Here is a 56,420-nt window from a genome sequence, read left to right on the forward strand (position 1 = left end):
ACCGGGCCTCTACGAACTGCGCTACATGCTGAACGAGGGGCGCCGGGTGATGGCGCGCGCGCCGATCGAGGTGACCGAGCCGGAAGTTACCGTCAGCGGCCCGGAACAGGTGCGGGCGGGCGATGACGTGCCGGTGCAATGGACAGGCGCGGTGCACGAGCGTGACTATGTCACCATCGTTCCGGTCGGCAGCCCCGACAATGAAAGCGGCGGTTACAAGCGGGTTCAGAACGCCAGCGAGGCCGGTCTGACGGCGCCGGACGCGCCCGGCCTGTACGAGATCCGCTATGTTCTGAACGAGGGCAAGCGGGTGCTCGCCCGCCACAGCCTGGAGGTGCTCGCGGAGGATGCCCAGCTTTCCACCGGCGCGCAGCTGGACGCGCCGGCGAGCGCCGCGGCGGGCGCCACGATCGAAGTGTCGTGGGATGTCGACAGCAGCAGCGCCGATCAGCGCATCACCCTCGCCAGGGGCGATCAGCCGATCTTCACCTGGATCGAGGCGCACAAGATCGAAGGCCCGCCGCCGCTGCGTCTGACGCTGCCCGAGGAGCCCGGCCAGTATGAGCTGCGTTTCCTCGACGTGATCGGGCAGGAGGTGCTGAGCCGCGCGCCGATCGAGGTGAAGTAACCACGGGTTCGGCCGAGCCGAAAGCAAGGGCCCCCGCCGCGAGCGACATCGCGGCGGGGGCTGCCATCGCGGCCCCTGTTGCCGGGCGGGACGGCGGCTACGCAAGACCCATCGCCGTGCCGCGGCACGGACCCGCGCGCGATGACACCGGCTTCCTGCCAGCAGCGCGGGCTTTTCGCGCGCGATGACACCGGTGCCTGCTCCATTCCCCACCACCAAAGCATCCGCGAAATGGCGGCCCCGCCATGCCGGCGGCACGATCGCGGTCACTGGCCGTTTGGCTAGTCCATCAGGCTCAATGGTTTTGGGCCCCCGGCCCCGATACCCTGATTGCGTGGCCGATATCGCGTCCACGAGGTCCGGCAAGGTCGGCGGATCTTCACATCATGAGGCGGGTGGACGGACCTCCCCCAGAACACCCGTCGAGCTCCGAGATCGGGATTTCGAAAATGCAGAAGGCTTTCGTTTCCAAGAGTAGAGCGCTGCGTGAGCGTGATCCGCAAGCCATGGCGAACCCGGACCGGGTGCCCCCCAGACAGCCCAATATCGCATTTGCCGCCCTCCTGTCGGGCTATCCCGTCGCGCTCATCGCGATCGTCGCGCTTGTCGTGGCGGGGCGCCCGCTGCCGGAGGTATTGCTGATCGCCGTCGGCCTGCAGATCCTTGTGTTCTGCGGCGTTCTCGCCTTGGGCACCTTGCGCGCGACCTCTCCTGGTCTTCCCCCGCGCACCACCGGGGATACCCCCGACACGCCGCCGGAAACGGCCGACATCTGGCGCGTGTACCCGGGCCGGGGCGAGGGCGACGCCGCGTCTCGCATCGCCCTGATCTCGCCCGACATGGAGCAGAGCCGCAGTATCGCGACAGATCTCGCGGGCCTCGGGCGGGAGGTGCATCATACGACCGATCGCGACTCGATGTTCGCGAGCGTTCAGGCCCGGCCGGACGACTGGGGCCTGGTGATCTTCGATTTCGACGCCGCCCCCGACCTCGAAACCGGGGTAGACGACTTGCTCGACTTTCGCAGCGCTTGCCCCGACATGCCGGTGCTGCTTCTGTCCGGCGGATCGCTGCGCAGTGACTTTTCGTCCAACCGTCGGCCGATCGGCGACGCGACCCTGCGCAAGCCGGTGGTTCCGAGGCGTCTGATGGAAGGCATCGCGGCCGCCAGTCTGAATTCCGAAAGCTGCCGCCAAGGGGAAGGTGGCGGCGCGCAAGCGGCGGAGGCCGACATCCCCCAGGTGGCCAGCCGCGCGACGCCAAGTCAGCCCGGTTTTTCCGGCTGAAGGCCTGTTTCAAGCGGTTCGGGTGATCATTCGGCGGGCGTTTCGCCGGCCGACCGGGGCGTTGCGGAAAGCTGCGCGAAAAACACCCCGCAGCATCACTCGCGCTGGGGTTCAGGCCGTTTCCGGCGCCCGATCAGGCCAGCCAGTTGAGGTATCCCGCCACGGCGCCGTTGCGCGGATCGGCTTCGTCGATCTGGGCAAGGGCGGGGCCATCGGCGAGCACGGCGGCGAGGCTTTGCGCGACGGTTTCGGCCTGGCCGGGCAGGAGGTTGCAGGGGTCGAGCTGGAAATAGCCAAGCTCCACCTCGATGTCGCGCACGATCACCGCCGGGTCGAGCCTGGCGAGCCCCGCAGCGAAGCGGGCCGCACTGGCGCCGGCGGCGCGTTCATCGACGTTCACCTGCAGCCGGTCGAGCGGGTTGCCGGTCGGGTCGGCGACGATCTCGGCGCGAATGCCGGCAAGGCCCTGCAAGGCATCGAGCCACAGGTCGAGCGCGGCGCGTTCGCGGGCGCGGATCGCCGCGGCATCGCGCGCCATCCAGCTTTCCATCGCCGCCATCACGCCGGCGATACCTTCCTTGCCGACCTTCATGCCACGACCGATGCCGATGTTCTGCAGGTAGGCCGCGCGCACGAGGTCGCGCCGGCCCGCGATGATTCCGGAGGTCGGGCCGCCAAGGAACTTGTGGCCGGAATAGATCACCAGATCGGCGCCCTGGCCAAGGAACCCGGTGAGATCGTATTCGGAGGCGGCGTCGACGATCACCGGAACGCCGTGGGCATGGGCGATCTCGGCGAACCGGGCGAGCGGGATCTGGCCATAATGCACCACCTGGTGCGACACCACGTAGAAGGCGGCGGCCACGGTTTCGTCAAGCGCGGCCTCGAGCTGGTAGTCGGCCGCGAGCGTCGCGGTGCCGACCGGGCGAACATCGGCGCCGGTGAGGCGGATCGCCGTCTCGACCGGGGCGCCGTAGGAGCACAGGTGCCCGGCCTGCACCACCACCGAATTGCGGGGGCCCGGATCGCGGGGCAGGGCCTCGACCCGCCCGGGTGCGAGGCCGGTCATGCATCCGGCGACGGCGAGCGAAATCCCGGCGCTGGCCGAGGCGGTGATGCAGCCCGCCTCCGCCCCGGTGAGCCGAGCGATCACCCGGCTGGCCTCGGTTTGCAGATCGTGCATGTCGACGAAATGCGCCATGGCCTCCGAGGTGGCCGCGCGCACCGAGGGCGCCGAGACCGAGGCGCCAAGCGAGGTCATCGTGCCGCTCACGTTTATGATCCGGCGCAATTCCTGCGCGTCATGCCAAGCCCAAGGGTTCGTTTTCATGTCATTTCCCTCCCCCCGTGTTGGGGCCAAGCCCGAGTGTTAGGGCATCATCGCGCGCTGGTCCATCGGGGCGCGCGTTCGGGCGCGGATGGGCGGCTTGCCGGTTCATGCCGCTCGGCAGGCCGATGCCGTCGTCCTGGCGGCCGTCTCGGAGTTTTCTTGACACAAGGAAACCGGGCCGCTTAGGTGGAATACACTAAACCGGACATAATTCCGGTATAGTGGAATAATAATCAACCCGCCGCGGGGGCGCCTGCGGCACCCAACAGCGGAGAGAAAGCATGAATATGAAATTGGTTCTTGCGACGACATTCGCGGCCCTGATGGCCGCGCCGGCCGTGGCGCAGGATGGCGACAAGCTCAAAGAGGTGCTCGATCGCGGTTATCTGATCCTCGGCAGCGGCTCGACCAACCCGCCTTGGCACTTCATGGACGGTGACAACCAGCTCACCGGCTTCGACATCGACATGGGCCGCCTCGTGGCCAAGGCGCTGTTCGGCGACCCGGACAAGATCGAGTATGTCCAGCAGTCGGGTGACGCCCGGATCCCGAACCTCGCGACCGGCAAGGTCGATCTGACCTGCCAGTTCATGACCGTGACCGCCGAGCGCGCGCAACAGGTCGAGTTCACCATTCCCTACTACCGCGAAGGCGTTGGCCTGCTGCTCATGGAAGGTGGCGACTATGCCGATTACGAGGCCCTGAAGGCCGGCGGCTCGGATGTGACCGTTGCCGTGCTGCAGAACGTCTATGCCGAGGAAATGGTGCACACCGCGCTGCCCGAGGCGACCGTCGACCAATATGACAGCGTCGACCTGATGTACCAGGCGCTCAACTCGGGCCGGGCCGAAGCCGCGGCGACCGACCAGTCGGCGCTGCGTTGGTTCATGGTGCAGAACCCGGGGCGCTACCTCGATGCCGGCTATGGCTGGAACCCGCAGACCTATGCCTGCGCGGTGCAGCCGGGCGATCAGCGCTGGCTCAACTTCGTCAACACGGTTCTGCACGAGGGCATGACCGGCGTCGAGTTCCCGTTCTATTCGGCGAGCTTCGAGAAGTGGTTCGGCACCGAGCTGGAATCGCCGCAGATCGGCTTCCCGGTCGAATACAAGTAACCTCCAGGGCATCCGGGACGCACCGTTTTGGACTATGATTTCAATTTCGCCGTCGTCTGGCGCAACTGGGACCTCCTCGCCCAAGGGCTGGGGCTCGGGCTCTCGCTTGCCGTCTTGTCGATCGCGATCGGAACCGGAATCGGCCTGATCGCGGCGTTCGGGATGCTCTCGAAACTTCGGCCAGTGCGTTGGATCGCGCTGGCCTACGTATCGGCCATTCGCAACACGCCGATCCTCGTGCTCATCCTTTTCACCTACTTCGCCCTGCCGCAGATGGGCGTGCGGCTGGAGAAGATCCCCTCTTTCATCTTCACGCTTTCGATCTACGCGGGGGCCTATCTTGCCGAGGTGTTCCGTGGCGGGCTCGTTGCCTTGCCATTGGGGCTGCGCGAGGCCGGGCTGGCGATCGGGCTGACCGAGTTCCGCACCAAGATCTACATCATCATCCCGGTGATGATGCGCAACGTGCTGCCGTCGCTGTCGAACAACTTCATCTCGCTGTTCAAGGACACGTCGCTCGCGGCCGTGATCGCTGTGCCCGAACTGACCTATTATGCCCGAAAAATCAACGTCGAAAGCTTTCGCGTGATCGAAACCTGGATGGTCGCCTCGCTGATCTACGTGGCCGCCTGTTACATCATCGCCAGCCTTCTGCGCCGGCTCGAAGCCCGGCTCGCGATCCCGCGCTGAAAGGACATCGCATGAATTTTACCCTGTTTTTCGCCGATCTCTGGACCGCGCGCATGAACCTTCTGAACGGGCTTGGACAGACGGTCCTCATTTCCGTGGGTTCGGTGTTTCTCGGCACGCTGCTGGGCGTAGCCGTCGGCCTTGCCCTGACCTACGGCCACTGGCTGCTGCGCTTCGTCGTCCGCATCTACACCGACTTCCTGCGCGGCACGCCGGTTTTTGTGCTGATCCTGGCCTGCTTCTACATCCTTTCGGTGGTCGGCATAGATCTGAGCGCCTTCGAGGCGGGCGTTCTCGCGCTCACCCTGTTCTGTTCCTCGCATGTGGGCGAAATCGTGCGCGGTGCCCTTAGCGCGATCTCCAAGGGGCAGACGGAAGCGGCGAAATCCATCGGCCTGACCTTCCGGCAGTCATTCGTCTACGTCCTGATGCCCCAGGCGCTTCGCCAGATCCTGCCGACCTGGGTCAATACCGCGACCGAGATCGTGAAGGCCTCGACGCTGCTGTCGATCATAGGCGTCGTCGAGTTCCTGCTCGCCACGCAGCAGGTGATCTCGCGCACCTACCTGAGCCTTGAGTTCTACCTCTTCGCGGGGGTTGTCTACTTCCTGGTCAATTTCGCGATCGAACAGGCGGGGCGCTTCGTCGAACGGCGCATCGCCATCCCCAATTGAGGTAGACATGACACAGGTTCTGAAAATCACCGACCTGCACAAGCGCTTCGGCGATCTCGAGGTGCTGAAGGGGATCGACCTGACGATGCAGAAGGGTGACGTGGTTTCGCTCATCGGCTCGTCGGGGTCGGGCAAGACCACGGTGCTGCGCTGCATCAACCTGCTCGAGGATTTCGAGCGCGGTACGGTCGAGATCGCGGGCGAGGCCATCGGATACCGCCACGACGGCCGCAAGCGCCGCCGGCTGCCCGAACGACAGATCGCACGCCAGCGGGCGATGACGGGCATGACGTTCCAGCAATTCAACCTGTTCCCGCACATGACCGCCTTGGGCAACGTCATGCTCGGCCTTCTGAAAACCCAGAAGAAGCCGAAGGAGGAGGCGCGTTCGATCGCCGAGAGCTGGCTCGAGCGGGTCGGCATGGCCTCGCGCAAGGATCATTACCCCGGCCAGCTTTCGGGCGGTCAGCAACAACGCGTGGCGATCGCCCGGGCCATCGCGATGAACCCGCAACTCATGCTCTTCGACGAAGTGACCTCGGCGCTCGATCCCGAACTGGTCACCGAAGTGCTGGCCGTTGTGCGCGATCTCGCGGCAGACGGGATGACGATGTTGATCGTGACCCACGAGATGCGGTTCGCCCGCGATGTCTCGAGCCGGGTCGTGTTCATGCACGAAGGGCGCATCCATGAGGAAGGCCCGCCCGACGAACTTTTCGGCGCCCCAAAAACCGAGCGTTTGCAGGGCTTTCTCGCGAGATCGGAATTCTGAAAGAGGAGACGACCAATGACAATCAAGAGGCACGGCGTCGGTGAAGGCAAGGGCAGCAGCGGCAGATCCTTGCCCTTCGCCAAGGCGACGGAAGCGGACGGCTGGCTGTACGTGTCGGGGCAAACCCCGATGCGGGACGGCGAAGTGGCGGGCGTGGGCATCGTCGAGCAGGCGCATATCGCGATCCAGAACATGCTCAAGATCGTCGAGGACGCCGGCTATGGGGTTGAAGACATCATGCGCGTCGGCGTCTGGCTCGACGATCCCCGCGATTTCTGGAGCTTCAACGGCGTTTTCGAAACATATTTCGGCGAAAACCCTCCCGCGCGCGCTTGCGTCCAGTCTTCGCTGGTGGTGGACTGCAAGGTAGAAGTCGACTGTATCGCGTATCGCAAGGCCTGATCCGGAATCGGCCCAACACCAAATCGGCCGTGGCAAGGAACGCAAGATGAAGGACGGGCATGAACGCAAGAGAGCGCGCGGCATTGATCGCGCGTTCGACATTCTTGATCACCTGAGGGCGGTCAAGAGCCCGCAACGCCCCGCCGATATCGCCCAGGCCCTCGGCGCGCCGCGCTCCACGATCTACGATCTGGTCAACACGCTTCTGGATCACGGCATGCTGGAAGAGGCCGACGGAAAAGGTGCCGTCTTTCTCGGCCGCAGGCTGTATTTTCTCGGCCTCGCTTACGACGAGCACTTCGACCTCACCCATAAGGTCGAGAGCGTGATGCAAGAGATCACCGAGCGCAGCTCGGAAACCACGCAGTTCTGCATGCTCGATGGCGACAAGTATACCGTGGCGCTCCAGGTTGAAGGCAACAGGCCGTTCCGCATCAGCGGCGATATCGGCGACCGCACACCCATTCCCTGGACCGCGTCGGGCCGGCTGCTGCTGGGCGGGATGAGCGACGAAGAGATCCTGTCGCTGATCCCGCCGGAGGATTTCACCCTTCCGGGCGGCGACCGGCTCGACGTGGCCCGCTACCTCGCCGAAATCCGCAAGGCCCATGCCGCCGGATTCTTTTCCTTCGACAGCATCGTCGACACCTTCACACATTGTTTCGCCGCGCCGGTGCGCGATCGCGCCGGCAGATGCGTCGGCACCATCTGCATCGTGGCGCCGAAGGACGACGCGGTCACGCATTACGAGACCTACCGAGCGATGCTGATCGAGGCGAGCGAGAGCCTGTCGCAAACCATGCCCTGACGTTTCGTCCCGGCGTCGGCGGGTCGCCTTCCGTCCGCCCGTGCCACGAAAAACTTGAACGCCCGGCGAAATCCGACGATCCTCGCACCCACAGACAGGCCAGACGGCAAGTGTTGGCCGGGATCGCCGATCATCGGCGGGGCGGAAATTCCGGAAGGGCACCTTGGACGACACTTCTGACACCACCTGGGCGATTGCCCCGCCCGATCTGCGGCCGCGCCCCGACAGCGAGGTGGGCTGGTGGTTCCTGCAGGGCAGGGTGGCGCTGCCCGATGGCACCTCGCTTCACCTGATGGTCGCCTTCTTCCAGGTCCACTCCGAAGATGGCGACGACCAGGCCGACATGCTCCTGCTGCATGTGCTGCCCACGCGGCCGGGGGCGCGGCCCTTCGTGGTCAGCCGGATGACACCGGGCGTGTCGCGCCTTCACGAGATCGTCGCCCGGCGCATCGCGCGCCACGTGCTGCCCGGCCCGATCGCGCGATTCCTCGCGCGCCGGCACGCGGTGCTGATGTCGGACCGGGCGCGGCACGACGGAGTGGTAACGCTCGAGGACCATGCCGAGGTCGGGCCCGAGGGGCTCGACATCCGGTGGCGCGATTTCGCGCTGGCGGATGCGCCCGACGGCAGCCTGACACTGATGATGCCCGGCGACGCCGACGGCACGCCGCTCACCCTCGCGCTCTGCCCCGAACGCCCTTGGATGGAGGATCACGGCGCCCGGCTCGATCCGAGGAACCGCCCCGATTATGCCTACCTGTGCTGCCCGCGCCTGTCGGCCAGCGGCCATCTCGGCGATCAGCCGGTGCACGGCACCTTGTGGATGGACCGGCAGTGGGGCGGTTTCGAGAACTGGTTCTTTCAGCGCAAGCGCCGCGGTTTCAGCCTGGTCGGTTGGCACTGGGCGGGGTTGTCGCTGGACAGCGGGCACGATTTCCTGGCCTGGCGGCGGATGGTGGTCGGCGACAGCAGCGAAAGGGATTGCTATGTGGTGCGGTTCGACGATCGCGGCGTCGGCACCACCCGTGGGCAACTCGAACCAACGCCAGCGCCGCGCTGGATCAGCCCGCGCAGCGGCATCGGCTACCCGCTCGCGCACCGGCTGGTGCTGCCGGAGCTTGCCGGCGAGATCGAGATCATGCCGGTTATCGAAGATCAGGAGATCCCCGTCTTCGGCGCCCCGTCGATCTGGGAGGGCGCGGTGACGGCGCGCGGCCATCTCGACGGGCAGGCGGTCGCCGGGCACGGCCGGCTCGAACTCTACGGCCACGGCTATGCCGCCGGTGTCGGCGATTACCTGCGCCAGCATCTGCGCCGCCGCCGCGCCGGCTGACCGGCAGATGCGCCCCGAGCCGCGGCCTCAGTCGCCGATCGGTTTCGGCCCGGTATCCTTCGACAGCGTGACCAGCGAGGTCCGGATCCGGCGCAGGAATTCCTTCACCTCCTCGGGCCGCTCGCGCGCGGCCCCCGCGGCCAGAACGTCGATGATCGCGATGAAGACGAGGCGCGAGGCGGAGGGCTTGTAGATGTCCTGGTCCTCGGGAATGTCGATCCCGATCGACACGTCGGTCAGGTTGGCGAGATCCGATCCCGACTTGGTCAGGCTGATCGAGCTTGCGCCGTACTGGCGCGCGATGGAGATCGAATCGAGCAACTCCTGCGGCTGGCCGCTGGCGGAGATCGCGAAGACGACATCGCCGGTCGAGAGGGTCGAGGCCAGCATCCGCTGGAAGTAGCCATCCGCGTGGGCTTCGGCGGGCAGGCCGAGGCGGAAAAACCGGTTGGCCCCCTCGCGGGCGACATTGGCCGAGCCGCCGCCGACCCCGAAGAACACGATCCGCCGGGCCCCCGCCAGAAGCGCGATCGCCTCGGTCATGGAGGCGTTGTCGAGCTGTTGGCGGGCGGTGTTCAGCATGTCGACCAGGGCGCCGAAAACCTGCGAGACGAGTTGATCGGTCTGCGAGGCTTCGGCGCTGTTGCCGTCGAGGTATTGCAGGCTGACGGCCACGCTCTGCGCCAGGCGGATCTTGAAGTCGCGAAAGCCCTCGCACCCGACACTGACGCAGAACCGATGCACGGTGGCCGCCGACACGCCCGCGGCCTGGGCGATTTCGCCCTGCGTCAGAAACGAGATCTGGTCGAGGTTCGACAGGACGAAATCGGCGACCCGCTGCTCACGTTTGCGCAATTCGCCGTTCAGGCTTCGCATCTTCGAGATGATGTCGATCACCTGTTGCATGAAAATGCTCTCAGCTCTCCGGCTTGTAGGCGGTCACGTCCATTTCAACCTTGGCGTCCACCATCAGCGCCGACTGAACGGTGGAGCGGGCCGGAGGGTTGTCGATGAAATAACGCTCGAACACCTTGTTGAAACTCGTGAAATCTCTCGGGTCGTCGAGCCATACGTTCACTTTGACCACATGTTCAAGGCCGCAGCCCGCGGTTTCGAGCACCGCGATGATGTTTTGCATCACCATTTCGGTCTGTTCCACGATGCCCCCGGTGATGATCTCGCCGTCCTTCGCGGGAACCTGTCCGGACACGAACACGAAGTCGCCCGCCCGCACCGCCTTGGCGAAAGGGCGCGGGGTGCCGCCGGCAGCTGCATCGGCGGTTTCGAGTCGGGTTATGCCTGTCTGGGTTTCGGCCATTTATCTCTCCTGTGAAAACTTCTTACATTTTGGGGGCAAAAATGGGTTGATTTCAACCGTATTCTGCCTGATGGTCGGCCAAAATGAAAAAGAATTACAAAATGGGGCATGGCGCCCCGTGCAGATCCAAGCAGAGGAGGAGTCTCTCATGACGATCACATCATGGCTGAAAACCGCTACGGCTGCGGGGGCGTTTCTCGCCATCGCCGGCGCGGCACAAGCGGAAGGCGTTTTGCGCTACGCAACGGTTGGCGAGCCGCCAACGCTCGACCAGCAGGTCGTGACCTCGGACCTGGCGACGACGATTGCCCAGCACGTCTTCGAGGGCCTTTACACCTTCGATTCCTCCAACTCGCCGGTTCCGCTTCTCGCGGCGGGCGAGACGATTTCAGAGGATGGCAAGACGATCACCATCGCGCTGCGCGAAGGCGTCAAGTTCCACAACGGCCAGGACATGACCTCCGCCGACGTGGTCGCGTCGCTCAAGCGCTGGGGTGAATTCGGGTCGCGCGGCGGGTTGCTGTTCGAACATGTCGAAAGCGTCGAAGCCACCGGCGACCACGAGATCAGGATCACCCTGAGCGCGCCGTTCGGCCCGTGGAAAAACCTCATGGCCTTCTTGAATGGCGGTCCGGCGATCTATCCCGCCTCGATCGTCGAGGGCGCGGGCAAGGAACCGCTTTCGCCCGAGAACTACATCGGCACCGGCCCCTACAGCTTCAACGCCTGGGAAGCGAACCGCTACGTCGAGCTTGTGCGCTTTGACGACTACGTGTCGCCCGAGGGCGAGGCCGACGGTTACGGCGGCGAGCGGGTCGCCGAGTTCGATGCCCTGCGCTTCATCCCCGTGCCGGACGTGGGCACGCGGGTTTCGGGGCTCCGGGCCGGCGACTACGATTATGCCGAGAGCATCCCCGGCGACCTCTTCGCCGAACTCGAGGGTGACCCGAACGTCAATACCATTCTGAACGGCGGCCCGCTCTTCGGCCTCGTGTTCATGAACTCGAGCGCTGGCCCGCTTGCCGAGAACTACGCGCTTCGGCGCGCGATCCAGCAGGCGATCGACAAGGTTCCCGCGCTGCAGATCGCGATTGGCCCGGAAGGCCTGTGGCGGTCGAACGGGTCGTTCCTGCCCGAGGGCAACGTCTGGTATACCGAGGCGGGCACGGAAGCCTTCAGCCAAGGCGATGCCGAGGGCGCGCGCGCGGCCGCGGAGGCAGCCGGCTACACCGGCGAGCCGATCAAGTTCATGGTCTCGACGAACTACCCGTTCCACTACGATACGGCGATCGTCTACACCAAGCAGCTTGCCCAGGCCGGCTTCAACATCGATCTGCAGGTCTATGACTGGGCCACGCTGATCGAGAAGCGGTCGCAGCCCGACCAGTGGGACATGTTCTTCACCCACCACGGGTTCGTGCCCGATCCGATCCTGATCTCGGTGATGAACGACAACTACCCCGGCTGGTGGGCGACGCCCGAAAAGGCCGAGTTGAAGGCGGCGTTCACCGCCTCTTCCGATCCGGCCGAGCGGGTGGATATCTGGTCGCAGATCCAGGAACTGATCTACGAGCAGGTGCCGACGATGAAAACCGGCGATGTCTATACCTACAACATCGCGTCGCCGGAGCTTGACGGACTTGGAGAGGCCACGCTGATCTGGCCGCACTTCTGGAACGTCTCGAAGTAATCCTCCCTGCAGGCGCCCGCCACACAAAGGGTGGGCGCCTGCTCCTGTTTTCTGGGACCACGCGAACCCGATGCTCTTCTACACAATCAAACGCCTGCTCGCGCTGATCCCGACGCTGCTCGCCGCGACGATGCTGGTGTTTCTGTTCGTTCACCTCATCCCCGGCGATCCCGCCTCGATCCTTCTGGGCGACACCGCGACCCCCGAGGAAGTGGCCGCGCTCACGCGCGAACTCGGCCTCGATGAGCCGCTCTGGACGCAATACCTCATCTGGCTCGGCAACGTGCTGCAGGGTGATCTGGGAACCTCCGTGTTCTTCGGCACGCCGGTGCTCACGGTGATCGCAGACGGGGCGGAAACCTCCATCCTGCTGGCCACGATGACGATGGTCTGGATCGTGCTGTTCGGGGTGCCGATCGGGATCGTCTCGGCGATGAACAAGGGCCGCTGGATCGACCAGATCACCTCCGGCGGGGCGATGCTTTTCGCCTCCATCCCGACCTTCTGGCTTGGCCTCTACCTTATCCTGCTGTTCGCCGTCGGCCTCGGCTGGCTGCCGTCATCCGGCTTCCCGTCGTTGACCGATACCGGCGGTGTGACCAACCTGCGCTACCTGATCCTGCCCAGCCTCACGCTCGCGGCGCCCAATGCCGCGCTCATCATCCGCCTCGTGCGGGCCTCGATGCTGGACGTGTCGCGCGAAGACCACGTGCGGACGGCGCGCGCCAAGGGGCTGCGTCCCAGCCGGGTGGCGATCCGGCACATCTTTCGCAATGCGCTCATATCGGTGACGGCCGCCTTCGGCTTCACCTTCGCCGCGCTCGTCTCCGAGGCCGTCGTGACCGAAACCGTCTTCTCGCTCCCCGGGATCGGACGCCTCGTGGTGCAATCCATCCTGCGGCGCGACTACCCGGTGATCCAGGGCGTGATCCTCGTGATTGTGGTGCTCTACATGTTCATCAACCTGCTCGTCGACCTCGCCTACGCACGCCTCGATCCAAGGATATCTCTGAAATGATGGCCGTTGCCAGCATCCGCTCGGTCTTTGCCGGGCGCACCTTTGCACAGATCGGCCTTGTCTGGCTTGCCTTCGTGGCGCTGGCCGCGATCTTCTCGCCGCTCATCGCGCCGTTCGACCCTTACGAGATCGACCCCATCGCGCGCCTCACCGAGCCCGGCTGGCCGCACCTGTTCGGCACCGATCACTTCGGACGCGACAGTTTTTCGCGGGCCCTCTACGGCGCGCGCATGACGGTTCTGATCGGCCTCGGCGCCGTGATCGTCGCACTCCTGACCGGCGGGCTGGTGGGGATGCTTTCGGCCTATTTCACCCGTCTGGGCCATGTGCTGATGCGGGGCGTCGACGTGCTCATGGCGTTTCCCGCGCTGTTGATGGCGCTGGTGCTGATGACCCTGCTGGAACGGTCGGTGATGAACACCATCATCGTGATCGGCGTGGTCTATGCGACCACCACTGCGCGGATCCTGTTTGGCATGACGCTGAAGCTCAAGGGCGAGGTGTTCGTCGATGCCGCGGTCTGTTCGGGTGCGGGCCATGCCTCGATCCTGTTTCGCCACATCCTGCCCAACCTGGTTTCGCCGCTGCTGGTGCAGGCCAGTTTCATCTTCGCCTTCGCCCAGCTTCAGGCCGCGGCGCTCGATTTTCTCGGTCTCGGCCTGCCGCCCGAGGTGCCGAGCTGGGGCAACATGCTTTCGGAGGAGCGCATCTACGTGACCCGCGCGCCCTGGCTCCTGATCTTCCCCGGTGCGCTGATCATCCTTTCGGTGTTCTCGATGAACCTCGTCGGCGACGCGATGCGCGACAGCATCGACCCGCGGTTCAAAGACGATATCGCGGGGGTGTGACCATGGCGCTTCTCGATGTCGAAAACCTCGAAATCTCGATCCGGTTCGGCCATGAACTGCTGCCGGTGGTGCGCGGTGTTTCGTTCTCGGTGGACGAAAACGAAACGCTGGGGATCGTCGGCGAGTCCGGCTGCGGCAAGAGCCTGACCGCCCTCGCGATCATGGGCCTGCTCGAAGGCAGCGGCGTCCGGGTCACCGGCGGCCGGATGCGGTTCGGTGGGCGTGACCTGCTGGCGATGAGCGCCGACGAACGCCGCCACATCATGGGCAACGACATGGCGATGATCTTTCAGGAGCCGATGACCAGCCTCAACCCGGTCTACCGGGTGGGTGATCAGATCATCGAGGCCCTGCAGCAGCACCGTAACCTGTCGCGCCGCGCCGCGCGCCGCCGGGCCATCGAGTTGCTCGACCTGGTCCGGATTCCCGAGCCCGACTCGCGCGTCGACAGCTTTCCGCACCAGCTTTCGGGCGGCCAGCGGCAGCGGGTGATGATCGCGATGGCGCTGTCGTGCGATCCGAAGCTCCTGATCGCGGACGAACCGACAACCGCGCTCGACGTGACGGTGCAGAAGGAAGTGCTCGACCTGATGCTCGACCTGCAGAAGCGCACCGGCACCGCCATCATCCTGATCTCGCACGATCTCGGGGTGATCGCGGAAACCTGCAATTCGGTGGCGGTGATGTATTGGGGCCGGCTTGTCGAGACCGCGCCGACCGACGCGCTTTTCGAAACCCTCGCGCATCCCTACACGCGGGGTCTGTTGCACTCGATCCCCGCGATTGATCGCGACGTGGATTGGCTCGACGCCATCCCCGGCCGGGTGCCGACGATTGGAGAGCAGATCGCGGGCTGCCCGTTCCATCCGCGTTGCCCGCGCGCGGAAAGCCGGTGCCGCCACGAGGTTCCGCAGCCGCGCGAGATCGCGCCCGGGCATCTGGTCGAGTGCCATTTTCCCTACGGAGGCGACCGATGAGCGCCCAACCGCTTCTCGATGTGAGAGATCTCAAGGTTCACTTCCGGACCCGGGGGCGGACCGTGCGCGCCGTCGACGGCGTATCCTTCGACATCGCGCCCGGCGAGGTGCTGGGGCTTGTCGGTGAGTCGGGTTGCGGCAAATCGACGGTGGGCCGCGCGCTGACCCAGCTCGAACGCGCGACCGCCGGCCAGGCCCTGTTCGAGGGGCAGGACATCCTGTCGATGTCGCGCCGGCAATTCCTGCCTCTCAGGCGCCACATCCAGATGATCTTCCAGGATCCCTATGCCTCGCTCAATCCGCGCCTGACCGTCGCGCAGACGCTTTCGGAGCCGCTGTTCATCCACAAGATCGCCCGCAGCCGGAAGGACGCGCAGGCACGGATCGCCGAGACGCTCGATCTCGTCGGGCTCGGGCCGGAGGCCATGACGCGCTATCCGCACGAGTTTTCGGGCGGTCAGCGTCAGCGCATCGGGATTGCCCGGGTGATGATCCTGGAGCCGAAGCTGGTGATCGCCGATGAGGCGGTTTCGGCGCTCGACGTGTCGATCCAGGCGCAGGTTCTGAACCTGATCAAGAAGCTGCAGCGCGACAGCGGCATGGCGATGCTGTTCATCAGCCATGACCTCGGCGTCGTGCGTCACATCAGCGATCGGGTTGCCGTGATGTCGGCCGGCAAGATCGTGGAGACGGGTGACAAGAGCGCAATATTCGAAGCGCCGCAGGATGCCTATACCAGGCGGCTGCTGGACTCGATCCCGCGGATCATGCCTTTGAAGGAGACCAGCTGATGCCTAGCGCGAAGCGTGTATTCGTCGCGTCGATCGCGACCGAAACCAATACTTTCTCGCCGATGCGCACCGATCTGGGGGATTTTCGCGAAAGCTTCTACGCCCCCCCCGGCGAGCACCCGCCAACGCCGACGCTGTGCAGCGCGGTCTTCACCGCGGCGCGCGCGCGGGCGACCGAGCTGGGCTGGGAGGTGATCGAGGGCACGGCATCCTGGGCCGAGCCCGGCGGGATCGTGAACGAGCAAACATGGGCGTTCCTGCGCGACCAGTTGCTCGATGAACTGGCGCAGGCGGGGCCGGTGGATATCGTGCTCCTTGGCCTGCACGGGGCGATGGTGGCGCAGGAGACGATTGATTGCGAAGGCGAGCTGCTCGCGGCGGTGCGCGCCCAGGTCGGGCCCGACACGCTGGTGGGCGTGACATTCGATCCGCACAGCCACCTGTCGGCCAAGCGGGTCGAGAACGCCGATCTGATCACCGTGTTCAAGGAGTTTCCGCACACCGATTTCGTCGAGGTCGCGGAAAACCTCGTGCAGCTCGCCGCCGATGCTTCCGAGGGGCGGACCGATCCCGAGATCAGCACCTTCGATTGCCGGATGATCGAGATTTTTCCCACCTCGCGCGCACCGATGCGCGGGTTCGTCGACCGGATCCGGGCGATGGAGGGCCAGGGGAATATCCTGTCGGTCTCGGTCATTCACGGCTTCATGGCCGGCGACGTGCCCGATCTGGGCACCAAGGTCATCGTCATCACCGATGCCGCGCGGGCCGAGGGCGACGCGCTGGCGCAGCGCCTCGGCATGGAATTGTTCGACATGCGGGGCCGGACCCGGCCGGAATTCCGCGCGATGGCGCCGGCGCTCGAACGCGCCGCTGCCGCCCCGCGCGGCCCGGTGGTGATCGCGGATGTCTGGGACAATCCCGGCGGCGGCGTTCCGGGCGATTCCACGACGCTGCTCAAGGGCATGATCGCGCAGGGTCTGGAAAACGCCGCGCTGGCGTCGATCTGGGATCCGATCGCCGTTCGGATCTGTTTTTCGGCCGGCGAGGGCGCGCGGCTGCGCCTGCGGTTCGGCGCCAAGATGGCCCCGGGCTGCGGCGAGCCGCTCGACGCAGAGGTGACCGTACACCGCTGCGTGCGCAATGCCGTCCAGAGCTTCGGTGCCAGCATCGTGCCCATCGGCGACGCGGTATGGATCGACGTGGACGGGATCGACGTGATACTGAATTCCGTGCGCTCACAGGTGTTCAACCCCGACATCTTCGCCAACATGGGGATCGACCCGCTCGAAAAGGCCGTTCTGGCAGTGAAATCGACCAACCATTTCCATGCGGCCTTCGAGCCGATCGCGGCCGAGATCCTTTATGTCTCGATCGACGGGCCCTATCCGAACGATCCGGCCACCAACCCCTACCAGCGGCTTTCGCGGGATATCTGGCCGCGCGTGGAGAACCCTCATGGCACTTGAACCGGAACATCTCGAAACCCCGGCCATGGTGATCCGCGAAGCGGTCGTGCTGGAAAACATCCGCCGCTTCCAGGCGCATTGCGATCGTGTCGGGTTGGCATTCCGGCCGCATATCAAGACGCACAAGTCGATCCGCATGGCGCGGGCGCAGCTCGACGCCGGGGCGGTGGGGATCAATTGCCAGAAGATCGGTGAGGCAGAGGTGATGGCGGCGGCCGGGATCGACGATATCCTGATCACCTACAACATCATCGGCCCGGAAAAGCTGGCCCGGTTGCGGGGGCTCGGGGAAAAGATCGCCCGCCTCTCGGTCACCGCCGACAATGCCGAGGTGGTGCATGGCCTTGCCGGGGCCTTCGCCGGCGCCGGGCGGCCTCTCACCGTCTTGGTGGAATGCGACACCGGCGGCGCGCGCTGCGGCGTGCAGAGCCCGCAAGCGGCGGTGGACCTTGCCGAACAGATCGCCGCCTCGCCCAACCTGACCTTCGGTGGATTGATGACCTACCCGGCCAAGGGCGGGCAGGACAACGTGGTGGCGTTCATGACCGCCGCGGTCGCGGCGCTGGAAGCGCGCGGGCTTTCGTGCCCGGTGGTGACCTCGGGCGGCACGCCGGACATGTGGACGGCCGCGCCGGAGGGCGTTCTCACCGAATACCGCGCGGGCACCTACATCTATAACGATCGCTCCCTCGTCGCCTACGGCACCTGCACTTACGACGACTGCGCCGCCGTGGTCGTCGCCACGGTGGTGAGCACGCCCGCGCCCGGCCGCGCGGTGATCGACGCCGGCTCAAAGGCGCTCACGTCTGATCTGCTCGGGCTTGAGGGCCACGGGCATATCCTCGGGCACCCCGACGCGCAGATCACCGGGCTCAGCGAAGAGCATGGGGTTATCTCCTATGAAGCGCCCGATGCCTTCCGGGTCGGCGACCGGATTCGGGTCGTACCCAACCATGTCTGCGTGGTGTCGAACCTGTTCGACAGCGTCTGGCTGGACCGGGCGGATGGGGCGGGGCTCGAGCCGCTGCCGATCGACGCCCGCGGCAAGGTGACCTGACCGCTCCTCAGCCGAGAATGATCGCGCCGCGGTGCTGAACCACTTCGCTCGCGAGCGCATGCCCTGCGGCCATCGCCTCGGCCTGGCTCGCACCCTGGGCGATGGCGGCGAGAAACCCGGCGTTGAAACTGTCGCCCGCGCCGGTGGTGTCGACCACCCGGGGCGCCGGGGCGAAGTCTTGCGGCGGCTGGTCCGGGTCGAGCGCCACGGGCCCCACCGCCCCGCGTTTCAAGGCGCCTCGGCGCAAGCCGAGCTTTCGCAACCGCGCTAGCACCTCCGCCTCGCCCTGTTCGCCGAAAAGCTCCATCTCGTCGTCGACCGAGGGCAGGGCGATATCGGCCAGCGCCCACATTTCCGCATTCACCTCGCGTGCCGTCTGCGGGCTTTGCCAGAGCCTCGGGCGATGGTTGCTGTCGTAGGCGACGAGGCCGCCTGCGCGGCGAAAGTCGCGCAGCGCGGCGATCAGCTCGGCGCGGATGGCGGCCGGCAGGATCGCGAGGCTGATGCCGGAGAGAAAGACCAGATCGAACCCCATCAGGGCCGAGAACTCGACCCGTGCCGGTGGCGAGAACAGCGTCCGCGCGGCGCTGTCGGAGCGCCAGTAGGTGAAGCTTCTTTCGCCGCTTTCATCGGTTTCGATGGCGTAGAGTCCGGGCACCTTGTCGGCCCTGCGTTCAACATGGTCCGTGCCGATCCCATTCCGCGCCATCTCGGACAGGATGCGGTCGGAGAAGTGATCGGTGCCGAGGGCGGTGATGTAGGACAGCGTTGCGCGGCTGCCGAGGCGGCGGGCGAGGTAGACGGCGGTGTTGTAGCTGTCGCCCGCCACGTTGAGCCTGGCGTTTACCCGGTCCTCGGTGACGAGTTCTATCATCACCTCGCCGATGCAGGCGATTTTCGTGATTGGACCGACCCCGGATTTCATGGCTCTTCTCCCTTTCCGCAGCCGTCATTGAACGCGCTACGGGATTGAATGAAAAGCAGAAAGTCTTGCGTTCGCAGGTTTGGAATCGAGGCGCGCACCTGTCGCCCGCCCGGAGATGAAAAACGTGCTGAAGCCGGGGGTTACCCGGCTCTTCACACTGATTTTCGAGAGAAATTGGAGCGGGCGATGAGATTCGAACTCACGACCCTTACCTTGGCAAGGTAATGCTCTACCCCTGAGCTACGCCCGCGTCCTTGGGTGAGGGGGAGATATGAAATCCCGCCGGGGCCTGCAAGTGGAAAATCGTCCGGCCGCTGAATTTTTTGCCCGCGCCCCGGCCCGGGGCGTCGGGGCGGGCGCGACGGGGCCCGAAAGCACTGGCCCGGGCGTTCTGTGAAACGCCCGGGCCAGCCATTCTCCACAGGTCCGCCAGCGGGTCAGTCTTCGAACTCGACGAGCAGGTCCTTGGCGTCGATCTGGCTGCCGGGGGTGACGTGCACCGCCTTCACCACCGCGTCGCGCTCGGCGCTGATCCCGGTTTCCATCTTCATCGCCTCGATGGTGAGCAGAAGGTCGCCCTTGCGCAGGGACTGGCCGGGCTTGGCCACGACCGTCGCCACCACCCCCGGCATCGGCGCGCCGACATGGGCCGGGTTGGCCGGATCGGCCTTCGGGTGCGCCGCCTTCGTCGCCTTGACGCGCCGGTCGGCCACGCGGATCGCGCGGGGCTGGCCGTTGAGTTCGAAGAAGACCTTCGCCTCGCCCTCCTCGTTGGTCTCGCCCAGGGCCTGGCAGCGGATTTCCAGCGTCTTGCCCGGGTCGATCTCGACCGATATCTCCTCGCCCGGCTCCATGCCGTAGAAGAAGGTGAGGGTGGGAAGGGTGCGCACCGGGCCATAGACCTTGTGGCGGTCGACGTAGTCGGAAAAGACCTTGGGATACATCAGGTAGCCGTTCAGATCCTCGTCGTCGAGCTTGACGCCGAGCTTTTCCTCGGCCTCCGCGCGGGCGGCTTCGATATCGACCGGGGTCAGGTGCTTGCCGGGGCGCTCGGTGTCGGGTTTCTCGCCCTTGAGCACCTTGGCGACGATTGCCTCGGGGAAGCCGCCCGGCGGCTGGCCGAGGTTGCCGCGCATCATGTCGACCACCGAATCGGGGAAACTCACGTCAACCTCCGGGTCTTCGACCTGTGCGCGGCTGAGGCCCTGGCTGACCATCATCAGCGCCATGTCGCCCACCACCTTGGAGGACGGCGTGACCTTGACGATATCGCCGAACATCCGGTTCACGTCGGCGTAGGCCTGCGCCACCTCGTGCCAGCGTTCCTCCAGCCCGAGCGAGCGGGCCTGGGCCTTGAGGTTGGTGAACTGGCCGCCCGGCATCTCGTGCAGGTAGACCTCGGAGGCGGGGGCTTCGAGCCCGGCCTCGAAGGCGGCGTATTGCCCGCGCACCGCCTCCCAGTAGTTGGAGATTTCGCGGATCGCGGCGATATCGAGCCCGGGGTCGCGCTCGGTATGGGCCAGGGCGCTGACGATGGAGCCGAGGCAGGGCTGCGAGGTGCTGCCCGAGAAGGCATCCATCGCCGCATCCACCGCGTCGACGCCGGCGTCGATGGCGGCGAGCACGGAAGAGGCGGCGATGCCGCTGGTGTCGTGGGTGTGGAAGTGGATCGGCAGGTCGACCTCGTCCTTCAGCGCCTTGATCAGCGCGGTGGCGGCCCGGGGTTTCAGAAGCCCGGCCATGTCCTTCAGCCCGAGCACGTGGGCGCCCGCGGCTTCCAGTTCCTTTGCCATGCCGACGTAATACTTGAGGTCATACTTGGCGCGGTCGGGATCGAGAATGTCGCCGGTGTAGCAGATCGCCGCTTCGCAGACCTTGTCGGCCTCGACCACCGCGTCCATCGCCACGCGCATGTTCTCGACCCAGTTGAGGCTGTCGAACACGCGGAACACGTCGACCCCCGATTTCGCCGCCTGCGCCACGAAACTCTGCACCACGTTGTCGGGGTAGTTGGTGTAGCCGACGCCGTTGGAGGCGCGCAGCAGCATCTGCGTCATGATGTTGGGCATACGCTCGCGGATGTCGCGCAGGCGCTGCCAGGGGCATTCCTGCAAGAAGCGGTAAGCCACGTCGAAGGTCGCCCCGCCCCAGGCCTCGACCGAGAACAGCCCCGGCAGGTTGTGGCCATAGGCGCTGGCGATGCGCAGCATGTCGAACGAGCGCATCCGGGTGGCGAGGAGCGACTGGTGGGCGTCGCGCATCGTGGTGTCGGTGAGCAGCACCCGGTCTTGCGCCTTCATCCAGTCGGCAACCGCCTTGGGGCCCTTCTCGTCGAGCAGCTGCCTTGTGCCCGGCGCCGGGGCCTCGGCGCGCAGCTCGGGGCAGCGCGGCGGCTTGAGGTCGGCGTGGGGCAGCGGGCGGCCCTCGGTCTCGGGGTGGCCGTTGACCATGATGTCGGCGATGTAGGTGAGCAGCTTCGTCGCCCGGTCGCGCCGCTGGGGGAACTCGAACAACTCGGGCGTCTCGTCGATGAAACGGGTGGTATACTCGTTGTTGAGGAAGGTGGGGTGACGCAGCAGGTTCTCGACGAAGGCGATGTTGGTGTTGACGCCGCGGATGCGGAACTCGCGCAGCGCCCGGTCCATCCGCGCGATCGCCTGCTCGGGCGTCGGCGCCCATGCGGTGACCTTCTCCAGCATCGAATCGTAATAGCGGGTGATCACCGCACCGGAATAGGCGGTGCCGCCGTCGAGGCGGATGCCCATGCCGGTGGCACCGCGATAGGCGGTGATGCGGCCGTAGTCGGGGATGAAATTGTTTTGCGGATCCTCGGTGGTGATCCGGCATTGCAGGGCGTGGCCGTTGAGCTTGACGTCATACTGGCTGGCCACGCCGGTGGCCTCGGTGAGGCTCTTGCCCTCGGCGATCAGGATCTGGGCGCGCACGATGTCGATGCCCGTCACCTCCTCGGTCACGGTATGCTCCACCTGCACCCGGGGGTTGACCTCGATGAAGTAGAAATTGCCGGTGTCCATGTCCATCAGGAACTCGACGGTGCCGGCGCAGGTGTAATTGACATGCTCGCAGATCTTGCGCCCGAGATTGCACAGATCTTCGCGCTGGGTTTCGGAGAGGTAGGGAGCGGGGGCGCGTTCGACCACTTTCTGGTTGCGCCGCTGCACCGAGCAATCGCGCTCCCACAAGTGGTAGATGTTTCCTTCCGTGTCGCCAAGAATCTGCACCTCGACGTGGCGGGCGCGGATGATCATCTTCTCGAGATAGCCCTCGCCGTTGCCGAAGGCTGCCTCGGCCTCGCGCCGGCCTTCCAGCACCTTCTCGGGCAGCTCTTCGGCATTCTTGATCGGCCGCATGCCGCGCCCGCCGCCGCCCCAGCTGGCCTTGAGCATGAGCGGGTAGCCGATCTCCTCGGCCTCGCGCAGGGTGGCCTCCATGTCGTCGCCGAGCACCTCGGTGGCGGGGATCACCGGCACGCCGGCCTCGATCGCCACGCGCCGCGCGCTGGCCTTGTCGCCGAGCTTGCGCATGGTGGCGGCGCTGGGGCCGACGAAGGCGATGCCGTTGGCCTCGCAGGCATCGACGAATTCGGGGTTTTCCGACAACAGCCCGTAGCCCGGGTGGATCGCGTCGGCGCCGCAGGCCTTTGCGACGCGGATGATCTCGTCGATCGCGAGGTAGGCCGCGACCGGGCCGAGCCCCTCACCGATCAGGTAGGCTTCGTCGGCCTTGAACCGGTGCAGGCCGAGCTTGTCTTCCTCGGCATAGACCGCGACGGTCTTCTTGCCCATCTCGTTCGCCGCCCGCATGATGCGGATCGCGATCTCGCCTCGGTTGGCGATCAGGATTTTCTGAAATTCCGGCATGGTCTACTCCCCCGGCCCGTCGGATGATCGTGAATTGGTAGGCGATGCCGCGCTGCAGAGCAAGGGCGACCGGGCCTGGGCGGGGGAGGATCTGGCTGCGCCCGGGCCGATCCGCGCTCCGCTGGCGCGGCGCGCGACTTTCATGCCTCCGGCGGAGGCATTTCCGGACCCAAGAAGGGCAAGCGGGCGAAAGAACATTCGCCGAACACCTTTTCCTTGGCCGCTTGCCCCGCTATCTTCGCGCGCATGAGCCATTCAAACGATCCCTCGGACCTCTCCGCGCCGCGCCCCTCGCTCAGCCAGATGGCGATGGCGGCGCGGCCGATGCCCTATCTCGACGATCTCAACCCCGCCCAGCGCGAGGCGGTGGAGGCGCTGGAAGGGCCGGTGCTGATGCTCGCGGGCGCGGGCACGGGCAAGACCAAGGCGCTGACCACCCGGATCGCGCATCTGCTGGGCACCGGTGCCGCGCGCACCAACGAGATCCTTGCGGTGACCTTCACCAACAAGGCCGCGCGCGAGATGAAGGAACGGGTGGCGCGGCTGCTCGGGCAGGGCGTCGAGGGCATGCCCTGGCTCGGCACCTTTCACGCGATCTGCGTCAAGCTCCTTCGCCGGCATGCCGAACTTGTCGGGCTGAAGTCGAATTTCACCATCCTCGACACCGACGACCAGGTGCGGCTGTTGAAACAGATCATCGTCGCCGAGGGGATCGACGAGAAGCGCTGGCCCGCGCGCCAACTCGCCGGGCTGATCGACACCTGGAAGAACCGCGCCTGGACGCCGGAGAAACTGCCCGTGGCCGAAGCCGGGGCGTTCAACCACCGTGGCGGCGAGCTTTACGCCGCATACCAGGAGCGGCTGCGCGCGCTCAACGCGGTGGATTTCGGCGATCTCTTGTTGCACGTGGTGCGCATCTTCCAGGAGCACGAGGACGTGCTGGCGCAATACCAACGCTGGTTTCGCTACATCCTCGTCGACGAATACCAGGACACCAACGTGGCGCAGTATCTGTGGCTGCGCCTGCTCGCCGCGAAGCACAAGAACATCTGCTGCGTCGGCGACGACGACCAGTCGATCTACGGCTGGCGCGGCGCGGAAGTGGGCAACATCCTGCGGTTCGAGAAGGATTTTCCCGGTGCCAAGGTGATCCGGCTGGAGCAGAATTACCGCTCCACGCCGCATATCCTCGCCGCCGCCGGCGGGGTGATCCGGGGCAACGAGGACCGGCTCGGCAAGGAACTGTGGACCGAAGCCGAGGACGGCGAGAAGGTGCGCCTGATCGGCCATTGGGACGGCGAGGAGGAAGCGCGCTGGATCGGTGACGAGATCGAGGCGATGCAGACAGGCGCGCGCGGCATGGCGCCGATGAGCCTTGACGACATGGCCATTCTCGTGCGCGCCAGCCACCAGATGCGCGCCTTCGAGGACCGGTTTCTCACCATCGGGCTGCCCTACCGGGTGATCGGGGGGCCGCGCTTCTACGAGCGGTTGGAGATTCGCGACGCGATGGCCTATTTCCGCCTCGCGGTGAGCCCCGACGACGATCTGGCGTTCGAGCGGATCGTGAACACGCCACGCCGGGGGCTGGGCGACAAGGCGGTGCAGACCATCGCCCGCGCGGCGCGGGGATTGGGCGTTTCGCTGGTGGAAGGCGCGCGGGCCGCCGTCGAGCGCGGCGAGATCAAGGGCAAGGGCGGCAAGGCGCTCGACCTGCTGGTGCGCCAGCTCGACCGCTGGCACGCGCAGGTGCAGGCCGAGGCCGATACCCACGTGGAACTCGCCGAACAGATCCTCGACGAGAGCGGCTACACCGGCATGTGGCAGGCCGACAAGACGCCCGAGGCCCCCGGGCGGCTCGAAAACCTCAAGGAACTGGTCAAGGCACTGGAGGAATTCGAGAACCTGCAGGGCTTTCTCGAACACGTCAGCCTGATCATGGACAACGAAACGCAGGCGTCGGAGGAGAAGGTCACGATCATGACGCTGCATGCGGCCAAGGGGCTGGAATACCCCGCCGTGTTCCTGCCGGGCTGGGAGGAGGGGCTGTTTCCCTCGCAGCGCAGCATGGACGAGAGCGGGCTGAAGGGGCTGGAGGAGGAGCGGCGGCTGGCCTACGTCGGCATCACCCGCGCCGAGGAGCTTTGCACGATCTCCTTCGCCGCCAACCGGCGGGTCTATGGCCAGTGGCAGAGCCAGTTGCCGTCACGCTTCATCGACGAATTGCCCGAGGCGCATGTCGAGGTGCTGACCCCGCCGGGGCTTTATGGCGGCGGCTACGGCGCGGCGGGCATGGGGCAGGGTCGCTCGCGGCTGGAAGAACAGGCGAGCCGGGCCGACGCCTACAATTCGCCCGGCTGGAAACGGATGCAGGCGCGGGGCGCGGCACGCGGGGTGCAGTCGCCCGGCGAATCGCGCAACCTGGTGATCGACGCCACCGCCGTTTCCTCCTTCAGCAAGGGCGACCGGGTGTTTCACCAGAAGTTCGGCTACGGCTACGTGATGGGGATCGAGGGCGACAAGCTCGACATCGAGTTCGAGAAGGCCGGGTCGAAGAAGGTGGTGGCGCGCTTCATCCAGTCCGCCGACCGGGCGGGGGACGACGTGCCGTTCTGAGCCCTTGCCCGGGTGGCTCAACCGGCCCGGGCTTCGGCAACGGGCGCCGTGGCGGCCTCAGCCGTGCTTGTCGAACAGCGCCAGGCTGGCGTCGAAGAAGCGGTTGCGCACCTCGGGCCGTTCCATGAGGATTTCGTGCTCGGCATCCGGCACGATCTCGAGCCGCGCGCCGCTCCAGGCCTGCATCTTCTCCCTGATCGGGTCGACCTCGACGATGCGCTCATTGGTGCCGAGGAAGGTCAGGGCCGGGGTCGCGGGCGGGGCCATGCGGCGCAGGGCGCGGGTTTCGAACAACGCCGCGCGCAGCCAGCGCAAGGTCGGCCCGCCGAGCGTGAGATCGGGGTGGGTCGCGAGTTGGTGACGCATGAAATCCCACATCTCGCGGTCGGTGGTGAGGGTGTTGCCCTCGAATCGCTCGACGTGAATGGCGTGGTCGAGCGTGGTGCGCGGGGTGAGACGGCCGCCGATACCGGGCAGGGGGGCGGCAAGGGCGCTCAGCCATGCCAGCGGGCGCTCCCAGGCGTCCATCTGCATCCCCCACATCGGCGCTGAGAAAGCGACGGCGGCCACGTCGAGTCCCTCGTGCAGCGCGCGCAGCCCGATGCAGCCGCCCATCGAATGGGCGACGAGGAACATCGGCATCGGCAGGTCCAGCCAACCGGCGAGGTTGAGCGCGGCGGCAAGGTCGCGCTGGTATTCGGCGAAACCGAGCACATGGCCGAGGCGTCGATCCGGGAAGGCGCGGGCGGTCAGCCCCTGGCCGCGCCAATCGAGGGTGAGCACGGCGTAGCCTTCGGCGGCGTAGATGGCGGCGGCGGGGCCGTATTTTTCAACGTATTCGGTTCGGCCGGGGAAGATCAGCACGGTGCCCCGCGAGGGCGTGCCCGCGGCGGCCGGCCAGGCCGCGACGCGGATCCTTCCGCCGTCGACCGTGGGCAGCCACCAGGCCTCGCCGCCCGGCGGCCCTGCGGCCACATCCTCGTGGAGCGGCGCGGCCTCCACCGACGTCAGCCGATCAGTCCACCGAGCCGCATCGCCGCGCCCATGTCGCCATCGACGGCGAGCTTGCCGGCCATGAAGGCCGCCGTGGGGTTGAGATCGCCCGAGAGCATCGCTTCGAAGGTGTCGGTGCTGGCGGTGAGCGTCACGTCGGCGTCCTCGTCGCCGGCGCGTGCGCCGTCGCTGTCGACCATGATCGACCCTGCGCCTTCGAGCACGAATTTCGCCACGGCGTCGAAGCCGGCGCTGCCCAGTTTTTCATTCAACGCGGTCACGGCCGCCTCGATCACATCGCTCATTTTCAAATCCATCCTCGTCAAGGTGTTTCGCGGGAACCTTAGCGAAAGCGAGCGCCGCGCAAAACCGGTTTTGCGCGGCGTGACGCGGCGGAATATCGCCCGCGCCCACGCGAAGGTGATGGGCAGCGGAGGGTGCGATCGTTTAGGATCGGGCGCATGACCCGGATTGCCCTGATCTTTGCCCTTCTGCTCGCCGCAACGCCCCTTCGTGCCCAGTCGAGCGGGCTCGATGACCTGTTCGAAGCCCTGCGGCAGAGCGACAGCAGCGGCTGGCAGGAGATCGAAGACCGGATCTGGGACAACTGGTCGCAATCCGGATCGGCCGCGATGGACCTTTTGCTCGAACGCGGGCGCGAGGCGATCGGCGCGGGCGAGCCGGTTGCCGCGATCGAGCATCTCACGGCGCTGGTGGAGAATGCGCCGGATTTCGCCGAGGGCTGGAATGCCCGCGCGACGGCCTATTTCAACGCCGATCTCTATGGCCCGGCGGTGGCCGACATCGCCCGCGCGCTCACGCTCGAGCCGCGCCACTTCGCCGCCCTGGCCGGGCTTGGCCGCATTTTCGAAGACACCGGCGACACGCGGCGCGCGCTCGAGGCTTATCGCAAGGCCGCCGCTATACATCCGCGCCGACCCGATCTAAGAGAGGCGGTGGAACGTCTCGAAGCGGAGCTTCAGGGCGAAAGCGCCTGAGGCAAGCGTCAGGTCGGGCAGGAGACAGCGCATGGCGCGGATTGCCGCGGTTCTTGGCCCCACCAACACGGGCAAGACACATTACGCCATCGAACGCATGCTGGCCTATCGCACCGGCGTGATCGGGCTGCCGCTGCGGCTGCTGGCGCGCGAGGTCTACGACAAGATCGTCGCCATGCGCGGCCCCTCGGTGGTGGCGCTGGTCACCGGCGAAGAGCGCATCGTGCCGGAGCGGGCGCAATACTGGGTGTGCACCGTCGAGGCGATGCCCGAGGGGCTGGGGGCCGATTTCGTCGCGGTGGACGAGATCCAGCTCTGCGCCGACCCGGAGCGCGGCCACGTCTTCACCGACCGTCTGCTGAACGCGCGCGGCCAGCACGAAACGCTGTTCATGGGCGCCGACACGATGCGCGGGGCGATCGCCGGGCTGGTGCCGGGGGTTGAATTCCTGCGCCGGGAGCGGTTCAGCGCGCTGACCTATACAGGTTCGAAAAAGACAAGCCGAATGCCCCCCAGAAGCGCGATCGTAGGGTTTTCGGTTGAAAATCTATATGCAGTTGCAGAATTGATGCGCCGTCAGAAAGGCGGTGTGGCGGTCGTCATGGGGGCGCTTTCGCCGCGCACCCGCAACGCCCAGGTGGCGATGTATCAGAACGGCGACGTGGACTATCTCGTCGCCACCGACGCCATCGGCATGGGGCTCAACCTCGATGTGAACCACGTCGCGTTCTCGGCGCTGGCCAAGTTCGATGGCCGCCGGATGCGCCAGCTCGCGCCCAACGAACTGGCCCAGATCGCCGGCCGCGCCGGGCGCTACCGCAGCGATGGCAGCTTTGGCGTGACCGGCGAGGCGCGGCCGCTCGATCCGGAGGTGGTGGCGGCGATCACCGAGCATCGCTTCACCCCGATCCGCAAGCTCAACTGGCGCAACGCGCGGCTGTCGTTCGGCTCGGTGGAGGCGCTGATCGCTTCGCTCGAGGCGGGCACCGACGACCCCTTGCTGACCCGGGCCCGCGAGGCCGACGACCAGATGGCGCTGAAGGCGCTGGCGGAGGACGCGGTGATCCGCGCCCGGGCCTCGGATGGCGCCTCGGTGCGGCTGTTGTGGGATGTCTGCCGGGTGCCGGATTTCCGCGGCATCAGCCATGCCGAGCACGCCGGGATGCTTTCGGCGATCTTCACCGATCTGCATGAGCGCGGGCAGGTGCGCGAGGACTGGTTCGCCCGGCAGGTGGCGCGGATCGACAAGACCCATGGCGATATCGACGCGCTTTCCAAGCGGCTCGCCTTCATCCGGACCTGGACCTACGTGGCGCAGCGTCGCGGCTGGCTCGCCGACGAAGACCATTGGCGTGGCGAGACACGTGCGGTAGAAGATCGCCTGTCGGATGCGCTTCACGCCGCGCTGACGCAAAGATTTGTTGACCGGCGCACCTCGGTGCTGATGCGGCGGTTGAAGCAGAAGGAGGGCCTGGTGGCCGAGGTGAACGACAAGGGTGAAGTGACGGTCGAAGGCGAATTCGTCGGTCGTCTGGAGGGGTTCCGTTTCCGGCAGGATACGTCGGCAAGCCCCGAGGAGGCCAAGACCCTGCGCGCCGCGGCCGTGGCCGCGCTGGCGCCGGAGTTCTCGCTCAGGGCCGATCGGTTCTACAACGCCCCAGACACGGAGCTCGACTACACCGAGCAGGGCGGGCTGATGTGGGGCGAACACGCTGTCGGCAAACTCGTGCGCGGCGACGACCCGCTCAAGCCGCGGGTCCAGGCCTTCGTCGACGACGAGGCCGGGGCGGAGGTGGCCGAGAAGGTGACCCGCCGGCTGCAGCACTTCATCGACCGCAAGGTGGCCGCCCTGTTCGAGCCGCTGCTCGGGATCCAGAAGGACGAGAGCCTCGGCGGACTCGCGCGCGGGTTCGGCTTCCGTCTGATCGAGGCGATGGGCATCATCCCGCGCGACCGGATCGCGCGCGAGGTCAAGGAACTTGACCAGGAGGCGCGCGGGGCGCTGCGCAAGCACGGCGTGCGTTTCGGCCAGTTCACCATCTTCATGCCGGCGCTGCTCAAGCCGGCGCCCACCCGGCTGCGGCTGGTTCTGTGGAGCCTCGCGCAGGGCCTCGACGAGTTTCCCGAAGCGCCGCCGCCGGGGCTGGTGACGATCCCGGTGATCGAAGGCGTGAGCGCCGATGTCTACGCGCTGTCGGGCTACCGGCCTGCCGGGGCACGGGCGATCCGCATCGACATGCTGGAGCGCCTTGCCGACCAGTTGCGCGCGCAGGACAGCCGGGGCGGATTCGAGGCCAACCCCGACATGCTGTCGATCACCGGCATGACGCTGGAGCAATTCGCCGACCTGATGCAGGGGCTGGGCTATGCCGCGGCGCGGGGCGAACGCCCGAAGGCGAAAGCGGCCGACCATGACGCCGGATCGACGGGTTATTCCGAGGTCGAGGCGCAGCCCGGGTCCGACCGGTCGCCCGATCCGCACCCGGGCGATCCCGGTGCCAGCGAAGTCGACGCCTTCCCAGAGGCCGACGGGGCGGGGCATTCCAAGCACCTGCATATCGACCACCTGGAAGGCTCCGGGTTTTCGTCCGTCGAGGCCCAGCCCGACGCCGACGACGACGACGAGCACGAGCCGCATCCCGGCGAGCACGGGATCTCGGAAGCCGAGACCAACGCCTCCCCCGGCGATGAGCCGGAAGTGTTCTACACCTTCACATGGAGCGGCTTTGCCAAGCCCCGGGGCGCGGGTGGCAAGCGCGGCAAGGGTGGCGGTGGCGGCGGTGCGCCCAAGGGCGGCAAGCCGCGCGGCAAGGGGCCGAAGGAGCCGGGTGGTGGCAAGGCCCGCAAGTTCGAGGCCAGGCCGCCGAAGAAGGAAAAGCCGATCGACCCCGACAACCCGTTCGCCGCGGCGCTGATGGGGCTGAAGGACAAGAGCTGAGTGAGCGCGCCGGTGCAGGACCAGCCCCGCCCGACGATGCGCGCCGACAAGTGGCTCTGGCACGCGCGGTTTTTCAAGACCCGCGGGCTGGCGGCGAAGATCGTTACCGGCGGGCACCTGCGGGTGAACACGGTCAAGGTGCACAAGCCGGCACAGCCGGTGGGGCCGGGCGATGTGCTGACCTTTCCGCAGGGGCGGCAGGTTCGGGTGGTGAAGGTGTTGGCGCTATCGGAACGGCGCGGCCCGGCGCCCGAAGCGCGGGCGCTCTACGACGATCAGACCCCTGCCGCCGATCCCGCGCCCGCCGCGCCGCGGTTCGAGGGGCGGGGGCGGCCGAGCGGGAAAGATCGTCGCAACGCACGGCTTTATGAGCGCGGGCAACTTGATTGATCCCGCGAAGACGGTTAGCTAGGCCCGACCACACGGCTTCCAGGGTGTTCTTATGACCTATATCGTCAACGATAATTGTATCGCCTGCAAATACACCGATTGTGTCGAGGTGTGCCCGGTGGATTGTTTCTACGAAGGCGAGAACATGCTGGTGATTCACCCTGACGAGTGCATTGATTGCGGCGTCTGTGAGCCCGAATGCCCGGCCGACGCGATCCGCCCCGACACCGAGCCGGAAGCCGAGAAATGGGTCGAGTTCAACCGCAAGTATTCCGAATTGTGGCCGGTGATCGTCTCCAAGAAGGATCCGTTGCCCGAGGCCGAGGAACGCGACGGCGAAACCGGCAAGCTCGAAAAGTATTTTTCGGAGAAGCCGGGCGGCTGATTCGCCCCGCGCGGTCGGACAAAACAGGCCGGTTTCGGGCGTTCTGCAATGCGGCGCTTTGAAATCGGGCGATTCTGCGCTATATTAAACTCTTGGTATGAAGCCGGAGGCCGTGACGCGTTGGGTGCGTGTGCACCATTTGCGCGTTCCATCTCGTGAAAAGACGTGACGACGGGAGGTTCGCGCCGCCCGCGCCATCTTTTCGACGCTGGCCGATGGAGACAAGAGGAAGACAAGACATATGAGCAAAGCCAAGAAGCCCGAGTTCCGCCCCAACGATTTCGTGGTTTACCCGGCGCATGGCGTCGGACGGATCATCTCGATCGAGGAGCAGGAAGTCGCCGGGCTGACGCTGGAGCTTTTCGTGATCTCCTTCGAGAAGGACAAGATGACCCTCCGGGTGCCGACCAACAAGGCCACCGAAGTGGGCATGCGCGGGCTGTCGAGCCCCGATATCGTCTCGAAGGCGATGGACACGCTCAAGGGCAAGGCCCGCGTCAAGCGCGCGATGTGGTCGCGCCGGGCGCAGGAATACGAACAGAAGATCAACTCGGGCGACCTGATCTCGATCGCCGAGGTGGTGCGTGACCTGCACCGCAACGACGACCAGCGCGAGCAGAGCTATTCCGAGCGCCAGCTTTACGAGGCGGCGCTGGAGCGGCTCACCCGCGAGGTGGCGGCGGTGTCGGACGGCGACGAATCGGCGGCGCAGAAAAAGGTCGACGATGTGCTGACCTCGCGCGCGGCCTGAGCGCCGTATTAATTCTTAAAGGTGCACGAGCCGCCGTCCTTCGGGGCGGCGGTTTCGTTTTGTGAGCCGGGTGGCGGGGCGCTCACAGCGTCGCGGCCAGCGCCGCGAGCGCCGCGATTTCGGCCACCTGCTGCGTCGCGCCGAGGATGTCGCCGGTCTGGCCGCCGATCTTGGCCCGAGCAATGGCGGCAAGCGCGATGACGGCGAACGCGGCCCAGAGGATCGGCGCCAATGTGCCCCAGCCGAGGATGGCGAAGGCGAGGGCGAGGGCGACGAGAACGCCGAGCGTTGCGCTGTCCTGCGCCGGGCGGCCGACGCTCTGGGCAAGCCCGTCGCCACGCGCGTTCGGCAGCGCCGCCATCAGAACGGCCATCGGCGCGCGCGACAGCACCGCCACCGCGATGAGCGGCGCGAACAGCGCGCCCGCGTCGAGGATCGCGGCGAGGGCGGACCAGCGCAGCCCGATGGAGAGGATGAGCGCGAGCACGCCGTAACTGCCGATCCGGCTGTCCTTCATGATTTCGAGGCGGCGGGCGCGGGTCTGGCCGCCCCAGAGCCCGTCGGCGCTGTCGGCAAGCCCATCCTCGTGCAGCGCGCCGGTGGCGGCGACCTGGGTGGCGAGGATCAGCCCGGCGGCCAGCGCCACCGGCAGACCGAGGGTGAGTGCCCCCCAGCCCGCGAGCCCGGCGAGAAGCGCGACCGCGACCCCCGCGAGCGGCCAGGCCCAGGCGGCCTGCGCGCCGCGGTGCTCGGTCTGTGCCGGCATCGGCAGCCGGGTGAGAAGGGCGAGGGCCTCGGCGATGTCGCCGGGGCGGGCGAGTGGTACGGATTCGGTCGACATGGCGGTCCTCGGGGGTTTTGCGCGGCTGTCTTCCTCGTTAAGCAGGTCGGCACTGCGATTCAACAGGAGAGCCCCATGGCCGATGCCCCCTTCACCACGCTTGACGGGTTTCGCGCGCTGCTCGGCGAACTGCCCGGCCCGGATGCCGAGGCCGCGCAGGCGGCGCGGGCGCGCAATGGCCAGCTCACCAAGCCGCCCGGCGCGCTCGGACGGCTCGAAGACCTCGCGATCTGGTATGCCGGCTGGCGCGGCACGGCGCGGCCCCGGATCGTCGCGCCGCAGGTGATCGTTTTCGCCGGCAATCACGGCGTGACGGCGCGGGGCGTGTCGGCCTTCCCGGCCGAAGTGACGGTGCAGATGGTGGCCAATTTCGAGGCGGGGGGCGCGGCGATCAACCAGCTCGCCGGCGAGTTTGGCGCGAAAATGGACGTGATCGCGCTGGACCTTGACCGGCCGACCGCCGATTTCACCGCCGGCCCGGCGATGAGCGAGGCCGAGGTCGTCGCGGCGCTTGCCGCGGGATGGGCGGCCGTCGACCCGCACGCCGACGTTCTGGTGACCGGTGAAATGGGAATCGGCAACACCACCTCGGCGGCCGCGCTCGCGCATGCGCTCTTTGGCGGCGCGCCGGAGGACTGGGTGGGGCGGGGCACTGGGGTTGACGATGCCGGCCTTGCGCTCAAGGCGCGGGTCGTGGCCGAGGGGCTTGCCGCCAACCCGGGCGCGCAGGGCGACGCGCTGGAGGCGCTGCGCTGCCTCGGCGGGCGCGAGCTGGCGGCGATGGCGGGCGCGATCGCGCGGGCGCGGGTGGCGCGTATCCCGGTGATTCTCGATGGCTTCATCTGCACCGCGGCGGCGGCGGTGCTGGCGCAAACCAGCGCCGGGGGGCTCGATCACGCTGTGGCCGGGCACGGTTCGGCCGAGGCCGGGCATGGCCGGTTGCTCGAAGCCCTGGGCAAAGCGCCGCTGCTCGCGCTCGACATGCGGTTGGGCGAGGGATCGGGCGCTGCGCTGGCGCTCGGGGTGCTGAAGGGGGCGGTCGCCTGCCACTCGGGCATGGCCACCTTCGCCGAGGCCGGGGTCTCGGACGGCTAGGGGCCTTCCTCGGCGTCGCGCGCGGCCTTTTCGCGGGCCAGCGCTTCATCTGACAGCTGGGTCAGGAGGGCGCTCTCGATGTCCTGCTCCAGTTCGATAGCGCGGTCGAGATAGGCCTGGTTCTCGCTCGACGGCACCCCCGGTTTCCACAATTCGCGCAACTCGGCGATGGTGTGGCGGTCGTGCTGGTAGAAGATGTGTTCGGCCTGCGCCGCCTCGAACTCCGACAGGCCGACGTTTTCCAGCACGTAGCGGCCCGCCCGCAACGACGAATCGAACATCTCGCGCACCACCTTGTCGGCGCCGGCGTTGAGGAGTTCGTAGGTATGGGCGCGATCGCGGCCGCGGACGATGATGGTGAGATCGGGGCGTCGCTTGCGGGCATGCTGGACGATCTTGACTGCACCTTCGGGGTTGTTGATCGCGACGACCAGCACCTTCGCGGTATCGAGCCCGGCAGCGCGCAAAAGGTCGGGCCGGGTGGGATCGCCGAGAAATGTTTTCACCCCGAGGCGGCGCATGAACTGGACGCGCTTGAGGTTGTGGTCGAGCAAGGTTGTCTCGAACCCGGCTGAGCGCACCAGCCGGTTGACCACCTGGCCGAACCGGCCCGCGCCGACGATGATGACGCGGTGTTGTTCGTCGATCGCGTCATCGTCGACGCTGGCGGCGCTTTCCATGCGATGGCGGCGCATGATGTCATGCGCGATGAAGGCGAGCGGGGTGAGCAGCATCGACAGTGCGATCACGGTCAGCAGGTCTTTGCCCAGCCCTTCCGTGTAGACCCCCTGCTGCAGCCCGAAGGAGACCAGCACGAAACCGAATTCACCGGCCTGCGCGAGCCCGAGGGTGAACAGCCATTGTTCGCGCCCGCGCAGCCCGAAGGCCCGGCCGAGGATCGCGAGCACCGCGGCCTTGCCGATCATGAGCAGGAGCGTGAGCGCGATCAGGCGCACCGGGTCGGCGAGGAAACCGGCAAGATCGATCCCGGCGCCGACGGTGATGAAGAACAGCCCGAGCAGGAGGCCCTTGAAGGGCTGGATATCGGTTTCAAGCTCGTGGCGGAACTCGGAGTTGGCGAGCACGACGCCGGCGAGGAAGGTGCCGAGCGCGGGCGACAGGCCGACGAGGCTCATCAGGAGCGCGATGCCGACGACGATGAGCAGCGCGAAGGCGGTGTTGATCTCGCGCAGGCGGGCGGAATCGATATAGCGGAACATCGGGCTGATGAGGTAACGCCCGCCGACGATCACCGCGGCCACCGCGCCGAGGGTGACGAGGGTGACGCCCCAGCCCGGCAGCCCCTCCACCAGCGAGAGCGCGCCGTGGGCGCCGTGCCCCTCGCCATCCGCCTCGGGCGCGGCCCCGGCGATGGCGAACAGCGGCAGGAGCGCCAGCATCGGGATCACCGCGATATCCTGGGTGAGCAGGACGGAGAAGCTCGAACGCCCCCCGGCGGTCTGAATCAGCCCCTTCTCGGTGAGCGTTTGAAGAACGATCGCCGTCGAGGACAGCGCCAGCGTCATGCCGATGGCCACCGAGGTGGGCCAGGGCTGACCGAGCGCGATCGCGGCGACGAAGACCGCGGCCGTGGTGAGCAGGATCTGCAACCCCCCGAGGCCCATCAGCCGGTGGCGCATTGCCCAGAGCGCGCGCGGATCGAGCTCGAGGCCGATGAGGAACAGCATCATCACCACGCCGAATTCGGCGAAGTGGCGCACATCCGTCGGGTCGGTGCTCACGATTCCGGCGATCGGCCCGATAATGAGCCCCGCCAGCAGGTAGCCCAGGACCGAGCCAAGCCCGAGACGCGCCGCGATCGGCACGGCGATCACGGCGGTGGCCAGGTAGATCGTGGCTTCGAGCAGGAAAGTGTCCATGAAAACGGTATCGCAACCGCCGCTGATTTTGGCAATGCCGCCGCGCGGGCGAATGGCGTTTTACGACCGCCCGCGCGCCTTGCGACGAGCTCATCCGGTGAGGCGCAGGATGGCGGCGCTTTCGGCGGCGATCCGGTCGAGCCGGGTTCCGATACGGCTCTGGAAGGCGGCGAGCTGGCGGATGATTTCCGCGAGGGTTTCGCCGGCTCCCGGGGTCCGGGCGCTCTCGATCTTGCTGAGCACACGGGTGGAGGACAGCCCGAACATGTGGCGGTTCATGGTCTTGCAGGCGCGGCCGATCCGGTCGGCCTCTTCGCGCACGCGAATGAGTCCGTTTGCGGATTTGGCCCGGTAGGTGGCGTGTTGCCGGGCGAGAAGCTGCCGCTCGGTGGTGAGATCGACGGTATCGAGCCGACGGCGTTCGGCATCGAGCTGCTGGTCGCATTCGCGCAGGATCCTGGCCATGCCGTGCAGGAAGATCGAGCGATGAATGGTGCCCTCGATGGCGGCGAAGGTGCTGCCGGTGCCGACGACGTTTTCGGCGAACCAGTCCGCCATCTCGCGCGAGATCGCGCCGTAGTTCTGCGACAGGGTGGAGACCGGGCCGCCGGTCGGTTCGAGCCGTGAGGCGATCACGCGCATGTTATGCGGGATCGTGCGCATCTCGTGGAAATCGGCCTCCAGCCCCTCGGTTTCCTGCCGCAGCCGATCGGCGGCCGCGAGCATCGCGCGCGCGGCGCCGATTCGCGGGTCGGGCACCGCCTGAAGGCCGGTGTCGCGCGCGAGGAGTTCCTCGCTGAGCGCGTGGGCGGCGAAATGCCGGTAGTCGGCGAAACCCTGGTCGGTGAGGCGATCGGCCAGGGCTTTCGCGCTGTCCTCGGGCCGGAGATATTGGGTCGTCTCGTCGGCGCGCAGGGCGGCGTAGAGGCGCTCGATATGGCCGAGAAGCGGGCTCGTGGGCTTGATCCGGGCGGAGAGATAACCGCCGTCGGGCGCCGGGGCGATAATGGCGAAGACCCAGTAGTGCAGCCCGTCCTTCGCGCGGTTCTTGACGTAGGCACCGACCGGTTCGCCCCGTTTGAGGTGATCCCACATCAGCCAGAACACCGCGCGGGGCATGTCGGGGTGGCGGATCAAACGGTGGGGCGCGCCGAGCAACTCGCCCCAGTCATAATGCGCGACGCGGCGGAAGACGTAGTTGCCGGCCTGAATCACGCCGCGATCATCGGTGCGGGAAAAGAACACCTCGTCGAGGCTGAACGGCGCCTCGCCGCTGGCCGGGCGGATCTCGTTGCGTTTCTCGATAAAGGTCACTCGTCGGGCCCCGATATGCGCTCGCGGATCAGTGGTAACCCGCCCGCCTTGCCAGCCGGTTAACGCGCTCAGGTCGGCAGCGGCGCATCGGGCTTGAGCTGGTCCATCACGATCTGGCTGTGCACACGGGCGACGGCGGGATGGGGCAGGAGCACCTCGTGGATCAGCCGGTTGAGCCCGGCGAGATCGTCGCAGAACACGCGCAGGAGGTAGTCGGCATCGCCGGTGAGCGTCCAGGCCGAGACGATATCGGGGCGCGTGGCGACGAGGCGGGCGAAGGCGCGGGCGGCCTGCGGATCGTGGCTGGCCATGTGGACCTGCACGAAGCCCTGCACGTGCAGCCCGAGCCGGGCGGGATCGAGCCGGGCACGGTAGCCAAGGATATAGCCCTGGTCTTCGAGCCGCTGACGCCGGCGCCCGGCCTGCGAGGCGGACAGGCCGAGCTTTGCGCCGAGCGCCTCGGCGGTCACCGTGGCGTCGCGCTGGAGGCTGTCGAGCAGGCGGGAGTCGATTTCGTCTAGCATGCGGGAAACCTGCGTTGATTAATGTCTGGGTGCGGATAATGCGCGGAAGTTTCGCGAGATGGGCGTGTTTTTGCGTGAAACTCTCGCACCGGGTGCGACATCCTGTCAAGTAACGCGAACAGGAGGATACCATGGGACCATTTCCGCATAACGCCGCCCCCGCCGAGATCACCGAGGACAACCCCGCCGGCACAGACGGGTTCGAATTCGTCGAGTTCAGCCACCCCGAGCCGCAGGTCTTGCGCGATCTCTTCGCGCAGATGGGCTACGTCCATGTCGCCACCCACAAGACGAAGGCGGTGGAACTGTGGCAGCAGGGGGATATTTCCTACCTGATCAACATGGAGCCGGGCAGCCACGCGGCCGGGTTCGTGGAGGAGCACGGGCCTTGCGCGCCGTCGATGGGCTGGCGCGTGGTGGATGCGCGCCACGCCTTCGACCATGCCGTGAAGAACGGGGCGGAGCCCTACGAGGGCCCCGGCAAGACGCTCGACGTGCCCGCGATCAAGGGCATCGGCGGCTCGCTGATCTATTTCATCGAGGGCTACCGCAAGCAAAGCCCCTACAATGCCGAGTTCGACTGGCTGGCCGATGCGCATCCCGCCGGCGTGGGGTTCTATTACCTCGACCACCTCACCCACAACGTGCATCAGGGGAACATGGATCGCTGGTTCGAGTTCTACCAGCGCCTGTTCAACTTCCGCGAAATCCGCTTTTTCGATATCCAGGGCAAGTTCACCGGGCTTCACAGCCGGGCGCTTTCCAGCCCCTGCGGCAAGATCCGCATTCCGATCAACGAGGACCGGGGCGAGGAAGGGCAGATCGTGGCCTACCTGAAGAAATACAACGGCGAAGGCATCCAGCATATCGCCGTCGGCACCGAGGATATCTACGGTTCGGTCGATGCGATCGCGGACCGCGGTCTCAAGTTCATGCCGGGGCCGAACGATGCCTATTACGAGATGTCGCATGATCGGGTAACCGGCCACGAGGAGCCGATCGACCGGATGAAGCGCCACGGTATCCTGATCGACGGCGAGGGCGTGCTCGGCGGTGGTGAAACGCGCATCCTGCTGCAGATCTTCTCGAAAACCGTGATCGGGCCGATCTTCTTCGAGTTCATCCAGCGCAAGGGCGATGACGGCTTCGGCGAGGGCAACTTCAAGGCGCTGTTCGAATCGATCGAGCGCGAGCAAATCGAAAGCGGCGAGTTGAGCGCGGCCCGGTGATCGGGGCCGTGGCAGCTGCGGCGGCTAGCCCAGGGGCAGAACCTCGAGCTTGTAGGCGCGGCTGCCCTTCTGATAGGTCAGTTCGCTCGCGGTGATCGAGGTGACGCGGCCGCCTTCGAGCGTGTCGCCCACCTCGACCTTCACGTAGCGACCGTTTTTCAGACGCACGAGCGCCCGCCGGGCGCTCGACGTGCCGTAGATCCCGATCAGGTTGATGTCGCGCAGGTTAATCGCGTTCTTGAGCGTGGCTTGCGTGGCGACGCTGGCGCTGGTGGGGATCGCGGGCGTGACGCTGGCGCTGGCGACTGCCCGCGTCTCAGCGGGTGCGGCGGCAACGCGGGAGCCGTCGGAGGCGGCCTCGCGGGCGGAATCGACGATGGTGGCGAAATCCGTGGGCCGATGGCTGGGTTTGCGGGAACTGGCGACGGCGAGTTCGGTGGGATTCACAAGATCGGCGGCGATCGCGTCGGTCACCGCCGCGTCGATCGCGTCGCTTGCCGCGGCGGTCGATACCACCAGATCATCGGGGCGCGGTTCGGGGCGGAGATCGGCGATGTCGATCTCGTCCGCCTCGGCCTCGTCATCGGTCGGCGAAAGCGCGGCGTTGTCGTCGGTGGCGGGGGGCTCGTCGGCTTCGGGCGCGGGCGGCTCGGCCTCGGGCGCCGGGTCTTCGACGGTGGCTTCGGGTGCGGGCGGCACGAGGTCGGCCGGGCGCGGACGCGGGCGCAGGTTGGGCACGTCGGGCAGGGCGAAGGGCGGCGCCACGTCGGGCAGATCGGCGGGGCGCGGCGGTGGCACCCGCGCGGGCTGACCGACGAACACGAGAATCCCGGTCGGGCTCAGGGCGCCTTCCGGGGTCGGGCGCACGAGCCCGTTTTCATCGAGATCGAAGCTCGTGCCGGGCGGCGGCGGCGGCACCGGCGCGGTCATCAGCGCGTCGCGCAGTTGGCCGGGAAGGTCTTCGGGGGTGGGCGGCTCCTGCCGCTCGGGCATTGCCGGGGTAAGGCTGACAAGGTCCCGGGTCGACAGCCGGGTGGTGTCGGGCCCGACCAGCGGTTCGGGCGCGCGTTGCCAGATTCCGGTGGCCGCATAGCGGGCCTCGGCGGCTTCCGGCGACAGGACGGCAGGCGAATCGAGCGGCGGCTGCGGGTCCGTCGCGTCGGGAACGGGCTGGTCGGGTTCGGCCGGCGGGGCGGCCTCGGGCGACGCCGGCTCAACCGCCGCGATCTCGTCGGGGTCGGTATTGAACAGGGTGGTTTCGCCATCGCTCACCACGTAGCTTGACCAGACCGCGATCACAGCCATTGCCAACAACAGGAGCAGCGTGAGGATCAGGCCGAGGTATTTCGGCCGGCCGCGCATGTCTTGCGATTTGCGCGCGCCGAACACGGTCAGCGCCTCGGCCTCGCGGGCGCGCTGGGCTTCGGCCTCGCTGCGTATTTTGGCTTTGCGGCCACCGAACAGGCCGGCGAGCTTCCCGGGCTTGCCCGAGGGCTGCTCGGGTTCATCCGCGACATTTCCCGGTGCCGGCGTTTCGGCGGCCGCTTTCGCTTCGGCTTGCGCCGATTTCCGCGCGCGGCGCGCTTCGGCGCGGTCTTTCGTTGCCTGCGCGGTCTTTTTCAGCCCGTCGCCCACCCGCGCGGTCAGATCCTTGGCGGTGCGTGCGAGCCCCGATGCAAGCGGCCCGCCCGGGGCCGGTTTTTCGACCGGCTTGTCGGGGCTTGGCAACGGGCGCGACAATGCGTCGGCCATGCCGGTGCGGATCTGGTTGGCGGGGGGCAGGGAGATCGGAGGCGGCGCCGGTTTCGCGTCCGGGTTGGGCGTTGCCGGGGCTGCGGTGCTCGGGGGCTTGGAGGCCGGCGGTTCGCTGGTTTCGGCCTGGCCGGCCTTGGGCGATGGGGGGGCGCCGATCCCGATCCGGGGCGGCATGGCGCTCAGGCGGTTGCCGGGCTGGTTGGGGCCGTCGGCGGGCGCGTCTGCCGGGGCACGGCGCGAGTGGAACGCGGCAGGGGCGGCCGAATCGCTGCCGGAGGCGTCTTCGGTGCTGTCGGTGGCGATCGGCGGCGGTGCCGGCTTCGCATCCGTGGCCGGTGCAGGCGCGCGCTGCGGTTTTTCTTCTGCCTGGGTGCTCTCGGCGCTCTTGGACCCGGAGGGCGAGGACGACCTGGACGGTTTGGCCGACGGCGCGAAACTGCGTGGCCGGGGCATCGGCGTGTCGTCGAGCTCGTCGGGCGTTGGGGGGAACGGGGCAAGCGCCGGGGGAAGCACACGGCCTCCCTCCTGCTGCGGGCTCTGCCGCTTGCGCTTGGGTTTCGGCGGGCGCTCGGCCTTGTCGTCGTCGGCGGTCTGCGGCGGTTCGGGGCTGTCGGTTTCGGGCAGGTCGGGCGCGAGCGCGGACTCGTCCAAGTCCGGCGTGGCGGGAGGCGCCGCGTCATCGGGCTGCGGCTGGACTTCCTCGGATTCCGGGGCTGCCGCGGGGGCATCCGGCGCCTCGTCTTCCGGCAGGTCGATGCGAGACCCGGCTTCCAGTTCCAGCGCGCGGGGGTTGCGCGGCACCGGGCTGGTATCGGGCTCGACCCGCACGTTGGGCGGCAACAGGCGGGTGGCCGCGCGGGTCTTGCCAAAGAACGGCTCGCCGGAAAAATCGCCCCGGTCGGGCCGGGCGACGAAACTCACTGGGTTCAACTTGTATTCGGAGGCGAAGGATTCGGCCTCGTCCATCGTCTCGCGCGCGAGTACGGCGACGCGGGCCCGGTCGCCTTCGGCGCGCCAGTCGAACACCAGGTCGCCCACGGCATAGGGCGTGACGCCGTCAAGGGCCGCGCGGATCTGCACTTCGCGCGAAATATCGTCGGGCCCGGCGGCGTCGACGGTGGTGTAGAGAATCTGCGAGTTGGGGATGACGAGTTTGGTGGTGAAACCGCCGCTCTCCAGCATCGCGGCGCTGCGGCGCAGATCGTCGAGCCGCGCGCCCATATCGGGATCGTCGAGCGCGACGCTGCCCACCAGCGTCCAGCCCCCCTTGCCGCGGTGCAGCAGGTTTATGCCCTCATGGCTGAGATCGAGCGCAAAATTCGGTTTCATCTACTCGCGAGCCGTACACGTCCCCTCTCGACCGGGACAACCCGGACGCCGCCCGAACCTATCTCAGGAATCACGGCAAGGAAAGGGAAAGCAAGGCTTTCGTGAGGCGGTGGGCGGGTTCCGTCCGATCGGTGGCGGTTTGGGCTGCAACCCCTGCCGCGCAAAGGAACTTTCCGGTTTCGACAAGGGGCGGGGGAGAGTGGGGGGCGGGACGGCAATGGTTGAAAAAGTATAAGTCGTGCGAACGCAACCTAAGGGCGTGCATTTGACATTCGGAACGCTTCAAGGTAGCAATTCCGCCAAGCTGGAAGACATGACTGAGCGGCCCGGGCCTTTGCCCGTGGCCGCTTTTTTCGTGTCGCTCGCGCGGGGGCAACCACAACGAGAGGCGAAAACAAGAATGAGCGAAAAGCGCCCCAACAGGACAGAGGCCACAGACGGAAACCTGCTGCACGTGGCCGAGCGGCATCTCGAGAGCGTGCTGCGCGAACTCGACGCGATCCTCGACGAGTTGCAGGCCAGGAAAGGCGGCGCCGAGGTGAAAGCCAAGGCGGCCTCGGCCGACGTGCGCAAGGCGATCGGGATCGTTTTTGAAGAAAGGCATCGCATTGAAAAACTCCATGGCAAGAACGGAACCGGAGGGCGCGGCGAGGGGCTCGACCTTGACGAAGCCCGCGCTGAAATCGGGCGCAGATTGGCTCGCCTGCGCAAGCACCGAGGTGCAGGCGGCGTTTCTGGAGGGGCTGGAGGATGAGACGCTTCTGGCGCTGCCCTGGCTGTTCGAGTTCTGGGCGCTGCCCCACCAGTTGCCGCCCGAGGGCGACTGGCGATCCTGGGTGATCCTCGGCGGCCGTGGCGCGGGCAAGACCCGCGCCGGGGCCGAATGGGTGAGGGCCGAAGTCGAGGGGGCGCGGCCGGGCGATCCGGGCCGCGCCCGGCGGGTGGCGCTGGTGGGCGAGACCCTCGACCAGGTGCGCGAGGTGATGGTGTTCGGCGACAGCGGCATCCTTGCCTGTTCGCCGCCCGACCGTCGCCCGACGTGGGAGGCCACGCGAAGGCGGCTGGTCTGGCCCAACGGCGCGGTGGCGCAGGCGTTTTCGGCGCATGAGCCGGAAAGCCTGCGCGGGCCGCAGTTCGATGCGGCCTGGGTGGATGAACTGGCGAAGTGGAAGCGGGCCGAAGAGGCCTGGGACATGCTGCAGTTCGCACTCCGGCTGGGGGACGATCCGCGCCAGGTGATCACCACCACGCCGCGCAACGTCGGCGCGCTGAAGACGGTTCTCGCCAATCCCTCGACGGTGATGACCCATGCCCCGACCGACGCTAACCGGGCCAACCTCGCGGCGAGTTTTCTCGACGAGGTGCGCGCGCGCTATGGCGGCACCCGGCTGGGGCGGCAGGAGCTGGAGGGCATCCTGATCGAGGACAGCGAGGGTGCGCTGTGGACCTCGTCCGGGCTGGAGGCCGGGCGGTGCGAGGCGCCGCCGGCCGCGTTCAGCCGGGTGGTCGTCGCGGTCGATCCGCCGGTGACCGGCCACGCGGGCAGCGATGAATGCGGTATCGTCGTGGTCGGGGCGGTGACGGAAGGGCCAGCCTCGGCGTGGCGCGCGGTGGTGCTCGAAGACGCCTCGGTTGCGGCGGCGAAGCCCGGCGTCTGGGCGGAGGCGGCGCTTGCGGCCATGGCGCGGCATGGCGCCGACCGCTTGATCGCGGAGGTGAACCAGGGCGGCGATCTCGTTGCCGAGGTGATCCGCCAGATCGACCCGCTCGTGCCGATCCGCACGGTGCACGCAAGCCGGGGCAAGGTGGCGCGCGCCGAGCCGGTGGCGGCGCTCTACGAGCAGGGGCGGGTGGCGCATCTGCGCGGGCTGCCGGAGCTGGAAGACCAGATGTGCCGGATGACGATGCGCGGCTACGAGGGCAAGGGCAGCCCCGACCGGGTGGATGCGCTGGTCTGGGCGATCCATGAATTGCTGATCGCGCCGGCACGGCATGACGGGCGCCGGGCGCGGCTGCGCGCGCTGGGTTAAAGGCATTTTTAACCCTGCCTGCGAGAGTGCCTCCATCGCGACGAGGCAAGGGGCACCCGGGCTGGCGGCGCGGTTCGAGACAGCGGGATCTGATGCGGCGACCGGGCCTTCCCCGGGCGGCCGGGCGGGGCTTGTCCGGTGGTGGGCGGCCCGCGGCACGAAACACGAGACGAGACACGAGGAGCGAGGCGGCATGGCGGTTTTCGACTTTCTGAAACGGGCGGAGGCACAGGCGCCGGAGGCGAAGGCCTCGGCCACCGGGCCGGTGATCGCCTACCACGGCTCGGGCCGGGTGGCCTGGAGTCCGCGCGACAGCGTGAGCCTCACCCGCACCGGTTTCAGCGGCAACCCGGTGGGATTTCGCGCCGTCAAACTGATTGCCGAGGCCGCCGCCGCGCTGCCGCTGGTGCTTCAGGATGCGAATTGCAGGTTCGAGAGCCACCCGGTGCTCGACCTCATCACCCGGCCCAACCCGTTGCAGGGCCGGGCCGAACTGTTCGAGGCGCTCTATGGCCAGCTGCTGCTCACGGGGAACGCCTATGTCGAGGCGGTGAGCGACGGCGAGGGCCGCCCGGTGGAACTGCACGTTCTGCGCTCGGACCGGATGAGCCTCGTGCCCGGCGCCGACGGCTGGCCGGTGGCTTACGATTACACCGTAGGGGCGAAGAAGCATCGGTTCCACGCGGGCGAGAGCGCCTCGCCGATCTGTCACATTCGCAATTTCCACCCGCAGGACGACCATTACGGGCTTTCGGCCATGCAAGCTGCGGCCAGCGCCATCGACGTGCACAACGCCGCCTCGGCCTGGTCGAAGGCGCTGCTCGACAACGCAGCAAGGCCCTCGGGGGCGATCGTCTATCGCGGCGCCGATGGCGAGGGCACGCTCAGTGCCGATCAATACGACCGGCTGCTGGCGGAGATGGAAGCCTATCACATGGGCGCGCGCAACGCCGGGCGGCCGATGCTGCTGGAAGGCGGGCTGGACTGGAAGCCGATGGGCTTCAGCCCGTCCGACATGGAATTTCACAAGACCAAGGACTCGGCGGCGCGCGAGATCGCCACCGCCTTCGGGGTGCCGCCGATGCTGCTCGGGGTGCCGGGCGAGGCGACCTATGCCAACTACCAGGAGGCCAACCGCGCCTTCTACCGTCTGACGGTTCTTCCGATGGTGGGCAAGGTGACGGCGGCGCTGGGGCACTGGCTTTCGGGCCACGGCGGCGAGGCGGTGACGCTGAAACCCGACCTCGACCAGGTGCCGGCGCTGGCGGCCGAACGCGACCAGCAGTGGCGGCGCGTGGCGGAGGCCGATTTTCTCACGCAGGGCGAAAAACGCGCGCTGCTCGGCCTGCCCAGGCTTTCCGAAGACGACGCCGAATGAGGACCGACAGGATGAACGAGACGCACACCCCCTTGGGGCTTGAACACAAATTCGTGGCGCTGGGCACGACCGAAACGGTCGAGGGCGGCCTCAGGATCGAGGGCTATGCCAGCTACTTCGGCGAGGCCGACCGGGGCGGCGACGTGGTGCTGCGCGGGGCCTATGCCGTTTCGCTCGCCGCGCTCGCGGCGAAGGGCGGGCAGGTGAAGATGCTCTGGCAGCACGACCCGGCCCAGCCGATCGGCGTGTGGGACGAGGTGCGCGAGGATGCGCGCGGGCTGCGCGTGAAGGGCCGGATCCTCGCCGATGTCGCCCGGGGCCGCGAGGCCGCCGCGCTGATCGCGGCGGGCGCCATCGACGGGCTTTCGATCGGCTACCGCACGGTGAAGGCCACGAAGGACGACAAGGGCCAGCGGCTCTTGACCGAACTGGAGCTTTGGGAGGTGTCGCTGGTGACCTTCCCGATGCTGCCCAGCGCGCGGGTGGGGGCCAAGGGCGAAAGCCCCGATGCCGCCGACTTGCGCGAGCTTGCGCGCGTCATCGACGACGCCCGCCACCTGCTGGCCCGAGACTGAGCCAGATCCGAACCCTCAAGACAGGACATTCCATGAGCAAGACAGAGACCAAAGCTCAGGGCCAGGCGGGCAGAACCGCGGGCCTGTCTCCGACCGAGGAGGTGAAGACCGCCCTGGCCGGTTTCGTGAGCGATATCAAATTCTTTCAGGACGACATTTCAACAAGGCTTCAACAACAGGAAGAGCGACTGACCATGCTGGACCGGAAATCCCTCCCCAATGCCGCCGCCGCCGCGCGCCCCGTGCTGGCGGCCCAGGCCGACCTCGACGCGCCGCACAAGAAGGCCTTCGAGGCCTATGTGCGCAGCGGCGACGATGACGGCCTGCGCGGCCTCGTGCTCGAAGGCAAGGCGCTGAACACCGCGGTGGCGTCGGACGGCGGCTACCTTGTCGATCCCGAAACCGCCGCCAGCATCGCCAGCGTGCTCGCCTCGACCGCCTCGATCCGCGCGATCGCCAACGTGGTGCAGGTGGAGGCCACCTCCTACGACGTGCTAATCGACCACGGCGACGTGGGCTCGGGCTGGGCCAGCGAGACCGGCTCGGTGGGCGAAACCGCGACGCCCTCGATCGAGCGCATCACCATCCCGCTGCACGAGCTTTCGGCCCTGCCCAAGGCCAGCCAGCGCCTGCTCGACGACAGCGCCTTCGATATCGAGGGCTGGCTCGCGGGCCGTGTGGCCGACAAGTTCGCCCGCGCCGAGGCGGATGCCTTCATCAACGGCGACGGGGTGGACAAGCCCACCGGCTTCCTGACCCACCCGACGGTGGACAACGACAGCTGGACCTGGGGCGCGCTCGGCTACACCGCCACCGGCACCTCGGGCGGTTTCGACCCGGTTGATCCCGCCGACGCGCTGATCGACCTCGTCTACGCGCTCGATGCCGAGTATCGCGCGGGGGCGAGCTTCGTGATGAACTCGAAGACGGCGGGTGCGGTGCGCAAGATGAAGGATGCCGACGGCCGCTTCCTGTGGTCCGACAGCCTCGCGGCGGGCGATCCGGCGCGGCTCCTGGGCTACCCGGTGCTGATCGCGGAAGACATGCCCGAGATCGCCGCCGATGCCACCGCGATCGCCTTCGGCAACTTCGCGGCCGGCTATACCGTGGCCGAGCGCCCCGATACCCGGATCCTGCGCGACCCGTTCTCGGCCAAGCCGCACGTGCTGTTCTACGCCACCAAGCGCGTGGGCGGCGACGTGAGCGACTTCGCGGCGATCAAGCTGCTGAAGTTCTCGGCCGCCTGATCCCGTAACCGGCTCCGCCTCCGCCGTTTCGGCGGGGGCGGAACGTGGGCGCGCGCCTTTTGGCCCTGCGTTGTCTAGCTGCTCCCCCTCCGTCCGAGCGACGCAGGCGGCGCGCGCCCACTCCTGGTGATGTGAGGGGCCCGAATTTCGGAGAAGTTCCATGATGTTAGTCGAGCAGACCACAGTGCCGGGCGCGGCCCTGCCGGTCGCGGATTTCAAGCACCATTTGCGGCTGGGCACCGGGTTTGCCGATGATGGGGTGCAGGACACGGTGCTCGAAGCGTTCCTGCGGGCGGCGATCTCGGCGATCGAGGCGCGCACAGGCAAGGCGCTGATCGCGCGCGATTTCAGCTGGACGCTAACCGCCTGGCGCGATCTCGGCGCGCAGGCGCTGCCCCTCGCGCCGGTGAGCGCGCTCACCACGCTGACCATCACCGACCGGCTCGGGGGCGAGGAGGTGGTTGATCCTTCGCGCTACCGGCTGGAACTGGACCAGCACCGCCCGCGCCTCGTGGCGACCGGCTTCACCCTGCCGGTGATCCCGGTCGGCGGCAGCGCGGTGATCGGGTTCACGGCCGGGTTCGGGCCGGCATGGGGCGACGTGCCGGCCGACCTGGCGCAAGCCGTTTTCCTGCTGGCGGCGCGGTTCTACGAGGATCGCGGCACCGGGCAAGGCGAGGCCGAGATGCCTGCCGGCGTGGCGGCGCTGATCGCGCGCTACCGTCCGGTGCGGCTGTTCGGTGGAGGTGTGCTGTGAAGACGCCCGTCCTGAACCGCAAGCTGACCTTGGAAGCGCCCGACCGCGTGGCGGATGGCGCCGGGGGCTACAGCATCACCTGGGTGCCGCTCGGCGAGCACTGGGCCGAGATCCGGCCGGGCACCGGGCGCGAGCGGGCGCTGGAGACCCTGACCGTCTCCCGGGTGCCGTTGCGCATCACCCTGCGCGCGGCTCCCGAAGGTGCGCCCTCGCGGCCCCGCCCCGAACAGCGCTTTCGCGCCGGCAGCCGGATCTTCCGCATTCTCGCGGTGACCGAGGCCGACGCGGGCGCGCGCTACCTGACCTGTTTCGCGCAAGAGGAGGTGAGCCAATGACCTATGGCGTGGCGGCGGCGCTGCAAGCGGCGGTCTACCAGCATCTGCAGGCCGATCCGGCGCTCACCGCGCTGGTGGGCGGGGCGGTTTACGACGCGGTGCCGCCGGGGCTGGTGTCGGGCACCTATGTGAGCCTCGGCCCGGAAGAGGTGCGCGAGGCCTCCGACAAGACCGGCCACGGCGCGCTGCACGAGATCACCGTGAGCGTGGTGACCGACGCGGCGGGGTTCAACGCCGCCAAGGCGGTGGCCACGGCGGTATCGGACGCGCTGGTGGATGCGCAGCTCGCGCTGTCGCGCGGCGCGCTGGTCTATCTCAACTTTCACCGCGCGCGGGCGCGCCGGGTTCAGGACGCCGACATGCGGCGGATTGATCTCGTTTTCCGCGCCCGGGTGCAGGACGACTGACAACCCCCTCATTTCACGGAGATTTCATCATGGTTGCCCAGAACGGCAAAGACCTTCTCATCAAGCTCGACATGGACAATGCGGGCTCTTTCGAAACCATCGCGGGGCTGCGCGCCACGCGGATCAGCTTCAACGCCGAAACCGTCGACGTGACCTCGCTGGAAAGCCAGGGCGGCTGGCGCGAATTGCTTGGCGGCGCCGGGGTGAAATCGGCGGCGATCTCGGGCTCGGGCGTGTTCAAGGACGCCGCGACCGACGCCCGTGCGCGCCAGATCTTCTTCGACGGCGAGGTGCCGGGCTTCCAGGTCATCGTGCCCGATTTCGGCATCATCGAAGGGCCGTTCATGGTGACCGCGCTGGAATACGCAGGCAGCCACAACGGCGAGGCGAGCTACGAGATCAGCATGGCCTCGGCGGGCGCGCTCACCTTCACGGCGCTTTGAGCATGGCCAATCCCTGGACCGGCGAGGTGGCGCTGACCATCGACGGCGAGCGCCACGTTCTCAAGCTCACGCTCGGCGCCCTGGCGGAGCTTGAGGACAGTCTCGGCGCGGACACGCTGGTGGCGCTGGTGGAACGGTTCGAGGGCGGGGCGTTTTCCTCCCGCGACGTTCTGGCGCTGATCGTGGCGGGCCTGCGCGGCGGGGGGTGGCGCGGGCGCGCCGCCGACCTCGTCTCGGCCGAGATCGCGGGCGGTCCGGTGGAGGCCGCGCGGGCGGCGGGCCAGCTTCTCGCCCGCGCCTTCGCGGTGCCGGGCGAGGGAGAGGGGCGGTGAAATTCGACTGGGCCGGGCTGATGCGGCTGGGGCTCAGGGGGCTCGGGCTGACCCCGGCGCAGTTCTGGGCGCTTACCCCGGCGGAACTGATGCTGATGCTCGGGGTCGATGGCGCCACCGCGCCGCTCGGGCGGGCGCGTCTGGAAGAACTGGCGCGGGCATTTCCCGACCGCGTGTCGGGGCAGGAAACGGAGTTTTGAGACATGGCTGACCTGGACAGGATCGACGGGTTCGATGACCAAATCGCAGCGCTGGAGAGCAGCCTTCAGGGCGCCAGCGCGATGACGGCGGCCTTTCGCGGCGAGCTGGACCGGATGGGCGCGAGCGTCGACCGGCTCTCGACCGACGTGGGCGTGCTTTCGGGCGGGTTCAGCCGGGGGCTGAAGAGCGCGCTCGACGGGCTGGTGTTCGGCTCGATGACGCTGTCGGACGCCTTCCGCTCGCTGCGCCAGACGATGATCGACACGGTCTATGACGCGGCGGTGCGCCCGGTGACCAACCACGCCGGCGGGCTGATGGCCGAGGCGGTGGGCGGGATGATGAACGCGCTCCTGCCCTTCGCCAAGGGCGGCGCCTTCAGCCAGGGCCGGGTGATGCCCTTCGCGCGCGGTGGCGTGGTGTCGGGGCCGGTGGCCTTTCCGATGCGCGGCGGCACCGGGCTGATGGGCGAGGCCGGGCCGGAGGCGATCATGCCACTGGCGCGCGGGGCGAATGGCAAGCTCGGCGTGCAGCTCGAGGGCGGCGGGCGACCGATCCAGGTGACGATGAACATCACCACCCCCGACGTCGAGGGGTTCCGGCGCTCGCAGGGGCAGATCGCGGCGCAGGTAAGCCGCGCGATCGCCCGTGGAAAACGCTTCAGCTGAGAAGGGTAAACCGATGAATTTTCATGAAATCCGCTTTCCGCCCAACCTCAGTTTCGGCTCCGTCGGGGGCCCCGAGCGGCGCACCGAGGTGGTGACGCTCGCCAATGGTTACGAGGAGCGCAACACGCCCTGGGCGCATTCGCGCCGCCGCTACGACGCCGGCGTGAGCATGCGTTCGCTCGACGATCTTGAGACGCTGATCTCCTTCTTCGAGGCCCGGCGGGGCCAGCTCTATGGCTTTCGCTGGAAGGACTGGGCCGATTTCAAATCCTGCCAGCCGTCGAAGGAGGTCGATTATCGCGACCAGCTGATCGCCATGGGCGATGGCGAGACCACGGCGTTTCAACTCGTGAAAACCTACCGCTCGGGCGAGTCCAGCTATGACCGCCCGGTCCACAAGCCGGTGGCGGGCAGCGTCAGGCTCGGGCTGCACGGCGACGCGCTGGTGGAGACGGTGCATTACCAGGTCGACACCGCGACCGGGATCGTCACCTTCGCCAGCCCGCCGGCCGCGGGCGCGGAGGTGACCGCGGGGTTCGAGTTCGACGTGCCGGTGCGTTTCGCCACCGACCGGATCGAAACCTCGGTGGCCTCGTTCAAGGCGGGCGACGTGCCCAGCGTGCCGGTGGTGGAGGTGCGGGTCTGATGGCGTTGGCGCAGGATTTCGAGGCGCATCTGGCCGGCGGCGTGACCACGCTGGCGCGCTGCTGGGCGCTGACCCGGCGCGACGGGCGGGTGCTGGGCTTCACCGATCACGACCGGGATGTGGTTTTCGGCGGGATCACCTTCCGGGCCGATACCGGGCTGAGCGCGCGGGCCTTGCAGCAGACCACCGGGCTTTCGATCGACAATTCCGAGGCGCTGGGGGCGCTGTCCGACGCGGCGGTGACGGAGGCAGATATCCGTGCCGGGCGCTACGACGGCGCCGAGGTGCGGGCCTGGCTGGTGAACTGGGCCGCGCCGGAGCAGCGCCACCTGATGTTTCGCGGCCAGCTTGGCGAGATCACGCGTGGCGGCGGGGCGTTTCGGGCCGAGCTCGTGGGGCTTTCGGAGGCGCTCAACCGGGCGCAGGGGCGGGTTTACCAGGTGCCCTGCGCGGCGGTTCTGGGCGATGCGGGTTGCAAGGTCGATCTTGCCGATCCGGCCTTTTCCGCAGCCGGGGTGGTGCTGGCCGGCGAGGCGCAGAGACGCTTGCGGATCGCGGGCTTTGAGGCCTTCGCGGACGGATGGTTTGCGAGCGGGCGGCTGGTGGTGCTGAGCGGGGCCGCCAAGGGCCTTGTCGCGACGATCAAGGCCGACCGGCTGGCCGACGGCCTGCGCAATATCGAGCTGTGGCAAGGGCTGCGCGCCGAAATCGCGACGGGCGACAAGGTGCGGCTGGAGGCGGGCTGCGACAAGCGCCCGGAGACCTGCAAGGACAAGTTCGCCAACTTCCTGAACTACCGGGGCTTTCCCGATATTCCCGGCGAGGACCAGGCGATCAACATCCGGGTGCGTGACGGGGCGGCCACCTCCCTGGGGCGCGGCAAATGAGCGAGCCAGCGGGGCAGGGTGCGCGGATCGTGGCCGCCGCGCGCGGCTGGATCGGCACGCCTTACGTGCACCAGGCCTCCTGCAAGGGGGCGGGGGCGGATTGCCTCGGGCTGGTGCGCGGGGTCTGGCGCGAGGTGATCGGCGGTGAGCCGGTCGAGGTGCCGCCCTACACGCCGGACTGGGCCGAGGCGCGCGGCGAGGAAACCTTGCTTGACGGTGCCGCGGCGCTGCTGCGCCCGGTCGGGCCGGAGGCCGCGCGGCCGGGCGACCTGATCGTCTTTCGCATGCGCCGGAGCGCCGTGGCCAAGCACCTCGGCCTGCTCGCCGAGATGGGCGCGGCGCCCAGCTTCATCCATGCCTATTCGGGGCACGCGGTGCTCGAAAGCCCGCTCACGCCGCCTTGGGCGCGCCGCATCGCGGCGTATTTTCGTTTTCCTGAAAGGGGTTAGACATGGCGACGATTGTTCTGTCGGCGGTGGGCGCGGCGGTTGGCGCGTCGGTGGGCGGTGGCGTCCTAGGCTTGAGCTCGCTGGTGATCGGGCGGGCTGCCGGCGCCATCGCCGGCTCGCTCATCGACCAGGCGATCATGGGCGGCGGTTCGGAGGCAGTCGAGACCGGCAAGGTCGACCGCTTCCGGCTGACCGGTGTATCCGAGGGCGCGGCGGTGCGGCGCGTGTATGGCGCCATGCGGGTCGGCGGGCAGGTGATCTGGACATCGCCGTTGCGCGAGCACGTGGTCGCGACAGAGGAAGGCGCCGGCGGCGCTGGCAAGGGCGGGACCCTCGGCGGTGGAGGTGCGGCGTCGGGCGATGCTGAATACCGCTACACGATGAGCCTCGCGATCGCGCTGTGCGAGGGCGAGATCACGCGCGTTGGCCGGGTCTGGGCCGACGGCGAGGAAGTGGCGGCCGAGGATCTGGGCCTCCGGGTTTATCCCGGCACCGAGACCCAGGCCCCCGATCCGAAGATCGAGGCGGTGGAGGGTGCGGGTAACGCGCCGGGCTATCGCGGCACCGCTTACGTGGTGATCGAGGATCTCGACGTGACCGCCTTCGGCAACCGGGTGCCGGTGTTCAATTTCGAGGTGTTTCGCCCCGAGGGGCCGGAGCAGGCGCCGGAGATCGCGCGCGGCACCCGGGCGGTGGCGATCATTCCGGGCACCGGCGAATACGCGCTGGCCACCAGCCGGGTGCACTACGGCGACAGGCCCGGCGAAAAGCGCCCGGCCAACGAGAACACGCCGCTGGGCAAGACCGACTTCGCCGCCTCGCTCGACATGCTCACGGGCGAATTGCCCAACCTCGAAGCCGCCTCGCTGGTGGTGAGCTGGTTCGGCAACGATCTGCGCTGCGGCCAATGCGAGGTGGCGCCGAAGGTGGAGAAGCACGTCGAGGATGGCCACGAGATGCCTTGGCGGGTGGCGGGGATCGGCCGGACGGCGGCGGGGCTGGTGCCGGTCGAGGGCGATCGCCCGGTCTATGGCGGCACGCCCACGGATCAATCGGTGATCGAGGCGATCACGGCGCTGAAGGCGGCGGGCAAGGCGGTGACCTTCTACCCCTTCATCCTGATGACGCAATTGGCCGGCAACGGGCTGGTCGATCCCTGGACCGGGGCCGATGACCAGCCGATCCTGCCGTGGCGCGGTCGGATCACGCTCTCGGCGGCGCCCGGCCGCGATGGTTCGCCCGATGGCAGCGCGGCGGCGGCAACGCAGGTGGAGGCCTTTTTCGGCTCGGCCCAGCCCGGTGACTTTTCCATTCAGGACGGGCAGGTCGACTACAATGGGCCGAATGAGTGGTCGTATCGCCGCTTCATCCTGCACTATGCCCACCTGTGCAAGGCCGCGGGCGGGGTCGAGGCCTTCCTGATCGGCTCCGAGATGCGCGGGCTGACGCAGATCCGGGGGGCGGGCGGGAGCTTTCCGGCTGTTGACCGGCTGGTGCAGCTGGCCGCCGACGTGCGCGCGGTTCTCGGGCCGGATGTGAAGATTTCCTATGCCGCCGACTGGTCGGAGTATTTCGGCTATCAGCCGCAGGACGGCTCGGGCGATCTGCTCTTCCACCTCGACACGCTCTGGGCCGACGACAACATCGACTTCATCGGCATCGACAATTACATGCCGCTCTCCGATTGGCGCGATGGTGCCGACCATGCCGATGCGCATTGGGGTTCGATCTACAACCTCGACTACCTCAAGGCCAATATCCTCGGCGGCGAAGGCTATGACTGGTATTACCACGCCCCCGAGGCCGAGGCGATCCAGCGCCGCACGCCGATCGCCGACGGGGCGCATGACGAGCCATGGGTCTGGCGTTACAAGGATTTGCCGAACTGGTGGCGCAATGCTCACCACGAGCGCATCGGCGGGGTGCGGCAGGCCCTGCCGACCGACTGGGTGCCCGGCTCGAAGCCGATCTGGTTCACCGAGATCGGTTGCGCCGCGATCGACAAGGGCACCAACCAGCCTAACAAGTTCCTCGACCCGAAAAGCTCGGAATCCAGCCTGCCGAAATATTCCAACGGCCAGCGCGACGATTTCATCCAGATGCAATACCTGCGAGCGATGGCCGAGTTCTGGGCCGACCCGGTGAACAACCCGACCGATCCCGAGAGCGGCGTGCGGATGCTCGACATGAGCCGCGCCCATGTCTGGGCATGGGACGCGCGGCCGTTTCCGTGGTTTCCCCGGCGGCGCGGACTCTGGTCGGATGGCGGCAACTACGCGCGCGGCCACTGGCTGAACGGGCGCGCCACGAACCGCTCGCTGGCCTCGGTGGTCGGGGAAATCTGCACCGGGTCCGGCGTGGCGCCGGTCGACACGTCGCGTCTCTACGGGCTGGTGCGCGGCTACGTGGTGGACGCGGTCACCGGGGCGCGCAACGCGCTGCAACCGCTGATGCTGGCCTATGGTTTCGAGGCCGCCGAGCGCGAAGGCGAACTGCAGTTCTTCTCGCGCACCGGCCTTGCCGACCGGGTGATCGACCCCGACAAGCTCGCGCTGAGCGACGAGATCGAGGGCGCGGTGGACTACATCCGTGCGCCCGAGGCCGAGGTGGCCGGGCGGGTTCGGCTGAACTTCGTCGAGGCCGGGCGCGACTATGGCCTGCGCGCGGCGGAGGCGATCCACCCCGAGGAGCCGACGCTGGCCGTCTCGACCAGCGAGGTGCCGCTGGTTCTGACCACGGGCGAGGGCCGGGCGATCACCGAGCGCTGGCTCAGCGAGGCGCGCATCGCGCGCGATGGCGCGCGCTTTGCCCTGCCGCCGTCGGGCATGGGCAATATGGCGGGCGACGTTGTCGAGCTCGACCTGCCGGAAGGCGCGGGGAACTACCGCCTCGACCATGTCGAACAGGGCGAGGTGACGCTGGTGCAGGCGGTGCGGGTGGAGCCGAGCGTGTTCGAGCCGGTCGAGGCGCTCGACCTCGACGCCGATATGCCGGCTTTCACGCCGCCGGTGCCGGTGTTGCCGCTGTTCCTCGATCTGCCCCTGCTGAGCGGCGACGAGGTGCCCCATGCACCACACCTTGCGGTGACGGCGCTGCCCTGGCCCGGGCCGGTTGCGGTCTACCGCGCCGCGCAGGACGATGGATACGGGTTCGTCACCACCCTTGGCGCCCCGGCCCGCGTGGGGGTGACCGAAACGGTGCTCGCCCGCGCCCGCCCCGGGGTGATCGACCGCGGCCCCGCGCTGCGGGTGCGGATGACCTCCGGCGATCTCGCCTCGGCCTCGCTGGAGCGTGTTCTGAACGGCGCCAACGCGGCGGTGATCGGTGACGGGACGCCGGGCAACTGGGAGGTGTTCCAGTTCACCACCGCGGTTCTCGTCGAGGAGGGGCTTTGGGAAATCAGCGGGCGGCTGCGCGGGCAGGGGGGAACAGACGCGCTGATGCCCGAGGCATGGCCGGCCGGGTCTTTCGTGGTGATGCTTGATGGCGCGGTGGCGCAATTGCCGCTGACGCTGGCCCAACGCGGGCTGGCGCGGCACTACCGCATTGGCCCGGCCACGCGCAGCTACGACGACGCAACCTATGTGCACGAGGTTCATGCCTTCGAAGGGGTTGGCCTGCGCCCCTACGCGCCGGTGCACCTGGAGGCGCGCTGGCAGGGCGGCGACCTGATGTTGGGCTGGGTGCGCCGCACCCGGATCGACGGCGACAGCTGGCTTGCCGAAGAGGTGCCGCTGGGCGAGCAGCAGGAGCGTTACCGGGTGCGGGTGATGGCGGGGCTCACCGTGTTGCGCGAGGAAACCGTGAGCGCAACCCAATGGAGTTACGGCGCCGCGATGCAGGCGGCCGATGGCGCGGGGGCCAGCTTCGCCGTGGAGGTGGCGCAGGTTTCCGAGATCTGGGGCGCGGGGCCGTTCCGCCGCGTCGAGGTGGCGGCCTGAGATGCGGCGGGTGCTGCATGGCGATGTGAGCGCGGCGGCGCGGGTTCTGCTCGCCGCCCCGGTGGCGGACCGCGCCG

Annotated in this window: 52 protein-coding genes, 1 tRNA gene and 1 pseudogene (1 of these 54 only partly in view); 41 read left to right on the plus strand and 13 right to left on the minus strand. The window is 67.7% G+C overall.

The features are described 5' to 3' along the window. Both IEW01_RS12770 and IEW01_RS12775 read left to right on the plus strand, forming a co-directional pair. A pseudogene (locus IEW01_RS12770) lies at positions 1–628 on the plus strand (hypothetical protein); the annotation flags it as partial. A gap of 449 nt (positions 629–1,077) precedes the next feature. Further along, entirely contained in the window at positions 1,078–1,914 is an 837-nt protein-coding gene (locus tag IEW01_RS12775) for a DNA-binding transcriptional response regulator (RefSeq protein ID WP_188528292.1), read from the plus strand. A gap of 133 nt (positions 1,915–2,047) precedes the next feature. Here the strand turns inward: IEW01_RS12775 and IEW01_RS12780 are convergent, their stop codons facing one another. Then, positions 2,048–3,244, minus strand: a complete 1,197-nt coding sequence (locus IEW01_RS12780) for an aminotransferase class V-fold PLP-dependent enzyme (RefSeq protein ID WP_188528294.1) — start codon at positions 3,242–3,244, stop codon at positions 2,048–2,050. Positions 3,245–3,525: 281 nt separating this feature from the next. Between IEW01_RS12780 and IEW01_RS12785 the strand changes: the two genes are divergently transcribed. From IEW01_RS12785 to IEW01_RS12815, 7 genes are all read left to right on the plus strand, one after another. Beyond that, the gene (locus IEW01_RS12785; RefSeq protein WP_188528296.1) at positions 3,526–4,359 is read left to right on the plus strand and encodes a transporter substrate-binding protein; all 834 of its coding nucleotides are present in this window, start codon (positions 3,526–3,528) and stop codon (positions 4,357–4,359) included. Between the two features lie 27 nt (positions 4,360–4,386). Continuing rightward, complete coding sequence (locus tag IEW01_RS12790; protein WP_188528298.1) at positions 4,387–5,049, plus strand: amino acid ABC transporter permease; 663 nt, start codon at positions 4,387–4,389, stop codon at positions 5,047–5,049. An 11-nt stretch (positions 5,050–5,060) separates the two neighbouring features. Next, positions 5,061–5,723, plus strand: coding sequence for an amino acid ABC transporter permease (locus IEW01_RS12795; RefSeq protein WP_188528300.1), 663 nt, complete (start codon positions 5,061–5,063; stop codon positions 5,721–5,723). A 7-nt stretch (positions 5,724–5,730) separates the two neighbouring features. Beyond that, on the plus strand, positions 5,731–6,495 hold the full coding sequence (locus tag IEW01_RS12800) for an amino acid ABC transporter ATP-binding protein (RefSeq protein WP_188528302.1): 765 nt from the start codon (positions 5,731–5,733) through the stop codon (positions 6,493–6,495). A gap of 15 nt (positions 6,496–6,510) precedes the next feature. Then, positions 6,511–6,897: a RidA family protein gene (locus IEW01_RS12805; protein WP_188528304.1), complete on the plus strand. Its 387-nt coding sequence runs from the start codon at positions 6,511–6,513 to the stop codon at positions 6,895–6,897. A 46-nt stretch (positions 6,898–6,943) separates the two neighbouring features. Further along, the gene (locus IEW01_RS12810) at positions 6,944–7,705 is read left to right on the plus strand and encodes an IclR family transcriptional regulator (protein ID WP_188528306.1); all 762 of its coding nucleotides are present in this window, start codon (positions 6,944–6,946) and stop codon (positions 7,703–7,705) included. A 163-nt stretch (positions 7,706–7,868) separates the two neighbouring features. After that, the gene (locus IEW01_RS12815) at positions 7,869–9,038 is read left to right on the plus strand and encodes a lipocalin-like domain-containing protein (protein ID WP_188528308.1); all 1,170 of its coding nucleotides are present in this window, start codon (positions 7,869–7,871) and stop codon (positions 9,036–9,038) included. Positions 9,039–9,065: 27 nt separating this feature from the next. Here the strand turns inward: IEW01_RS12815 and IEW01_RS12820 are convergent, their stop codons facing one another. Together IEW01_RS12820 and IEW01_RS12825 are read right to left on the minus strand one after the other, a co-directional pair. Further along, complete coding sequence (locus IEW01_RS12820) at positions 9,066–9,944, minus strand: MurR/RpiR family transcriptional regulator (protein ID WP_188528310.1); 879 nt, start codon at positions 9,942–9,944, stop codon at positions 9,066–9,068. 10 nt (positions 9,945–9,954) lie between these two features. Further along, the gene (locus IEW01_RS12825; protein WP_188528311.1) at positions 9,955–10,356 is read right to left on the minus strand and encodes a RidA family protein; all 402 of its coding nucleotides are present in this window, start codon (positions 10,354–10,356) and stop codon (positions 9,955–9,957) included. 148 nt (positions 10,357–10,504) lie between these two features. Between IEW01_RS12825 and IEW01_RS12830 the strand changes: the two genes are divergently transcribed. The 7 genes from IEW01_RS12830 (at position 10,505) to IEW01_RS12860 (ending at position 18,206) form a co-directional block, all read left to right on the plus strand. After that, complete coding sequence (locus IEW01_RS12830; protein WP_188528313.1) at positions 10,505–12,046, plus strand: ABC transporter substrate-binding protein; 1,542 nt, start codon at positions 10,505–10,507, stop codon at positions 12,044–12,046. Between the two features lie 70 nt (positions 12,047–12,116). After that, positions 12,117–13,064 carry an ABC transporter permease gene (locus tag IEW01_RS12835; RefSeq protein WP_188528315.1) on the plus strand — a complete coding sequence of 316 codons (948 nt, stop codon included), beginning with the start codon at positions 12,117–12,119 and terminating at the stop codon, positions 13,062–13,064. Beyond that, positions 13,064–13,912 (plus strand): ABC transporter permease, encoded by an 849-nt coding sequence (locus IEW01_RS12840; RefSeq protein WP_229738243.1) that lies wholly within the window; start codon positions 13,064–13,066, stop codon positions 13,910–13,912. The genes IEW01_RS12835 and IEW01_RS12840 overlap by 1 nt, the downstream gene beginning before the upstream one ends. Positions 13,913–13,914: 2 nt before the next feature. Further along, a complete protein-coding gene (locus IEW01_RS12845; RefSeq protein ID WP_188528319.1) occupies positions 13,915–14,889 on the plus strand; it encodes an ABC transporter ATP-binding protein in 975 nt (324 codons plus the stop codon). Continuing rightward, on the plus strand, positions 14,886–15,680 hold the full coding sequence (locus tag IEW01_RS12850; RefSeq protein WP_188528321.1) for an ABC transporter ATP-binding protein: 795 nt from the start codon (positions 14,886–14,888) through the stop codon (positions 15,678–15,680). The genes IEW01_RS12845 and IEW01_RS12850 overlap by 4 nt, the downstream gene beginning before the upstream one ends. Next, complete coding sequence (locus IEW01_RS12855) at positions 15,680–17,149, plus strand: M81 family metallopeptidase (RefSeq protein WP_188528323.1); 1,470 nt, start codon at positions 15,680–15,682, stop codon at positions 17,147–17,149. The genes IEW01_RS12850 and IEW01_RS12855 overlap by 1 nt, the downstream gene beginning before the upstream one ends. Then, positions 17,139–18,206 carry an alanine racemase gene (locus IEW01_RS12860; RefSeq protein WP_188528325.1) on the plus strand — a complete coding sequence of 356 codons (1,068 nt, stop codon included), beginning with the start codon at positions 17,139–17,141 and terminating at the stop codon, positions 18,204–18,206. Before IEW01_RS12855 ends, IEW01_RS12860 begins: the two co-directional genes overlap by 11 nt. Before the next feature lie 7 nt (positions 18,207–18,213). Here IEW01_RS12860 and IEW01_RS12865 read toward each other — a convergent pair whose 3' ends face one another. The 3 genes from IEW01_RS12865 to IEW01_RS12875 all read right to left on the minus strand — a co-directional run bounded on the left by IEW01_RS12865 (position 18,214) and on the right by IEW01_RS12875 (position 23,012). Continuing rightward, positions 18,214–19,131 (minus strand): sugar kinase, encoded by a 918-nt coding sequence (locus tag IEW01_RS12865; protein ID WP_229738245.1) that lies wholly within the window; start codon positions 19,129–19,131, stop codon positions 18,214–18,216. A 175-nt stretch (positions 19,132–19,306) separates the two neighbouring features. After that, a tRNA-Gly gene (locus IEW01_RS12870) sits at positions 19,307–19,381 on the minus strand. Positions 19,382–19,568: 187 nt separating this feature from the next. Further along, positions 19,569–23,012: a pyruvate carboxylase gene (locus tag IEW01_RS12875; protein ID WP_188528327.1), complete on the minus strand. Its 3,444-nt coding sequence runs from the start codon at positions 23,010–23,012 to the stop codon at positions 19,569–19,571. A 246-nt stretch (positions 23,013–23,258) separates the two neighbouring features. On the opposite strand from IEW01_RS12875, the gene IEW01_RS12880 reads away from it, so the two are divergent. After that, a complete protein-coding gene (locus tag IEW01_RS12880; protein WP_188528329.1) occupies positions 23,259–25,628 on the plus strand; it encodes an ATP-dependent helicase in 2,370 nt (789 codons plus the stop codon). Positions 25,629–25,685: 57 nt separating this feature from the next. On the opposite strand, the gene IEW01_RS12885 is transcribed toward IEW01_RS12880, so the two are convergent. Then, complete coding sequence (locus tag IEW01_RS12885; RefSeq protein WP_229738247.1) at positions 25,686–26,630, minus strand: alpha/beta hydrolase; 945 nt, start codon at positions 26,628–26,630, stop codon at positions 25,686–25,688. Positions 26,631–26,635: 5 nt separating this feature from the next. Further along, positions 26,636–26,926, minus strand: coding sequence for an SCP2 sterol-binding domain-containing protein (locus tag IEW01_RS12890; RefSeq protein WP_188528331.1), 291 nt, complete (start codon positions 26,924–26,926; stop codon positions 26,636–26,638). A gap of 156 nt (positions 26,927–27,082) precedes the next feature. Here IEW01_RS12890 and IEW01_RS12895 point away from each other — a divergent pair, with 156 nt between their 5' ends. From IEW01_RS12895 to IEW01_RS12915, 5 genes are all read left to right on the plus strand, one after another. Continuing rightward, complete coding sequence (locus tag IEW01_RS12895) at positions 27,083–27,619, plus strand: tetratricopeptide repeat protein (protein ID WP_188528333.1); 537 nt, start codon at positions 27,083–27,085, stop codon at positions 27,617–27,619. Between the two features lie 31 nt (positions 27,620–27,650). Continuing rightward, on the plus strand, positions 27,651–30,557 hold the full coding sequence (locus IEW01_RS12900; RefSeq protein WP_188528335.1) for a helicase-related protein: 2,907 nt from the start codon (positions 27,651–27,653) through the stop codon (positions 30,555–30,557). Positions 30,558–30,593: 36 nt separating this feature from the next. Further along, on the plus strand, positions 30,594–30,947 hold the full coding sequence (locus IEW01_RS12905; RefSeq protein WP_188528755.1) for an RNA-binding S4 domain-containing protein: 354 nt from the start codon (positions 30,594–30,596) through the stop codon (positions 30,945–30,947). Positions 30,948–30,999: 52 nt separating this feature from the next. After that, complete coding sequence (fdxA, locus tag IEW01_RS12910; protein ID WP_188528337.1) at positions 31,000–31,332, plus strand: ferredoxin FdxA; 333 nt, start codon at positions 31,000–31,002, stop codon at positions 31,330–31,332. Positions 31,333–31,573: 241 nt separating this feature from the next. Next, positions 31,574–32,083 (plus strand): CarD family transcriptional regulator, encoded by a 510-nt coding sequence (locus tag IEW01_RS12915; RefSeq protein WP_188528339.1) that lies wholly within the window; start codon positions 31,574–31,576, stop codon positions 32,081–32,083. A gap of 82 nt (positions 32,084–32,165) precedes the next feature. Here the strand turns inward: IEW01_RS12915 and cobS are convergent, their stop codons facing one another. Continuing rightward, on the minus strand, positions 32,166–32,924 hold the full coding sequence (gene cobS / locus IEW01_RS12920; RefSeq protein WP_188528341.1) for an adenosylcobinamide-GDP ribazoletransferase: 759 nt from the start codon (positions 32,922–32,924) through the stop codon (positions 32,166–32,168). 75 nt (positions 32,925–32,999) lie between these two features. Here cobS and cobT point away from each other — a divergent pair, with 75 nt between their 5' ends. Then, entirely contained in the window at positions 33,000–34,019 is a 1,020-nt protein-coding gene (gene cobT, locus IEW01_RS12925; RefSeq protein ID WP_188528343.1) for a nicotinate-nucleotide--dimethylbenzimidazole phosphoribosyltransferase, read from the plus strand. Here cobT and IEW01_RS12930 read toward each other — a convergent pair. The 3 genes from IEW01_RS12930 to IEW01_RS12940 form a co-directional block, all read right to left on the minus strand. Next, the gene (locus IEW01_RS12930; RefSeq protein ID WP_188528345.1) at positions 34,016–35,899 is read right to left on the minus strand and encodes a monovalent cation:proton antiporter-2 (CPA2) family protein; all 1,884 of its coding nucleotides are present in this window, start codon (positions 35,897–35,899) and stop codon (positions 34,016–34,018) included. The genes cobT and IEW01_RS12930 overlap by 4 nt on opposite strands. Positions 35,900–35,989: 90 nt before the next feature. Next, complete coding sequence (locus tag IEW01_RS12935) at positions 35,990–37,213, minus strand: PAS domain-containing protein (protein ID WP_188528347.1); 1,224 nt, start codon at positions 37,211–37,213, stop codon at positions 35,990–35,992. A 68-nt stretch (positions 37,214–37,281) separates the two neighbouring features. Then, entirely contained in the window at positions 37,282–37,737 is a 456-nt protein-coding gene (locus IEW01_RS12940; RefSeq protein ID WP_188528349.1) for an Lrp/AsnC family transcriptional regulator, read from the minus strand. A 131-nt stretch (positions 37,738–37,868) separates the two neighbouring features. On the opposite strand from IEW01_RS12940, the gene hppD reads away from it, so the two are divergent. Then, complete coding sequence (gene hppD / locus IEW01_RS12945) at positions 37,869–38,966, plus strand: 4-hydroxyphenylpyruvate dioxygenase (RefSeq protein WP_188528351.1); 1,098 nt, start codon at positions 37,869–37,871, stop codon at positions 38,964–38,966. 24 nt (positions 38,967–38,990) lie between these two features. Here hppD and IEW01_RS12950 read toward each other — a convergent pair whose 3' ends face one another. Further along, a complete protein-coding gene (locus IEW01_RS12950) occupies positions 38,991–42,050 on the minus strand; it encodes a hypothetical protein (RefSeq protein ID WP_188528353.1) in 3,060 nt (1,019 codons plus the stop codon). A 340-nt stretch (positions 42,051–42,390) separates the two neighbouring features. Here IEW01_RS12950 and IEW01_RS17695 point away from each other — a divergent pair, with 340 nt between their 5' ends. From IEW01_RS17695 to IEW01_RS13030, 17 genes are all read left to right on the plus strand, one after another. Continuing rightward, entirely contained in the window at positions 42,391–42,804 is a 414-nt protein-coding gene (locus IEW01_RS17695; protein WP_229738248.1) for a hypothetical protein, read from the plus strand. Next, positions 42,728–44,080 carry a DNA-packaging protein gene (locus IEW01_RS12955; RefSeq protein ID WP_229738279.1) on the plus strand — a complete coding sequence of 451 codons (1,353 nt, stop codon included), beginning with the start codon at positions 42,728–42,730 and terminating at the stop codon, positions 44,078–44,080. Before IEW01_RS17695 ends, IEW01_RS12955 begins: the two co-directional genes overlap by 77 nt. A gap of 193 nt (positions 44,081–44,273) precedes the next feature. Continuing rightward, positions 44,274–45,458 (plus strand): phage portal protein, encoded by a 1,185-nt coding sequence (locus IEW01_RS12960; RefSeq protein WP_188528357.1) that lies wholly within the window; start codon positions 44,274–44,276, stop codon positions 45,456–45,458. Between the two features lie 11 nt (positions 45,459–45,469). Further along, a complete protein-coding gene (locus IEW01_RS12965; RefSeq protein ID WP_188528359.1) occupies positions 45,470–46,033 on the plus strand; it encodes an HK97 family phage prohead protease in 564 nt (187 codons plus the stop codon). A gap of 32 nt (positions 46,034–46,065) precedes the next feature. Continuing rightward, the gene (locus tag IEW01_RS12970; RefSeq protein ID WP_188528361.1) at positions 46,066–47,280 is read left to right on the plus strand and encodes a phage major capsid protein; all 1,215 of its coding nucleotides are present in this window, start codon (positions 46,066–46,068) and stop codon (positions 47,278–47,280) included. 160 nt (positions 47,281–47,440) lie between these two features. Then, positions 47,441–48,037, plus strand: a complete 597-nt coding sequence (locus IEW01_RS12975) for a head-tail connector protein (RefSeq protein WP_188528363.1) — start codon at positions 47,441–47,443, stop codon at positions 48,035–48,037. Next, positions 48,034–48,372 (plus strand): head-tail adaptor protein, encoded by a 339-nt coding sequence (locus IEW01_RS12980; protein ID WP_188528365.1) that lies wholly within the window; start codon positions 48,034–48,036, stop codon positions 48,370–48,372. Before IEW01_RS12975 ends, IEW01_RS12980 begins: the two co-directional genes overlap by 4 nt. After that, positions 48,369–48,779: a DUF3168 domain-containing protein gene (locus IEW01_RS12985; protein WP_188528367.1), complete on the plus strand. Its 411-nt coding sequence runs from the start codon at positions 48,369–48,371 to the stop codon at positions 48,777–48,779. The genes IEW01_RS12980 and IEW01_RS12985 overlap by 4 nt, the downstream gene beginning before the upstream one ends. 29 nt (positions 48,780–48,808) lie before the next feature. After that, positions 48,809–49,222, plus strand: coding sequence for a phage major tail protein, TP901-1 family (locus IEW01_RS12990; RefSeq protein WP_188528369.1), 414 nt, complete (start codon positions 48,809–48,811; stop codon positions 49,220–49,222). 2 nt (positions 49,223–49,224) lie between these two features. Further along, the gene (locus IEW01_RS12995) at positions 49,225–49,554 is read left to right on the plus strand and encodes a gene transfer agent family protein (RefSeq protein WP_188528371.1); all 330 of its coding nucleotides are present in this window, start codon (positions 49,225–49,227) and stop codon (positions 49,552–49,554) included. Next, a complete protein-coding gene (locus IEW01_RS13000) occupies positions 49,551–49,754 on the plus strand; it encodes a rcc01693 family protein (RefSeq protein WP_188528372.1) in 204 nt (67 codons plus the stop codon). The genes IEW01_RS12995 and IEW01_RS13000 overlap by 4 nt, the downstream gene beginning before the upstream one ends. Before the next feature lie 3 nt (positions 49,755–49,757). Next, positions 49,758–50,420, plus strand: coding sequence for an RcGTA-type gene transfer agent tail tape measure protein (locus tag IEW01_RS13005; protein ID WP_188528374.1), 663 nt, complete (start codon positions 49,758–49,760; stop codon positions 50,418–50,420). Between the two features lie 13 nt (positions 50,421–50,433). Beyond that, a complete protein-coding gene (locus IEW01_RS13010; RefSeq protein ID WP_188528376.1) occupies positions 50,434–51,066 on the plus strand; it encodes a DUF2460 domain-containing protein in 633 nt (210 codons plus the stop codon). Next, positions 51,066–51,953 carry a phage/gene transfer agent baseplate hub protein gene (locus IEW01_RS13015; RefSeq protein ID WP_188528378.1) on the plus strand — a complete coding sequence of 296 codons (888 nt, stop codon included), beginning with the start codon at positions 51,066–51,068 and terminating at the stop codon, positions 51,951–51,953. The genes IEW01_RS13010 and IEW01_RS13015 overlap by 1 nt, the downstream gene beginning before the upstream one ends. Further along, entirely contained in the window at positions 51,950–52,402 is a 453-nt protein-coding gene (locus IEW01_RS13020) for an NlpC/P60 family protein (RefSeq protein ID WP_188528380.1), read from the plus strand. Before IEW01_RS13015 ends, IEW01_RS13020 begins: the two co-directional genes overlap by 4 nt. Before the next feature lie 2 nt (positions 52,403–52,404). After that, a complete protein-coding gene (locus IEW01_RS13025) occupies positions 52,405–56,343 on the plus strand; it encodes a baseplate multidomain protein megatron (protein ID WP_188528382.1) in 3,939 nt (1,312 codons plus the stop codon). 1 nt (position 56,344) lies between these two features. Continuing rightward, on the plus strand, positions 56,345–56,420 hold the 5' portion of the coding sequence (locus IEW01_RS13030) for a DUF7742 family protein (RefSeq protein WP_188528385.1). 209 nt of this gene lie beyond the right edge of the window; the window shows 76 of its 285 coding nt (coding positions 1–76); the start codon lies at positions 56,345–56,347; its stop codon lies off the right edge, out of view.

Origin of the sequence: Sinisalibacter lacisalsi (assembly GCF_014640115.1) — a bacterium.
Taxonomy (GTDB): domain Bacteria; phylum Pseudomonadota; class Alphaproteobacteria; order Rhodobacterales; family Rhodobacteraceae; genus Sinisalibacter; species Sinisalibacter lacisalsi.

Bases quoted from the DNA above. Each gene is read 5' to 3' on its own strand.
- IEW01_RS12970 (WP_188528361.1), top strand. From the start codon at position 46,066: ATGAGCAAGACAGAGACCAAAGCTCAGGGCCAGGCGGGCAGAACCGCG.
- IEW01_RS12855 (WP_188528323.1), top strand. From the start codon at position 15,680: ATGCCTAGCGCGAAGCGTGTATTCGTCGCGTCGATCGCGACCGAAACC.
- IEW01_RS12900 (WP_188528335.1), top strand. From the start codon at position 27,651: ATGGCGCGGATTGCCGCGGTTCTTGGCCCCACCAACACGGGCAAGACA.
- IEW01_RS13015 (WP_188528378.1), top strand. From the start codon at position 51,066: ATGGCGTTGGCGCAGGATTTCGAGGCGCATCTGGCCGGCGGCGTGACC.
- fdxA (WP_188528337.1), top strand. From the start codon at position 31,000: ATGACCTATATCGTCAACGATAATTGTATCGCCTGCAAATACACCGAT.
- IEW01_RS12905 (WP_188528755.1), top strand. From the start codon at position 30,594: ATGCGCGCCGACAAGTGGCTCTGGCACGCGCGGTTTTTCAAGACCCGC.
- IEW01_RS12780 (WP_188528294.1), bottom strand. From the start codon at position 3,244: ATGAAAACGAACCCTTGGGCTTGGCATGACGCGCAGGAATTGCGCCGG.
- IEW01_RS13010 (WP_188528376.1), top strand. From the start codon at position 50,434: ATGAATTTTCATGAAATCCGCTTTCCGCCCAACCTCAGTTTCGGCTCC.
- IEW01_RS13020 (WP_188528380.1), top strand. From the start codon at position 51,950: ATGAGCGAGCCAGCGGGGCAGGGTGCGCGGATCGTGGCCGCCGCGCGC.
- IEW01_RS12825 (WP_188528311.1), bottom strand. From the start codon at position 10,356: ATGGCCGAAACCCAGACAGGCATAACCCGACTCGAAACCGCCGATGCA.
- IEW01_RS12895 (WP_188528333.1), top strand. From the start codon at position 27,083: ATGACCCGGATTGCCCTGATCTTTGCCCTTCTGCTCGCCGCAACGCCC.
- IEW01_RS12805 (WP_188528304.1), top strand. From the start codon at position 6,511: ATGACAATCAAGAGGCACGGCGTCGGTGAAGGCAAGGGCAGCAGCGGC.
- IEW01_RS12835 (WP_188528315.1), top strand. From the start codon at position 12,117: ATGCTCTTCTACACAATCAAACGCCTGCTCGCGCTGATCCCGACGCTG.
- IEW01_RS12975 (WP_188528363.1), top strand. From the start codon at position 47,441: ATGATGTTAGTCGAGCAGACCACAGTGCCGGGCGCGGCCCTGCCGGTC.
- cobT (WP_188528343.1), top strand. From the start codon at position 33,000: ATGGCCGATGCCCCCTTCACCACGCTTGACGGGTTTCGCGCGCTGCTC.
- IEW01_RS12820 (WP_188528310.1), bottom strand. From the start codon at position 9,944: ATGCAACAGGTGATCGACATCATCTCGAAGATGCGAAGCCTGAACGGC.
- IEW01_RS12875 (WP_188528327.1), bottom strand. From the start codon at position 23,012: ATGCCGGAATTTCAGAAAATCCTGATCGCCAACCGAGGCGAGATCGCG.
- IEW01_RS12810 (WP_188528306.1), top strand. From the start codon at position 6,944: ATGAAGGACGGGCATGAACGCAAGAGAGCGCGCGGCATTGATCGCGCG.
- IEW01_RS12890 (WP_188528331.1), bottom strand. From the start codon at position 26,926: ATGAGCGATGTGATCGAGGCGGCCGTGACCGCGTTGAATGAAAAACTG.
- IEW01_RS12960 (WP_188528357.1), top strand. From the start codon at position 44,274: ATGGCGGTTTTCGACTTTCTGAAACGGGCGGAGGCACAGGCGCCGGAG.
- IEW01_RS12775 (WP_188528292.1), top strand. From the start codon at position 1,078: ATGCAGAAGGCTTTCGTTTCCAAGAGTAGAGCGCTGCGTGAGCGTGAT.
- IEW01_RS12995 (WP_188528371.1), top strand. From the start codon at position 49,225: ATGGCCAATCCCTGGACCGGCGAGGTGGCGCTGACCATCGACGGCGAG.
- IEW01_RS12985 (WP_188528367.1), top strand. From the start codon at position 48,369: ATGACCTATGGCGTGGCGGCGGCGCTGCAAGCGGCGGTCTACCAGCAT.
- IEW01_RS12930 (WP_188528345.1), bottom strand. From the start codon at position 35,899: ATGGACACTTTCCTGCTCGAAGCCACGATCTACCTGGCCACCGCCGTG.
- IEW01_RS12785 (WP_188528296.1), top strand. From the start codon at position 3,526: ATGAATATGAAATTGGTTCTTGCGACGACATTCGCGGCCCTGATGGCC.
- IEW01_RS12830 (WP_188528313.1), top strand. From the start codon at position 10,505: ATGACGATCACATCATGGCTGAAAACCGCTACGGCTGCGGGGGCGTTT.
- IEW01_RS13005 (WP_188528374.1), top strand. From the start codon at position 49,758: ATGGCTGACCTGGACAGGATCGACGGGTTCGATGACCAAATCGCAGCG.
- IEW01_RS12990 (WP_188528369.1), top strand. From the start codon at position 48,809: ATGGTTGCCCAGAACGGCAAAGACCTTCTCATCAAGCTCGACATGGAC.
- IEW01_RS13025 (WP_188528382.1), top strand. From the start codon at position 52,405: ATGGCGACGATTGTTCTGTCGGCGGTGGGCGCGGCGGTTGGCGCGTCG.
- IEW01_RS12950 (WP_188528353.1), bottom strand. From the start codon at position 42,050: ATGAAACCGAATTTTGCGCTCGATCTCAGCCATGAGGGCATAAACCTG.
- IEW01_RS12795 (WP_188528300.1), top strand. From the start codon at position 5,061: ATGAATTTTACCCTGTTTTTCGCCGATCTCTGGACCGCGCGCATGAAC.
- hppD (WP_188528351.1), top strand. From the start codon at position 37,869: ATGGGACCATTTCCGCATAACGCCGCCCCCGCCGAGATCACCGAGGAC.
- IEW01_RS12880 (WP_188528329.1), top strand. From the start codon at position 23,259: ATGAGCCATTCAAACGATCCCTCGGACCTCTCCGCGCCGCGCCCCTCG.
- IEW01_RS12860 (WP_188528325.1), top strand. From the start codon at position 17,139: ATGGCACTTGAACCGGAACATCTCGAAACCCCGGCCATGGTGATCCGC.
- IEW01_RS12850 (WP_188528321.1), top strand. From the start codon at position 14,886: ATGAGCGCCCAACCGCTTCTCGATGTGAGAGATCTCAAGGTTCACTTC.
- IEW01_RS12965 (WP_188528359.1), top strand. From the start codon at position 45,470: ATGAACGAGACGCACACCCCCTTGGGGCTTGAACACAAATTCGTGGCG.
- IEW01_RS12845 (WP_188528319.1), top strand. From the start codon at position 13,915: ATGGCGCTTCTCGATGTCGAAAACCTCGAAATCTCGATCCGGTTCGGC.
- IEW01_RS12915 (WP_188528339.1), top strand. From the start codon at position 31,574: ATGAGCAAAGCCAAGAAGCCCGAGTTCCGCCCCAACGATTTCGTGGTT.
- IEW01_RS12800 (WP_188528302.1), top strand. From the start codon at position 5,731: ATGACACAGGTTCTGAAAATCACCGACCTGCACAAGCGCTTCGGCGAT.
- cobS (WP_188528341.1), bottom strand. From the start codon at position 32,924: ATGTCGACCGAATCCGTACCACTCGCCCGCCCCGGCGACATCGCCGAG.
- IEW01_RS12940 (WP_188528349.1), bottom strand. From the start codon at position 37,737: ATGCTAGACGAAATCGACTCCCGCCTGCTCGACAGCCTCCAGCGCGAC.
- IEW01_RS12840 (WP_229738243.1), top strand. From the start codon at position 13,064: ATGGCCGTTGCCAGCATCCGCTCGGTCTTTGCCGGGCGCACCTTTGCA.
- IEW01_RS12865 (WP_229738245.1), bottom strand. From the start codon at position 19,131: ATGAAATCCGGGGTCGGTCCAATCACGAAAATCGCCTGCATCGGCGAG.